The organism is Ruminococcus sp. AF17-12 (assembly GCF_003479245.1).
Lineage (GTDB): Bacteria > Bacillota > Clostridia > Lachnospirales > Lachnospiraceae > Blautia_A > Blautia_A fusiformis.
Genome location: NZ_QUGY01000006.1, coordinates 114,674 through 172,344 on the forward strand (window position 1 = coordinate 114,674; position 57,671 = coordinate 172,344).

The 57,671-nt window shown below is 39.5% G+C and carries 55 protein-coding genes, 3 pseudogenes and 1 riboswitch (2 of these 59 running past the window's edge); of the genes and pseudogenes, 49 read left to right on the plus strand and 9 right to left on the minus strand.

Features of this window, described 5'->3' with window-relative positions; translation table 11 throughout:
* From ptsP to DWW77_RS08645, 38 genes and pseudogenes are all read left to right on the plus strand, one after another.
* Positions 1-866, plus strand: partial view of a phosphoenolpyruvate--protein phosphotransferase gene (gene ptsP, locus DWW77_RS08460; protein ID WP_118608510.1) — the 3' portion only. The gene continues 751 nt to the left of window position 1, outside the view; only the last 866 of its 1,617 coding nucleotides appear in the window; its start codon lies off the left edge, out of view; it ends in the stop codon at positions 864-866.
* Positions 867-1,163: 297 nt separating this feature from the next.
* On the plus strand, positions 1,164-2,033 hold the full coding sequence (locus DWW77_RS08465; protein WP_118608511.1) for a DegV family protein: 870 nt from the start codon (positions 1,164-1,166) through the stop codon (positions 2,031-2,033).
* Positions 2,034-2,072: 39 nt separating this feature from the next.
* Complete coding sequence (gene argS, locus DWW77_RS08470; protein WP_118608512.1) at positions 2,073-3,839, plus strand: arginine--tRNA ligase; 1,767 nt, start codon at positions 2,073-2,075, stop codon at positions 3,837-3,839.
* A 249-nt stretch (positions 3,840-4,088) separates the two neighbouring features.
* Entirely contained in the window at positions 4,089-5,354 is a 1,266-nt protein-coding gene (locus tag DWW77_RS08475; RefSeq protein ID WP_182431208.1) for a serine/threonine protein kinase, read from the plus strand.
* Positions 5,332-6,240 carry a hypothetical protein gene (locus DWW77_RS08480; RefSeq protein WP_118608514.1) on the plus strand — a complete coding sequence of 303 codons (909 nt, stop codon included), beginning with the start codon at positions 5,332-5,334 and terminating at the stop codon, positions 6,238-6,240. The genes DWW77_RS08475 and DWW77_RS08480 overlap by 23 nt, the downstream gene beginning before the upstream one ends.
* Before the next feature lie 46 nt (positions 6,241-6,286).
* Complete coding sequence (locus DWW77_RS08485) at positions 6,287-6,934, plus strand: HAD family hydrolase (protein WP_059085566.1); 648 nt, start codon at positions 6,287-6,289, stop codon at positions 6,932-6,934.
* A gap of 32 nt (positions 6,935-6,966) precedes the next feature.
* On the plus strand, positions 6,967-7,761 hold the full coding sequence (locus DWW77_RS08490; RefSeq protein ID WP_256163518.1) for a CPBP family intramembrane glutamic endopeptidase: 795 nt from the start codon (positions 6,967-6,969) through the stop codon (positions 7,759-7,761).
* Between the two features lie 280 nt (positions 7,762-8,041).
* Entirely contained in the window at positions 8,042-8,416 is a 375-nt protein-coding gene (locus DWW77_RS08495; RefSeq protein WP_118608515.1) for a GntR family transcriptional regulator, read from the plus strand.
* A complete protein-coding gene (locus tag DWW77_RS08500; protein ID WP_118063532.1) occupies positions 8,409-9,311 on the plus strand; it encodes an ABC transporter ATP-binding protein in 903 nt (300 codons plus the stop codon). Before DWW77_RS08495 ends, DWW77_RS08500 begins: the two co-directional genes overlap by 8 nt.
* A complete protein-coding gene (locus DWW77_RS08505; protein WP_118608516.1) occupies positions 9,286-11,469 on the plus strand; it encodes a DUF6449 domain-containing protein in 2,184 nt (727 codons plus the stop codon). Before DWW77_RS08500 ends, DWW77_RS08505 begins: the two co-directional genes overlap by 26 nt.
* Positions 11,469-12,236 (plus strand): pseudouridine synthase, encoded by a 768-nt coding sequence (locus tag DWW77_RS08510; RefSeq protein WP_021650398.1) that lies wholly within the window; start codon positions 11,469-11,471, stop codon positions 12,234-12,236. Before DWW77_RS08505 ends, DWW77_RS08510 begins: the two co-directional genes overlap by 1 nt.
* 179 nt (positions 12,237-12,415) lie before the next feature.
* A complete protein-coding gene (gene rpsB, locus DWW77_RS08515) occupies positions 12,416-13,159 on the plus strand; it encodes a 30S ribosomal protein S2 (RefSeq protein WP_044960678.1) in 744 nt (247 codons plus the stop codon).
* Between the two features lie 36 nt (positions 13,160-13,195).
* Positions 13,196-14,134: a translation elongation factor Ts gene (gene tsf / locus DWW77_RS08520; protein WP_021650399.1), complete on the plus strand. Its 939-nt coding sequence runs from the start codon at positions 13,196-13,198 to the stop codon at positions 14,132-14,134.
* Positions 14,135-14,473: 339 nt separating this feature from the next.
* The gene (locus tag DWW77_RS08525) at positions 14,474-14,908 is read left to right on the plus strand and encodes a DUF6075 family protein (protein ID WP_118608517.1); all 435 of its coding nucleotides are present in this window, start codon (positions 14,474-14,476) and stop codon (positions 14,906-14,908) included.
* A 19-nt stretch (positions 14,909-14,927) separates the two neighbouring features.
* The gene (locus tag DWW77_RS08530) at positions 14,928-15,095 is read left to right on the plus strand and encodes a DUF3970 family protein (RefSeq protein WP_118608518.1); all 168 of its coding nucleotides are present in this window, start codon (positions 14,928-14,930) and stop codon (positions 15,093-15,095) included.
* Positions 15,096-15,106: 11 nt separating this feature from the next.
* Positions 15,107-15,883 (plus strand): ParA family protein, encoded by a 777-nt coding sequence (locus DWW77_RS08535; RefSeq protein ID WP_118608519.1) that lies wholly within the window; start codon positions 15,107-15,109, stop codon positions 15,881-15,883.
* On the plus strand, positions 15,876-16,763 hold the full coding sequence (locus tag DWW77_RS08540; RefSeq protein ID WP_118608520.1) for a ParB/RepB/Spo0J family partition protein: 888 nt from the start codon (positions 15,876-15,878) through the stop codon (positions 16,761-16,763). Before DWW77_RS08535 ends, DWW77_RS08540 begins: the two co-directional genes overlap by 8 nt.
* The gene (locus DWW77_RS08545) at positions 16,714-17,853 is read left to right on the plus strand and encodes a replication initiator protein A (protein WP_286188005.1); all 1,140 of its coding nucleotides are present in this window, start codon (positions 16,714-16,716) and stop codon (positions 17,851-17,853) included. The genes DWW77_RS08540 and DWW77_RS08545 overlap by 50 nt, the downstream gene beginning before the upstream one ends.
* Complete coding sequence (locus DWW77_RS08550) at positions 17,850-18,236, plus strand: DUF6050 family protein (RefSeq protein WP_005426609.1); 387 nt, start codon at positions 17,850-17,852, stop codon at positions 18,234-18,236. The genes DWW77_RS08545 and DWW77_RS08550 overlap by 4 nt, the downstream gene beginning before the upstream one ends.
* A complete protein-coding gene (locus DWW77_RS08555; RefSeq protein WP_015541255.1) occupies positions 18,202-18,489 on the plus strand; it encodes a DUF6809 family protein in 288 nt (95 codons plus the stop codon). Before DWW77_RS08550 ends, DWW77_RS08555 begins: the two co-directional genes overlap by 35 nt.
* Positions 18,490-18,548: 59 nt before the next feature.
* The gene (locus DWW77_RS18040) at positions 18,549-18,743 is read left to right on the plus strand and encodes a hypothetical protein (RefSeq protein WP_005426607.1); all 195 of its coding nucleotides are present in this window, start codon (positions 18,549-18,551) and stop codon (positions 18,741-18,743) included.
* Positions 18,721-19,026, plus strand: a complete 306-nt coding sequence (locus tag DWW77_RS08560; RefSeq protein WP_227094345.1) for a helix-turn-helix domain-containing protein — start codon at positions 18,721-18,723, stop codon at positions 19,024-19,026. The genes DWW77_RS18040 and DWW77_RS08560 overlap by 23 nt, the downstream gene beginning before the upstream one ends.
* Positions 19,023-19,829 carry a hypothetical protein gene (locus DWW77_RS08565; protein ID WP_005426603.1) on the plus strand — a complete coding sequence of 269 codons (807 nt, stop codon included), beginning with the start codon at positions 19,023-19,025 and terminating at the stop codon, positions 19,827-19,829. Before DWW77_RS08560 ends, DWW77_RS08565 begins: the two co-directional genes overlap by 4 nt.
* A 124-nt stretch (positions 19,830-19,953) precedes the next feature.
* Complete coding sequence (locus tag DWW77_RS08570; RefSeq protein ID WP_118608522.1) at positions 19,954-25,827, plus strand: SpaA isopeptide-forming pilin-related protein; 5,874 nt, start codon at positions 19,954-19,956, stop codon at positions 25,825-25,827.
* 177 nt (positions 25,828-26,004) lie between these two features.
* Positions 26,005-27,510 carry a DUF3800 domain-containing protein gene (locus DWW77_RS08575; RefSeq protein WP_118608523.1) on the plus strand — a complete coding sequence of 502 codons (1,506 nt, stop codon included), beginning with the start codon at positions 26,005-26,007 and terminating at the stop codon, positions 27,508-27,510.
* A 138-nt stretch (positions 27,511-27,648) separates the two neighbouring features.
* Positions 27,649-28,119, plus strand: a complete 471-nt coding sequence (locus DWW77_RS08580) for a helix-turn-helix domain-containing protein (protein ID WP_118608524.1) — start codon at positions 27,649-27,651, stop codon at positions 28,117-28,119.
* Positions 28,120-28,249: 130 nt separating this feature from the next.
* A complete protein-coding gene (locus tag DWW77_RS18290; RefSeq protein WP_015524590.1) occupies positions 28,250-28,351 on the plus strand; it encodes a putative holin-like toxin in 102 nt (33 codons plus the stop codon).
* 2,120 nt (positions 28,352-30,471) lie between these two features.
* Positions 30,472-33,741, plus strand: a pseudogene (locus tag DWW77_RS18495) (helicase-like domain-containing protein); the annotation flags it as partial.
* 339 nt (positions 33,742-34,080) lie between these two features.
* On the plus strand, positions 34,081-34,758 hold the full coding sequence (locus DWW77_RS08590) for a response regulator transcription factor (RefSeq protein ID WP_055056588.1): 678 nt from the start codon (positions 34,081-34,083) through the stop codon (positions 34,756-34,758).
* Entirely contained in the window at positions 34,742-36,163 is a 1,422-nt protein-coding gene (locus DWW77_RS08595; RefSeq protein ID WP_055056589.1) for a HAMP domain-containing sensor histidine kinase, read from the plus strand. The genes DWW77_RS08590 and DWW77_RS08595 overlap by 17 nt, the downstream gene beginning before the upstream one ends.
* A 114-nt stretch (positions 36,164-36,277) precedes the next feature.
* Entirely contained in the window at positions 36,278-36,838 is a 561-nt protein-coding gene (locus tag DWW77_RS08600; RefSeq protein WP_055056590.1) for a hypothetical protein, read from the plus strand.
* Positions 36,835-38,049 (plus strand): FtsX-like permease family protein, encoded by a 1,215-nt coding sequence (locus DWW77_RS08605; RefSeq protein ID WP_055056591.1) that lies wholly within the window; start codon positions 36,835-36,837, stop codon positions 38,047-38,049. Before DWW77_RS08600 ends, DWW77_RS08605 begins: the two co-directional genes overlap by 4 nt.
* 205 nt (positions 38,050-38,254) lie before the next feature.
* A complete protein-coding gene (locus tag DWW77_RS08615) occupies positions 38,255-38,716 on the plus strand; it encodes a hypothetical protein (protein WP_117638881.1) in 462 nt (153 codons plus the stop codon).
* A 102-nt stretch (positions 38,717-38,818) separates the two neighbouring features.
* Positions 38,819-39,238: a winged helix-turn-helix domain-containing protein gene (locus tag DWW77_RS08620; protein WP_117638882.1), complete on the plus strand. Its 420-nt coding sequence runs from the start codon at positions 38,819-38,821 to the stop codon at positions 39,236-39,238.
* A 317-nt stretch (positions 39,239-39,555) separates the two neighbouring features.
* Complete coding sequence (locus tag DWW77_RS18500) at positions 39,556-40,062, plus strand: MFS transporter (RefSeq protein WP_195990594.1); 507 nt, start codon at positions 39,556-39,558, stop codon at positions 40,060-40,062.
* Between the two features lie 308 nt (positions 40,063-40,370).
* Positions 40,371-42,473: a penicillin-binding transpeptidase domain-containing protein gene (locus tag DWW77_RS08635; protein ID WP_118608526.1), complete on the plus strand. Its 2,103-nt coding sequence runs from the start codon at positions 40,371-40,373 to the stop codon at positions 42,471-42,473.
* A 40-nt stretch (positions 42,474-42,513) separates the two neighbouring features.
* On the plus strand, positions 42,514-43,671 hold the full coding sequence (locus DWW77_RS08640; RefSeq protein WP_118063462.1) for a DUF6070 family protein: 1,158 nt from the start codon (positions 42,514-42,516) through the stop codon (positions 43,669-43,671).
* Complete coding sequence (locus DWW77_RS08645) at positions 43,658-44,905, plus strand: DUF6070 family protein (protein WP_117628249.1); 1,248 nt, start codon at positions 43,658-43,660, stop codon at positions 44,903-44,905. The genes DWW77_RS08640 and DWW77_RS08645 overlap by 14 nt, the downstream gene beginning before the upstream one ends.
* Positions 44,906-44,932: 27 nt before the next feature.
* Here the strand turns inward: DWW77_RS08645 and DWW77_RS08650 are convergent, their stop codons facing one another.
* Both DWW77_RS08650 and DWW77_RS08655 read right to left on the minus strand, forming a co-directional pair.
* Entirely contained in the window at positions 44,933-46,729 is a 1,797-nt protein-coding gene (locus tag DWW77_RS08650) for a BlaR1 family beta-lactam sensor/signal transducer (RefSeq protein WP_117628248.1), read from the minus strand.
* Between the two features lie 10 nt (positions 46,730-46,739).
* The gene (locus DWW77_RS08655; RefSeq protein ID WP_005426520.1) at positions 46,740-47,111 is read right to left on the minus strand and encodes a BlaI/MecI/CopY family transcriptional regulator; all 372 of its coding nucleotides are present in this window, start codon (positions 47,109-47,111) and stop codon (positions 46,740-46,742) included.
* 121 nt (positions 47,112-47,232) lie between these two features.
* On the opposite strand from DWW77_RS08655, the gene DWW77_RS08660 reads away from it, so the two are divergent.
* On the plus strand, positions 47,233-47,646 hold the full coding sequence (locus tag DWW77_RS08660) for a winged helix-turn-helix domain-containing protein (protein WP_005426519.1): 414 nt from the start codon (positions 47,233-47,235) through the stop codon (positions 47,644-47,646).
* 23 nt (positions 47,647-47,669) lie between these two features.
* Here the strand turns inward: DWW77_RS08660 and DWW77_RS08665 are convergent, their stop codons facing one another.
* Both DWW77_RS08665 and DWW77_RS08670 read right to left on the minus strand, forming a co-directional pair.
* Entirely contained in the window at positions 47,670-49,049 is a 1,380-nt protein-coding gene (locus DWW77_RS08665) for a relaxase/mobilization nuclease domain-containing protein (RefSeq protein ID WP_118608527.1), read from the minus strand.
* Positions 48,998-49,339 carry a plasmid mobilization protein gene (locus DWW77_RS08670; protein WP_005426517.1) on the minus strand — a complete coding sequence of 114 codons (342 nt, stop codon included), beginning with the start codon at positions 49,337-49,339 and terminating at the stop codon, positions 48,998-49,000. The genes DWW77_RS08665 and DWW77_RS08670 overlap by 52 nt, the downstream gene beginning before the upstream one ends.
* Before the next feature lie 399 nt (positions 49,340-49,738).
* Here DWW77_RS08670 and DWW77_RS08675 point away from each other — a divergent pair, with 399 nt between their 5' ends.
* Positions 49,739-50,098, plus strand: a complete 360-nt coding sequence (locus DWW77_RS08675) for an MmcQ/YjbR family DNA-binding protein (protein WP_118576224.1) — start codon at positions 49,739-49,741, stop codon at positions 50,096-50,098.
* Between the two features lie 53 nt (positions 50,099-50,151).
* On the opposite strand, the gene DWW77_RS08680 is transcribed toward DWW77_RS08675, so the two are convergent.
* The 3 genes from DWW77_RS08680 to DWW77_RS08685 all read right to left on the minus strand — a co-directional run bounded on the left by DWW77_RS08680 (position 50,152) and on the right by DWW77_RS08685 (position 51,008).
* The gene (locus DWW77_RS08680; RefSeq protein WP_019162149.1) at positions 50,152-50,490 is read right to left on the minus strand and encodes a type II toxin-antitoxin system RelE/ParE family toxin; all 339 of its coding nucleotides are present in this window, start codon (positions 50,488-50,490) and stop codon (positions 50,152-50,154) included.
* The gene (locus tag DWW77_RS18045) at positions 50,477-50,650 is read right to left on the minus strand and encodes a hypothetical protein (RefSeq protein ID WP_005426514.1); all 174 of its coding nucleotides are present in this window, start codon (positions 50,648-50,650) and stop codon (positions 50,477-50,479) included. Before DWW77_RS18045 ends, DWW77_RS08680 begins: the two co-directional genes overlap by 14 nt.
* 94 nt (positions 50,651-50,744) lie before the next feature.
* Complete coding sequence (locus tag DWW77_RS08685) at positions 50,745-51,008, minus strand: helix-turn-helix domain-containing protein (RefSeq protein ID WP_015541275.1); 264 nt, start codon at positions 51,006-51,008, stop codon at positions 50,745-50,747.
* A 171-nt stretch (positions 51,009-51,179) separates the two neighbouring features.
* Here DWW77_RS08685 and DWW77_RS08690 point away from each other — a divergent pair, with 171 nt between their 5' ends.
* Positions 51,180-51,515 carry a hypothetical protein gene (locus DWW77_RS08690; RefSeq protein WP_005426510.1) on the plus strand — a complete coding sequence of 112 codons (336 nt, stop codon included), beginning with the start codon at positions 51,180-51,182 and terminating at the stop codon, positions 51,513-51,515.
* A 63-nt stretch (positions 51,516-51,578) separates the two neighbouring features.
* Here the strand turns inward: DWW77_RS08690 and DWW77_RS08695 are convergent, their stop codons facing one another.
* On the minus strand, positions 51,579-51,938 hold the full coding sequence (locus DWW77_RS08695) for a helix-turn-helix domain-containing protein (RefSeq protein ID WP_015524620.1): 360 nt from the start codon (positions 51,936-51,938) through the stop codon (positions 51,579-51,581).
* A gap of 504 nt (positions 51,939-52,442) precedes the next feature.
* On the opposite strand from DWW77_RS08695, the gene DWW77_RS08700 reads away from it, so the two are divergent.
* The 5 genes from DWW77_RS08700 (at position 52,443) to DWW77_RS08720 (ending at position 55,437) form a co-directional block, all read left to right on the plus strand.
* Positions 52,443-52,880: an RNA polymerase sigma factor gene (locus tag DWW77_RS08700; RefSeq protein WP_005426505.1), complete on the plus strand. Its 438-nt coding sequence runs from the start codon at positions 52,443-52,445 to the stop codon at positions 52,878-52,880.
* Positions 52,867-53,139, plus strand: a complete 273-nt coding sequence (locus DWW77_RS08705; protein WP_015541278.1) for a helix-turn-helix domain-containing protein — start codon at positions 52,867-52,869, stop codon at positions 53,137-53,139. Before DWW77_RS08700 ends, DWW77_RS08705 begins: the two co-directional genes overlap by 14 nt.
* A 459-nt stretch (positions 53,140-53,598) precedes the next feature.
* Positions 53,599-53,793: an excisionase family DNA-binding protein gene (locus DWW77_RS08710; protein WP_118608528.1), complete on the plus strand. Its 195-nt coding sequence runs from the start codon at positions 53,599-53,601 to the stop codon at positions 53,791-53,793.
* A gap of 86 nt (positions 53,794-53,879) precedes the next feature.
* Positions 53,880-54,116 (plus strand): type II toxin-antitoxin system Phd/YefM family antitoxin, encoded by a 237-nt coding sequence (locus tag DWW77_RS08715; RefSeq protein ID WP_118608554.1) that lies wholly within the window; start codon positions 53,880-53,882, stop codon positions 54,114-54,116.
* A 64-nt stretch (positions 54,117-54,180) separates the two neighbouring features.
* The gene (locus DWW77_RS08720) at positions 54,181-55,437 is read left to right on the plus strand and encodes a tyrosine-type recombinase/integrase (RefSeq protein WP_173729248.1); all 1,257 of its coding nucleotides are present in this window, start codon (positions 54,181-54,183) and stop codon (positions 55,435-55,437) included.
* Positions 55,438-55,939: 502 nt separating this feature from the next.
* A riboswitch (FMN riboswitch) is annotated at positions 55,940-56,054 on the plus strand.
* A 114-nt stretch (positions 56,055-56,168) separates the two neighbouring features.
* Here the strand turns inward: DWW77_RS08720 and DWW77_RS18505 are convergent.
* Positions 56,169-56,411, minus strand: a pseudogene (locus DWW77_RS18505) (DUF6783 domain-containing protein).
* Between DWW77_RS18505 and DWW77_RS18510 the strand changes: the two are divergent.
* From DWW77_RS18510 to ribE, 3 genes and pseudogenes are all read left to right on the plus strand, one after another.
* Positions 56,361-56,486: pseudogene (locus DWW77_RS18510) on the plus strand (DUF6783 domain-containing protein); the annotation flags it as partial. The pseudogenes DWW77_RS18505 and DWW77_RS18510 overlap by 51 nt on opposite strands.
* A gap of 2 nt (positions 56,487-56,488) precedes the next feature.
* Positions 56,489-57,616, plus strand: coding sequence for a bifunctional diaminohydroxyphosphoribosylaminopyrimidine deaminase/5-amino-6-(5-phosphoribosylamino)uracil reductase RibD (gene ribD / locus DWW77_RS08730; protein ID WP_021977314.1), 1,128 nt, complete (start codon positions 56,489-56,491; stop codon positions 57,614-57,616).
* Positions 57,598-57,671, plus strand: the beginning of a protein-coding gene (gene ribE / locus DWW77_RS08735) for a riboflavin synthase (RefSeq protein WP_004844978.1). Its footprint extends 580 nt past the window's final position; the window shows 74 of its 654 coding nt (coding positions 1-74); it begins with the start codon at positions 57,598-57,600; its stop codon lies beyond the right edge, outside the window. The genes ribD and ribE overlap by 19 nt, the downstream gene beginning before the upstream one ends.

The following is a 57,671-nucleotide window of genomic DNA, read 5'->3' on the forward strand; positions in this document are numbered from 1 at the left end:
AAGAACTGAAAGGTAAAGAAACTGTTACCAAGAGCGGTCGTAAGCTCCACCTTTATGCCAACATCGGAAGTACAGGTGATGTTGCGAATGTACTTGCCAATGATGCGGAAGGCATCGGACTTTTCCGAAGTGAGTTCGTATACCTGGAAAAAGAAGACTATCCTACAGAGGAAGAGCAGTTCCAGGTTTACAAGACCGTAGCTCAGAATATGGCCGGCAAAAAAGTTATCATTCGTACTCTGGATATCGGAGCGGACAAGCAGATCGATTATTTTAATATGGCGCATGAGGAGAACCCTGCAATGGGATATCGTGCGATCCGTATCTGTCTGGACCGTCCGGAAGTATTTAAGACACAGCTGAGAGCGCTTTTCCGTGCAAGCGTGTTCGGAAATATTTCCATCATGTATCCGATGATCATCTCTGTAACAGAGGTGAAGCAGATCAAGGCCATTGTAGCAGAAGTAAAAGCAGAGCTTAAGGAACAGGGGATCCCGTTCCGTGATGACGTGGAGCAGGGTATCATGATCGAGACTCCGGCAGCTGTTATGATCAGTGATCTTCTTGCAAAAGAGGTTGATTTCTTCAGTATCGGAACCAATGATCTGACCCAGTATACACTGGCTATTGACCGTCAGAATGCAAAGCTTGACAACATTTATGATTCCCATCATGAGGCAGTTCTCCGTATGATCCAGATGGTTGTGGATAATGCACATAAAGAAGGTATCTGGGCCGGAATCTGTGGTGAGCTTGGTGCGGACACTACACTTACTGAGAGATTTGTAGAGATGGGACTGGATGAGTTGTCCGTATCTCCGACATTTGTTCTTCCGGTTCGAAAGATCGTAAGAGAAATGAAATAAGACACAGATCATAAATAGATAAGGATATTTTTGATAAATAGTGTGACAGCTGCTGTGCATAAATATTTGTATGGTAGCTGTTTTTTTAGTTACTGTTTGCGGTTACTGTTCACTGGTAATATTCCGCGAGGTGTTTTTTGTGAGCGAAGGTCACAGAAAATTTCCAATTGTGATATAGAAAAAAATATGATACACTAACATCATGGCTTTCTACAGCAGTTCAAAGAATTAGTTCATCAGGGGCTGATGCATTAATTCTTTGAACTGTGAGATAACAGACCAGGAGGAGAGAAAAGAATGGGCAAAATTGCCATTGTAACAGACAGCAACAGCGGTATCACACAGGCCCAGGCCGAAGAGCTTGGCGTTTATGTGATACCGATGCCGTTTTATATTAATGAAAAAATGTATCTTGAAGGTGTAACTCTCACACAGGAAGAGTTTTATGAGAAGCTTAAGAAGGATGAACCGATCTCCACATCTCAGCCAAGTCCGGCTGATCTCTGTGATCTGTGGGACAAGCTTCTGAGAGATTATGAGGAAATCGTTCATATTCCGATGTCAAGCGGACTGAGTGCATCCTGTTCTACTGCAATGGGACTTGCTATTGATTATAATGGTCGTGTTCAGGTAGTGGACAATCAGCGGATTTCCGTAACACAGAGACAGTCTGTAATGGATGCTAAGATGCTTGCCGAGGCAGGAAAAAGTGCTGCAGAGATCAAGAAGATCCTTACAGATCAGAAACTCGATTCCAGTATTTATATCACACTTGACACCCTGAAATATCTGAAAAAAGGTGGCAGGATCACACCGGCAGCCGCAGCCATCGGAACGGTTCTGAACCTGAAGCCTGTACTTCAGATCCAGGGAGAGAAGCTGGATGCCTACGCCAAGGTCCGTGGCAAGAAGCAGGCCAAACGTGCCATGCTGAAGGCAATGAAGAATGATTGGGAAACACGTTTTAAGGAATACGCATCTGACGGTGAGATGTGTCTTCAGGCTGCTTATACAGGAAATCTGGAAGAAGCAGAAGAATTTAAAAGAGAGATCCAGGAGGTATTTCCAGGAATGGAGATACATATGGATCCCCTTTCCTTAAGTGTTGCCTGCCATATCGGTTATGGTGCCCTTGCAGTCGCATGTTCAAGAAAAGTGACGTTATAAGCATAAAATACAGAAACAAAGATATGAGGAGTTTGAAACATGAAGAAGATTATGGAACAGATGGCGGAAGAACTTTCCGCAGCATTTGAAAAAGCAGGTTATGATCCGTCCTACGGAAAAGTTACTGTTTCCAACAGACCGGACTTATGTGAGTATCAGTGTAACGGTGCTATGGCAGGAGCCAAAGCATATCACAAGGCACCGTTTATGATCGCTGATGATGTGGTAGCACAGCTGTCAGAGAGCCGGATCTTTTCCAGAGCAGAAGTTGTAAAGCCTGGATTTATCAACCTGGATGTGAAACCGGAATTTGTTGCAGAATACATGAATAAGATGGCAGAGGATGAGAAGCTTTCTGTTGAGACTGCCAAGAATCCGAAGACGATCATTATCGACTATGGCGGACCAAACGTTGCCAAGCCGCTTCACGTAGGACATCTCCGTTCTGCAATCATCGGTGAGAGCATCAAGCGTATCGGACGTTTTGTAGGACATAAGGTGATCGGTGATGTACATCTTGGAGACTGGGGCCTTCAGATGGGACTGATCATCACTGAGCTGAAACACCGGAAACCGGAGCTGGTATATTTTGATGACAGCTTTACCGGTGAATATCCGGCAGAAGCACCGTTTACTATCAGCGAGCTGGAAGAGATCTATCCATGTGCCAGTGGGAAGTCAAAAGAGGATGAGGCTTACCGTAATGAGGCACTGGAGGCAACCCATCTTCTTCAGCAGGGTAAACCCGGATACATGGCTCTCTGGAACCACATCATGAATGTATCTGTAACAGACCTTAAGAGAAACTACGCGAATCTGAACGTAGACTTTGACCTCTGGAAAAAAGAATCCGATGCACAGCCGTACATCCCGGATATGGTAGAAGACATGAAGAAGCGAGGATTTGCCTATGAGGACCAGGGTGCTCTTGTTGTAGATGTAAAAGAAGAGAGTGATACCAAGGAGATCCCTCCATGTATGCTTCTGAAATCAGACGGAGCTTCTCTCTATACGACCACAGACCTTGCTACTATCGTAGAGCGTATGAAACTCTTTCAGCCGGATGAAATCCTTTATGTTGTTGACAAGCGTCAGGAGCTGCATTTTATCCAGGTATTCCGCTGCGCAAGAAAAACCGGTCTTGTAAATCCGGAAACCAAGCTTTCCTTCCTTGGTTTCGGTACCATGAATGGAAAAGACGGTAAACCGTTTAAGACAAGAGAAGGCGGTGTTATGCGTCTGGAGAACCTGATCGCAGACATTGATGAGGAAATGTATCGCAAGATCGTGGAGAATCGTAGTGTAAAAGATAAAGATGCAAAGGATACTGCCAAGATCGTAGGACTTTCCGCGATCAAATACGGAGATCTTTCCAACCAGGCGACCAAGGATTACATCTTTGATGTTGACCGCTTTACATCCTTTGAGGGAAATACAGGTCCGTACATCCTTTATACTATCGTTCGTATTAAGTCGATCCTGAACCGTTATGTACAGGAGGGAGGAGATTTAAGTACAGGTAAGATCCTTCCGGCAGTCAATGCCAGTGAGAAGAACCTGATGCTTCAGCTTTCCGGCTTTGCGGCAATGGTTGAGAACGCTTTTGAAGAAAAAGCACCACATAAGATCTGTGCATATATCTATGAGGTATCCAATGCATTTAACAGCTTTTACCATGAGACCAAGATCTTAAGCGAAGAGGATCAGGCACAGAAGGAATCCTTCCTTCAGCTGCTCCAGCTTACAAGAAGAGTGCTTGAGACAAGCATCGATCTTCTTGGATTCTCTGCACCGGATCGTATGTAAGGTATAGTTTTGCAGATACAAACACTATGAATAATGACAGACCGCCGGATAAAGAGACATTTTTGTCTGCTATATCCGGCGGACTTTTTTATATAGAAAGTTCTTTGCAAAAAGAACAGGACGTGCTATAATAGGACTTATCCTAAACGAGGGCAGATCACGAATATCTGCCTGACTATAAGTTATCTGTTTTTTCAAACCGGAATTCACCGGATTATCCCAAATCAATAAGAAATGTAAGCATAAATATTGTCTGACAGAAATGAGAGGAAGGTGATCTGTCTGATCGGAAATGTTCTGAAAGAACGTTATTGCATTGTAGAACAAATTGGACATGGCGGAGGTGGAAGCCTTTATCTGGCAAAAGATATGGAACTTGGTATCTGCCGTGCAGTGAAAGAGATATCGATCGCAAAGAAAAAAGAAGCCAGACTCATGCAGCATCTGGAATATCCTGCAATACCGAAGATTATCGATTATGTGGAAACAGGGGAGTACTGTTATCTGATCATGGAATATATCAAGGGTCAGTCGCTGGGAGAACTTCTCCGTTCAGGAAAACGGTTTTCTTTACGGGAAATCCTTGCCCTGGGAAAGGAGATTGCCAGAGTATTGGAATATCTTCACAGTCGGAAGCCACCGGTCTGTTACGGGGACCTGAAACCGGATAATCTTATGTTTTCTGAAACCGGGCATCTGTATCTGATAGATCTTGGAAGTGCCATGTTCGATCATGGAAAAAGAAAACAGATCTGTGAAGGAACGAAAGGCTATGCGGCGCCGGAGCAGTATCAGGGCTACTTAAGACCGGGAAGTGATATTTATGCTCTGGGGAAGACCCTGGAAAAGCTTTGCGGAAAAAAGAAATGGCAGTGGATTTTATATCCGGATTTTTTCTTGCTCCTGTTCCGATGTACCAGAAAACAGGAAAAATACAGATATTCGGATATGTCAGTGGTTCAGAAGAAAATCCAAAAGCTGGAAAACAGATATCGGATGATCACTTGGAGAAAACGATTTCTGGAAGCGGCAGCTGCAGGGATTCTGATAGGAACACTGATCTTGATAGCAGGATTGCTGAAAACGGAAGAATTTTCTGTGGCGATCTCAGAAGTAACAGATTTGTATTACGAAGCCAGACAGTATCCGGAAGACTCAAAAGATCGGGAAAAGTGCTGTATGGCAGCGGAAAAGAGACTCCAGAGGTTAAGTAGAAATTATGGGGAAAAAGAACAGCAGCGTCGTATTGAGCTATTGCTGGCATGGAATGCGGAGCTTTTGTGTGAACCGGAAAAAGCGGCTTTATATTATGAAAATCTTCTTCTGTATGATGCAGAATATCCTGTGGCTTACGGAGAATATGGAATGTTTCTTATTCGGACCGGTCAGAAAGAGGCCAGCAGAAAGCTGTGGGAAGATTATAAAGAGAAAGAAAAAGCGGAATTACTGGATGACAGTGAAAGCAGAAATCTGCAGCTTTGGGAGGAGATCAATGAGAAAAAGAAGAGAAAGTGATCAGAAAAAACCAAAAGAAATGAAAATTACTAGTAGGAAAACCTGTTTTATTGTTTTGTTTCTGCTGGTTTTATGCAGCTGGATGATCCCTTCCATTGCTGTCTATGGATTTGATGTGTCAGGCATGGATAGTTTTGATACCGGCGGATTTGATATGAATGTGGGAGAAGGAACCGGACAGCTGCCGGAAGACTGGGAAGAAAGCTATGCAGGAGAAGAAAGTGATGATAGTAATTGGAACAGAGAAGAAGGAAATACTGAGGAGTATTCCGCTGCCTGGGCAGAATCAGAGAATGATCAGGAGGAGTCTGCACAATGGAATTTAGATTTTCAGACAGATGAGGTACGTTCTCAGGAAGAAAGCTTTATGGAAAATGGAAATACTGCGGCAGAAGTAGAGATAGCTGATACACCTGCGGAAAAACTGACGGAAACGCCGATACCAACAAAACTGCCAATACTGACTGAACAACCAATCCCCATACAGACAGTGACAGCAAGTCCATCTGTAACGTTGACTCAAAAACCAGTTCGAAAGTCAGTGACAGATGCATCAAAGAGGGAGAAGAAGCAAAATCCGGCATTATCTTACTATCGGACAGAACCAACAGGAACGTCGGATAGGAAAAAAGAAAAAGAGCAAAAACCGGTGATCCGAATGAAAACAGACGGTAACAGGATCCGGATAGAGATCAGTCCGGATATTCCGTTCCAGATCCTTACATTTCGGATCAATGGAAAAGAATGTGATTTTTACTGGCAAGGAAAAAAGCTTCTGGCGAAATTACCGAAAAAAAGCAGAAATCCCTGGAAAGCAGAACTCATGGGTTTTGTGAAATCCGGGAAGCTGTACTATGAAACCATGGACTTACCAGAAAAACAGTGATACAATAGGCATACTTACTGATTATTTTATACAACAGGAGGAATTTATGTATAAGGCAATCTTTTTTGATCTGGACGGAACACTGACAGAATCCGGAGAGGGGATTACGAAATCTGTACAGTATGCACTGGAGAAGCTTGGAGTTTCGGCACCGGAGCTGGAGCCATTGAAGGTTTTTGTGGGTCCGCCGCTTCTGGAACAGTTTATGAAATATGCGGGATTTGATAAAGAGACAGCGCAGAAGGGAATCGAATATTACAGAGAACGGTATTCAGAAAAAGGAATGTATGAGAACACCGTTTATCCCGGCGTAGAAAACACTCTGGCAGAACTGAAACGTCGTGGCTACAGACTGGCTGTGGCGTCTGCGAAACCGACCTTTTACGTAACACAGATCATGGACCATTTTAATCTGAGTCGATATTTTGAGGTGATCGCCGGGACAGACCTCAATGGACCGAAAGTAACCAAATCTCAGGTGATCGAGGAAGCTCTGGAAAGAATGAGCCTTTCTGACCACCGTGACCAGGTGATCATGGTGGGTGACAGAGAACATGACATTCTCGGAGCCAGACGATGCGGGATCCAGTGTGTGGCTGTATCTTACGGATATGGAAGCAGAGAAGAACTGGAAAAGGCACAGCCTCTTCAGATCGTAGCTTCCGCAGATGAACTTCTGAATTTTTTCGTCTGACCCCTCTGCACAGGCAGAATATTTTTCAAATAGTGTGGAGGGAGCTTTATCCGGCAGGAATCCATTATCTTATCGGACAGATCCTCGGAAGCGCCGTGCTTCTCTGGCTGGCAGGGCATGTCGGCAACGCACAGGAAAGGTACTATAGTTATACGCTGGTGATCACCGGACTTACCGGAGTGCTGGTTATGTTTCCGGCAGTATATTTTTACCGGAAGGATCGTATAGGAAGGCTGATCGGCGGTTTGACTTCCGTTGAGGAACAAAGGCTATCTATTCCTGAAATGCTGCTTCTTCTTGCTGCTGGAGCCGGATTTGCCCAGTATGCCAATGTGCTGGTGGCGATCCTGCAGAACTGGATCTCATCCAGCTATGGAGAGACGATGACGAAGATCACCTCAGGAAAGAGTTTGTTTATGATGATCTTCTGGATGGGGATCATAGCGCCTGTTGCAGAAGAAATGATCTTTCGCTGGCTGATCTATCTGCGACTTCGGGATCACTTTTCTGTACTGTTTTCCGCTGTGATCTCTGCGGCGTTTTTCGGAATTTATCACGGAAATGTCCTGCAGGCTGTGTATGCGTTTGTTCTGGGAGGGATTTTTGCGTGGTTTCTGGAGATGGGAGGTAATAAGTGGACCAGTGTGCTGATGCACATCGGAGCCAATACCTGGATACTTATTTTCAGTGAATACGCCCAGACTCTGGTGGAAAAAGCCGGAGCAGGAAGCCTTCTGATGATCTATGGTGTTTTTGCGGCAGCGATGATCGGAGGATATCAGTATTTTGCGCGCCGGGGAGAAAAACGTGGCTACCGGGCTGTCTGATCCAATGTGGATCATGAATATCTGCCTGCTAATGGATCAGGCAGAGTGAAAGATAAATATTTGCTTTACAGAGAATCTGTAGTGGGATCATAGTATAAGGATGCCATTACAGATTTTTTTTGTAAAAATATGCCGGAATCTTTTGCTGCCGGTAAATTTATATAGATTTTATATTTATTTAAGAGACCATTTCTTGCGTATCTTTGTATCACGTGCTATTATAAGTGTATTAAAAGAATTAATACACTTAATACGCAGATTACAGAGAAAGGAGCGTCGTATGTTATTCTTGGACTATCAGGACAGACGTCCCATTTACGAGCAGATCGTAGAGAAATTCCGGATGCTGATCCTGTCAGGAGCTTTGGAGCCATCTTCCAAGATGCCGTCTGTGCGGCAGCTGGCCGTGGAATTATCAATCAATCCAAATACCATCCAGCGGGCATATATGGAACTGGAGCAGCAGGGGCTGATCTGTCCGGTGAAGGGAAAAGGCAGTTTTGTCACAGACAGCAGCAGGATCAGGCGGATCGGTATGGAAGAAACTTTAAGTGAGCTGAAAGAGATCGCAGAAAAGGGAAAGGCTCTGGGAGTAGGGGAGAAAGAAATGATCGGTGTGATCTGCTCATGCTATAAGGAGGGAAACAATGATTGAGATAAAAAACTGCAGCAAAGCTTTTGGCAAAATACAGGCAGTAAATAAGGTAACCATGGATATCGGGGAACGGGAGGTTTTTGGACTGATCGGTTCCAACGGTGCGGGAAAAAGTACTCTGCTCCGTATCATGGCCGGGATCATCCGTCAGGACAGAGGAGAGGTGCTGATGGATGAAGAACCGGTTTTTGAAAATGAAAGGATCAAAGAGCATTTTTTCTACATCCCGGACGATGCATATATTCCGGCAAATTACAATGCTCTGGACATGGCAGAATTTTACCGTTGTATTTATCCGAGATTTCAGCAGGCACGTTTTGAGACAATGATGAAGCAGTTTCATCTGGATGGAAAACGAAAAATCAGCACTTTTTCCAAGGGAATGAAGAAACAGCTTCTGGTGATCCTGGGAATCAGTACAGGAACGAAATATCTGTTTTGTGATGAAACCTTTGATGGCCTGGACCCGGTAATGCGCCAGGCAGTAAAAAGTATTTTTGCATCGGAGATCATGAGTCGTGAATTTACGCCGGTGATTGCTTCCCATAATCTCCGTGAGCTGGAAGATATCTGTGATCACATCGGGCTTCTTCATCAGGGAGGAATTCTCCTTTCCAGAGATCTGGAGGATATGAAATTCCACATCCATAAGATCCAGTGTGTACTTACTGACAAAAAGAAAGAAGAAGAATTAAAGAAAGAGCTGGAGGTTTTGAAAACAGAGCATCAGGGCTCCCTGCTGCTTATTACTGCAAGGGGAACAAGAAGAGAGATCATGGAGAAGATACAGGCAAAAAATCCTCTTTTCTGCGAAGTGCTCCCACTGACTCTGGAAGAAATATTTATCAGCGAAACGGAGGTGGCAGGCTATGAAGTCAAAAATTTATTCCAGTGAGTATATGAAATCCTCTTCTAAAGGACAAAGATGGATCCCGGCATTTGCCATGATCGCATTTCTCCTTGCATTTCCGGTAGCGGAACTTATTCTGATGGGAAAATGGAATGAGCGCAGTTATACTCAGAGTCAGCTTTCATATCTGTATTCCAGCCTGTGGAGCAGAGACTTTCTCACAATGGGAGCAGCTGTGGCTGCGGTAACCGCATTTTTTGCAGCAGTAAGCGGCTTCTGGTATCTGTATTCCCCGAGAAAAGTGGATTTCTATCACAGCCTTCCGGTAAAGCGAAGTGCACTGTTTCTGCACAGAGTATTGTTGGCTGTTCTTTATTATCTGGTGCCATATGTGATCATGGAATTTGCTGCGGTATGCATCGGGGCAGCCAGAGGATATTACAGCCTTTCCATTATGAAAAAGGCACTGATCCTGCTGGTGCTCCATCTCCTGATGTATCTTCTGGTGTATTTTTCCACAGTGCTGGTGATCGCCTGCACCGGTACCATGTTGATGGGAGCACTTGCATGGGCAGGGCTGTTTACCTACAGTATCGTTCTGGCAGTGATGCTGCAGTTAAGCGGACATTTATTTTTTGATACCTGGTACGAGGGCAGTTACGGAATTCTGGCAGCAGTGCGGAATCTGGGATCTCCTCTTATGGTGATCGTAAGCTTTATAGATAGATACAGCAGCGGAAGCTTTGGAAAGCAGTTGCTGATACTGATCCTCACGCTGTTTATCATGGCAGCACTTTCCTGGATGGCATTTTGCAGACGAAGGTCAGAGAATACCGGAAAAGCTCTGGTATATACTTGGATGGAGCCGGTCTTAAGTGCCCTGATCACAATACCATCCGGACTGGGGATCGGTCTGATCTTTTATATGATCCCGGAAGATTCATCCAAAACAGCATGGTGGATCTTCGGAATGATACTGGGAACGATCCTAGTCCATGGAATTCTGGAAGTGATCTATGAAATGGATTTTCGCAGATTTTTCCGCAGAAAAGTGCAGCTTATGATCCTTGGAGGTGTTGTGGCAATCTGTGCGCTGACCATGAAAATGGATCTTCTGGGATATGACAGTTATTTTCCGGCTTATGACAATCTTCAGGGAGTTGTGATAAATGTAAGCAATCTTTCATATACAGAGCAGCTTTGCAATGTGGAAAAAAAAGAAAATGGAATCTATAAGATCCGGTATACTGCCACCTCAGACAATAGTTCCGGTCTGCTGGATCAGCCGGTGATGAAAAGTAAAGCATTATATAACAGTCTGAAGGATATCAGGCTTCAGAATGAAAAAGGAAAAAAATCAGGAAGGCGCATGTATGTGCGCTACATAAATAAACAGGGATTCAGTGTATGCAGAGGCTATATTGTATCCTCTGCACAGGCACAGAATCTTATGGAAGCCCTGTATGATGAGCAGACATGGAAAGAAGACAGATATTCATTTTTTCAGCTGGACAAACAGTATCTGAAAGAGGTCACCGGTATTTTCTGTGACGGAGATATTCAAACCTTATTTGAGAAAAATGCAGAGAAGCGTCAGGCGCTGGCAGAGGCGTTGAGAAAGGACATTCTGGAAAACGGCGGTCAGACAGTAAAAGACCAGCCATGTGCAATGTTGATGTTCGATTATACGGGAATTCCGTCAGAAGGCTACATGGATGAATGGGGAATGAATGTACCGGCTGTGCAGGAAGGAGAGAATGTGTCCACATCCGTTCTGGTGTATCCGTCATATAAGAGAACACTTGCAATTTTGGAAGAAACAGGATATCCTCTTTCTATGGATGAGCTGTCTGTTGAGTATATTGATGTTTATTACTTCAGCTCCGAAGCTGCCGGCGAAGATGATGAGGTTTTTTCCGACATTGAGCCTGTTTCGGATCTTGAAGAAACAGAGAACGGTTATAAAGTCCGTTACGATAAAAAGGAACAGCTGGAAGCCCTGAAAAAATGTATCCGTCCATCACAGCTGGTAAACGGATGGACTATCTGGAATGCAGATGCCACAATGGAAGTGGTTCTGGAAGGACAAGAGAGCACCGGCGGGGATTCCGGACTTTATATGACATTTGCCGGTGAGATCCCGGATTTTATCAGAGCAGATGCAAAGGCAGCCCATGTAACAGAATGGGAGGTAAATGATTAATGGAAAAACCAGTCCGGCTGGATAAATTTCTGGCAGATGCCGGCGCAGGTACAAGAAGCGAGGTAAAAAAATACATACAGAAGGGTCAGGTGCAGGTTAACGGGAAATCTGTGAAGAAACCGGAGCTGAAAGTAACAGAAGAAGATCAGGTGGTTATGAACGGGCAGGAGATCCATGCTGCACCGGAATATGTATACTATCTTTTTAACAAGCCGGCAGGCTGTGTCAGCGCAACGGAGGACTTCAGAGATAAAACGGTTCTTGACTACATTGAAGAGAAAGACAGAAGAAAGGGTCTTTTTCCGGTGGGACGCCTGGATAAAGATACAGAAGGCTTCCTTCTGATCACAGATGACGGTCCTCTGGCACACGAGCTTCTTTCTCCGAAAAAGCATGTGGACAAGACCTACTATGCAAAAGTATCTGGGAAAGTGACAGAAGAAGATGTTGTGAAGCTGGCAGAAGGCGTGGATATCGGGGAAAAAGATCTCACACGACCGGCAAGGCTGGAGATCCTTTCTACCTGGGAGTCCGGTACAGAATCTGCAGAAGCCGGTAAGAATTGGGAATCTGAGATCCGACTTACTATCCACGAGGGAAAATTCCATCAGGTAAAACGGATGATGGAGGCACTGGGAAAAAAAGTAACTTATTTGAAAAGACTATCCATGGGGCCGCTGGCGCTTCCTTCAGATCTTCCGACAGGAAAATATCGTTCGCTCACCGAAAAAGAGCTGGAGCTTCTGAAGTCTGCCGGAAACCGCTGAAAAACAGAAAAAAATTGGAAAAATCCCCTTTACATAAGGGGATTTTCTATGCTATAATTCAGAAGTTGCAAAAATAAGCACGCACGGCGATTCTATAAGGATGGTGCCCTACGGTGTGAGGATGGGTCCAGAGAGAAGGCGACCTGTGCGGAAGAATTTAACCAAAAAGGAGAAAAGACATGAGCGTTATTTCAATGAAGCAGCTTTTAGAGGCAGGTGTTCATTTCGGACATCAGACAAGAAGATGGAACCCTAAAATGGCTCCGTACATCTACACAGAGAGAAATGGTATCTATATCATTGATCTTCAGCAGTCTGTAGGAATGGTTGACGATGCTTACAATGCAGTAGCAGATATCGTTGCCAACGGTGGACACATCCTTTTCGTAGGAACTAAGAAACAGGCTCAGGATGCTATCCGTACAGAGGCAGAGCGTTGTGGAGAGTTCTTCGTAAATGAGAGATGGCTTGGTGGTATGCTTACAAACTTCAAGACAATCCAGAGCCGTATCGCAAGACTGAAAGAGATCGAGACAATGGAAGCTGACGGAACATTCGACGTACTTCCTAAGAAAGAAGTTATCGAGCTTCGCAAAGAGCTTGTTAAGCTTCAGAAGAACCTTGGCGGAATCAAAGAGATGAAGAGAATCCCGGATGCTATCTTTATCGTAGATCCTAAGAAAGAGAGAATCTGCGTACAGGAGGCTCATACACTTGGAATCCCGCTTATCGGTATCTGCGATACTAACTGTGATCCGGAAGAGCTTGACTATGTGATCCCGGGAAATGACGATGCTATCCGTGCAGTAAAACTCATCGTTTCCAAGATGGCTGACGCTGTTATCGAGGCTAAGCAGGGAACTGCTGAGGCAGATGGCGAGATCGAGGCTGAGTCTGAGGAGTTTGCAGCTACAGAGGAATAATTCGTATAAACAGAATATTTCAGGAGGAAACGAACAATGGCTATTACAGCAGCACAGGTAAAAGAGTTAAGAGAGATGACCGGCGCCGGAATGATGGATTGTAAGAAAGCTCTTACATCTACAGATGGTGATATGGATAAAGCAGTTGAGTTCCTGCGTGAGAAGGGTCTTGCTACAGCACAGAAGAAAGCAAGCCGTATCGCAGCAGAGGGTCTTTGCAAAACTCTGGTAACAGAGGATGGAAAGAAAGCAGTCGTTGTTGAGGTTAATGCTGAGACAGACTTCGTTGCAAAGAACGAGAAGTTCCAGGGCTATGTTGCAGATGTTGCAGCACAGGCACTTAACACAACAGCAGCTGATATCGATGCTTTCCTTGCTGAGGCATGGGCACTTGATACAACCAAGACTGTAAAAGAGGCTCTTGCAGCTCAGATCGCAGTAATCGGCGAGAACATGAACATCCGTAGATTTGCTCAGGTTGAGGAGCAGAACGGATTCATCGCTTCCTACACTCATATGGGTGGAAAGATCGGCGTTCTTGTAGACGTTGAGACAGATGTTGTTAACGATGCTGTTAAAGAGATGGCTAAGAACGTAGCTATGCAGATCGCAGCTCTGAAACCGCAGTACACAAGCGACAAGGAAGTAAGCGCTGACTATATCGAGCATGAGAAAGAGATCCTTATGGCTCAGATCCAGAACGACCCGAAGGAGTCCCAGAAACCGGCTAAGGTTATCGAGGGAATGATCACAGGACGTATCAAGAAAGAGCTCAAAGAGATCTGCCTTCTTGACCAGACATACGTAAAAGCAGAGGACGGAAAACAGTCCGTTGCTAAATACGTAGAGCAGGTAGCAAAAGAGAACGGCGCTAAGATCCAGATCAAAGGCTTCGTTCGCTACGAGACAGGCGATGGTCTTGAGAAGAAAGAAGAGAACTTCGCTGAGGAAGTTGCAAAGCAGATGGGTAAGTAATCCATTAGCTTAAGTTTTCATTATATTATTTTAATAAGTCTAAATTTAAGTATTTAAAGGCCCTGAAAGCCTTATAAACACTACGTTTCACAGTGATTATAAGGTTTTCGGGGCTTTTTTCTATATTTTTCTAAAAAAGTCCTAAATACCGCCAAGCATCGCTGGAAATCACCAAGAATCTTCTAAAATTGAGTATTGAGTAAGGAAAAACTGAGTAAAAGCAAAGGCTTGCAATCTTCAGCGAAGTTACTCAAATTATCAGCGGTTTCATCAGATCACCATAATTTTCAAAAAACAAATTATAAACTTAAAAACCAATTTTATAAGGAGGAGATCAGTATGGCAAGTACAGCGATAGGCGCAGCTGGCGAGGATGCTCGCACAATAACTTTTATGAACAAAGAACATAAGGAGTTCTATTTGGAATATCTGCCAAAATGCAGATGGAAAGATGTATATCACAAAGCATTGGTATATTGTCTTGGAATCGACAGAGATACACGAAAACACGTTAACAGAATTTATGATTTTAAAAATGGCAGTGTGAAGCCAGAATGTCTGCAGGAAGGATGGCAGACAAGTGGTAGTGTCAGAGTTGTACGCATGGCATTTAATCTCTACTGCAACGGTACACCCAGTGTCTATGACTATGAAGATGCGGAAAAGCAGTTATCGGAGTGCAGCTGTTATACAGTAGAAGATCTGTTTTGCTGTGGGTATGCAAAATTCTTTTGGGAGGCAATAAAGATACGTTATCCGGAGTATTGCTCCTAAAAATGATTGGAGGTCAAAAATGCTGAAAATCAGATTACAGGGAACAACAAATGAACTGAAATGGTTTCGAAAAATATTGGAAAAGAATAGTAACTTTGAAATTTTAAGTATATCAGAGCCTTATGCAAATAAGGGAACAAACAAATATTTTCGTGTGTATGTAGACGTCGAAAGAATCAGACATTAGGAGGAAAAGTTATGTGCAGAGTAATCGCAATCGCAAATCAGAAAGGTGGAGTGGCAAAGACCACTACCACTATCAATCTTGGAGTAGGACTGGCCAAGGAAGGAAAGAAAGTTGTACTGGTTGACGCAGATCCACAGGGGCATTTGACAATGGGGCTTGGATTTCCAAAGAATTTGAGAGTGACACTGAAAACAATGATGGAAAATATTATCATGGGATTAGAGTTTGATCCCAAGGAGGCCGTTTTACATCATGCGGAAGGAATAGATGTGATTCCATCTAACAAACTACTTTCGGGAATGGATATGTCATTGTTCACAGTAGAGGACAGAGAAAAAGTTTTAAAGGAGTATTTGGAACTTCTGGAACAGGAGTATGACTATATTTTAATTGACTGTATGCCCTCATTGGGAATGTTGACAATCAATGCCCTTACTGCAGCTGACAGTGTATTGATTCCGGTACAGCCACAATATTATGCGGCAGATGGACTTATGGAATTGCTGAAAGTTGTGAAAGGAATTCATCAGAGATTCAATCCAGCTTTACAGATTGAGGGAATTTTGTTTACTATGGACAGTTGTCATTATAACAACTCAAAGAGAAACAAGCAGGCAGTGCGAGATGCTTATGGAGCAGAGATTAAAATTTTCAATCAAATGATTCCAAGAACAGAAGCTCTTGCCGAAACTGCATCAGAAGGTGTCAGTATTTTTTCTTACGATGCAAAAGGAAAAGGTGCGTACAGTTATCAGGCACTTGTCCAGGAGGTGCTGAATCATGCGTAAACCTAAGAAAGAAATTCAGCTTACTTCTTATGATGAATTGCTTGGAATCAATGAAGCAGAACAAAATAGCTTCAATCAGGTTTTTGAAGTGCCGCTAAACGAGTTATATCCGTTTAAAAATCATCCATTTCATGTAAATGATGATGAAAAAATGGCTGAAACAGTAGAAAGTATCAAGAATTATGGCATCTTAAATCCTGCATTGGTACGTCCTCGCGCAGAGGGAGGATATGAACTGATTGCTGGTCACAGGAGAAAACGTGGTTGCGAACTGGCTGGAAAAAGTAAAATGCCAGTACTCATACGAAACTATACCGATGATGAAGCCGTAATCGTTATGGTGGATTCTAATATACAGAGAGAAAATTTGCTTCCAAGCGAAAAGGCATATGCTTATAAGATGAAGATGGATGCAGTAAAACATCAAGGCATAAAAGACGAAAACGCAGTTTCTGTTGACAGTGCAGATCTGGTTGGACAGGCTGCAGGTGACAGTGGAAGAACCGTTCAGCGTTACATACGCTTGACCTGTCTTATTCCGGAATTGCTGAAATTGTTGGATGAAGGAAAGATTAATTTTACAGTAGGTGTTTCATTAACCTATTTATCAGAAACGGAGCAGATTTGGGTGAAAGACTGCATAGTGTCTGGGGCAAGCTCTGTTACAGGTTCAATGGCAACAAAACTGAAGCAATACAGCGGTGAAGGTAAACTGACAGAATTAGCGGTACAGCTTATTCTGAATGAAAAGAAAACAGAGACAGGAAAAGTTACTTTAACTGAAAAGAAAATACGAAAGTATTTCCCAAAGGAATATAACAGAGAACAGATTGAACAGGTTATCTATGAACTGCTTGATAACTGGAAGAAAAGCCAATAACGAGGGAAGGAGGGAAAGCAAAATGGCAAAATCCGAAAGCACAAAAATAGAGTTTGGTTATTTTCACGATTATGAATCGGAACAGTTTGCTTTTTACCGTATTCCCAAAGTATTATTCACAGATGAATATTTCCGTAATCTGTCCAGCGATGCAAAGGTTCTTTATGGGCTGATGCTGGACAGAATGGCTTTGTCTATCAGAAATAATTGGGTGGACAATGAGGGGAAAGTTTATATCATATTTACATTGGAACAAGTGATGGAATATATGAACTGCGGAAAAGACAAAGGTGTGAAAATTCTTGCAGAATTAGATACTGATAAAGGAATTGGTTTGATTGAAAGAGTAAAGAGAGGATTGGGAAAACCAACAATTATTTATGTAAAGAGCTTTGTATATAGAAAAGAAAAAGTATTAGATTCGGCAGAGAATGATAACAGAAGTCAAGAAGTCGGAAAAGCCGAAGTCAAGAGTTCGGAAAAACCGAAGTCTGGAGTTCTGGAAAGTCGAAGTCAAGAGTTCGGAAAAACCGAAGTCTGGAAGTCGGAAAAATCGAAGTCAAGAGTTCGGAAAAACCGAAGTACAGAAGTCGGAAAAACCGACCCTAATAATACTAATTATAATTATACTGATATTAGTAATACTGACAGAAGTAATACTGATCTTATCAATCTTTCAGATTCTTCCGAACAGCAGTCAATGGATTTGATGGAAGAGATGGGGTTATTCCAGATGAATACTGCACTTGTAAAAAGAAATATTGAATATGACTGTCTTGTACAACGATGCAGACTAGGGGAACAGCAACAGTTGGATGAAATTGTGGCACTAATTGTGGAAACAATCAGCATAGAACGGGAGAATATTACGATCAGTGGAGTGAAATACCCATATCAGTTCGTAAAAAGCAGATTATTGTTGCTGGAAGAAAGCCACATAGAGTATGTACTTGACTGTCTGCATGAGAATACCAGGGAAGTAAAGAACATAAAAGCGTATTTGCTTACCTGTCTTATGAATTCAATAACGACAATAGGCAATTATTACCAGGCAAAAGTAAATCATGATATGTACGGAGGTGGCATATGAGAGGAAAAGAAATTATAACAAAATTGATAATTCCTGGTGCAATAGCTATGATTATCTGCTTAATTGTTCACCCTATGTGCATGAATGGTGAAATATTAGACTGGAGAAAATTATTGCTTTTTGTGGGAATACCTTTCGGAATCCAGAAAATGTTTTTGTTGGTCGTTCCAAGAAATGTGGGGACAGGGGAAATGCTTGGTTTGGTGGTACTTAAACTGATGGTAGGAAGTTTGATTGGAATAGGGGTTCTTGCCTGGAGATTATTAGCTGTAGCAGGCATTTTGCTAAAAAACGGCATTTCTGGAATTATATGGATCATAAAAAGACTGAAAGAAATGGTGATCAAAAATGAGCGAAAAGCAACTGGAAAAATTGTATTATAGCATTTATCCAATGAATCAATGTGAGACACAAAGTAAAAGTTATGAAGAGACAAAGGAACTGTGTGAAACATTAGAAAAGGAAATGATAAGTCTAATGAGTCCGGATCTGCAGGCAATGTTTGAGGATTACAAGGAATATACTTTAAATCTTAAACAAACAGAACAGAGAGACGCTTACATAGATGGATTAGCGTTTGGGATTCGCACAATTTCGGAAGCCTTTTTACATGAGAACAAAAATAGAATATGGTGATTGAAAAAGCAGTCTGTCAAGGCTGCTTTTTCTGTACCGCTTACATAGGAGGATGAGATGTGATTGATTTGATAATTATTATTATGGCAGGAATAGTGCTTTTGTTTTTGCTGTCTTGTTGCTTTATGGTTGCAAGGCTATTGGATGAGGAAATATCTATGTATGGATATGAAGGAAAAGAAAACTGGGAAAGGGAACAACTTCCCGACAAATTGTCGAGAAGTTCAACAGATGAAAGACATGGAGATAAATGAAAAGATTCGTTATTTTCGGAAACAGAGAGGGCTATCGCAGGAGCTGCTTGCAGAACGAACAGGAATTAATGTGAATACAATTCGGAAGTATGAAATAGGCATACGAAAGCCGAAAGTAGAACAATTAAAGAAAATTGCGGATGGACTTGAAATTAGTGTAATAGAATTTTTGGATATTGAAATAGAAAATGAAGCGGACTTGATTGCTATGCTGAAAAAAATCAGTCCGTTTTTTAAATGGGACGGATTGCTTCATGTATTGGTGGGGGAAAAGTTTTTATGATTGGTGTTGGAAGTGCATTGGTATCACTGTTGCTGATCTTTGTTTGTTATTCACTGACACTGACAGCGAAAAGAGCAGATGAAAATTTATTGATGATTTGTGAAAAGAATCAGAAAAATGAAGAAGAGAGAGGAAACCGAGAAATGGAATCACAGAGAGACATTTTAAGAGTAATTGAAAAAGAAATCAAAAAAGGAAGTGCGCCAGTTGCATTTGCAGGTTTGGGGTTTTCCGAGGAATGTTATCATTTGGTAGATAGTCAGGCTAAGATGAACCAACTTTTAGATTATTTTTTTCGCAATGAAGAATACGCAGCTTTGGCAGAGCGGCAGGTGAAAAGTAATATCTATGCAGAAATGGGCAAAAGGCTGAATTTCCGTAGTGCCAGATCTGATCGAGACAGAAAGAATATGGAGGTAGCGGCAAAACGATGGATTAAGAAAAAGCATCCAACATTTGATGGTGATGTATATGTCGAAAATATCCGGTGTTTTCTGGACATTTCCCAAGAAGAGTTAGAAAAACGTAAATGTACAGTCAATGAACAGGATACGACAGCACTTATTTTCAGCCAGAAACATCTTGAAGCATTATACTTGCAATGTCTTATGCACAGACGAAATGCGATGCAAGAGATTCCGGAATTAAAAGGTTTGTCAGAAACGTGCAACAGGATTTATAAATTGCAGGATGTAGATGTATTATTCCAATGCCTGCTGATGGATCAGATGGATTGGGAAGAAGAAAAGTTATATGTGCAGTTCAGCACAATTTATTTATTGAAGCAGACAGTGAAAAATTAAAACCCATGACTTCTCGACAATTTGTCGGGAAGTGGAAAGGAGTCAAATTCCAATGAAAATATATCTCCCCCATCTGTTAGTACCACCGTAATTTGCTGATCAGAGTCGAAAGGAGGCGTGCAAATTGCAGGAAGAAGTTACTCAGAAAACAATCGCATTGTCGGTTAAAACTGCAAGAGTGACTGCCGACGTGTTAAAAAATATGCTGCGGAAGTATCTGTCAGGACAGAAGCAAAAGGGAAAGAATTCTTATAAGGTTGGAAAACAGTCATACAAAGAATTGAAAAGCCAGGGTTCTGGTTTATCTAATATTGAGATCACAGATGGAAATATCAAGTCTTTTGAACGTGTGGCGAAAAAATACCGTTTAGATTTTGCCTTGAAAAAAGACAGTTCGACCAAGCCACCGACCTACTATGTGTTCTTTAAAGGACAGGATACAGAAATGATGAATCTGGCATTTAAGAAATATTTGGGTGTACAGATGAACAAAAAGGATAAACCATCTATTATGAAAAAACTTATGCAGCACTCCATGCAGTCACCTCCAAGTGGGACAACATATAAAAATATGGTTGAACTGGATGAAGGCGGAGATGATAAATATTTGAGAAAAGCCTTATTCTATGGATATGGCGGTCCAGGATGGGGACATACATTCAATGGATATAATGTAAAATCCATTATGGAAAAATATGGATGTAGTTCTGAGACAAGAGCCATGCAGCATTACCTGGTTGACTATTTATATGATGGCGAATCCGGATTTGGAGGTGCGCTTTCTACAACCGCTAAAAATATGCTGAAAGAGATTAAAGCAGCTCTTGCTAAAATGCCTGATCCGACAGCAATGAAACTTCTTCCAGGACTTTCCGTTAATGCAACGGGAAAGGAAACAGAAAGTTTTACCTGGAAGGCAAATGAAGCATTTACCATTACCATTCATCTGGAAAATGGTGTGAGCCTTGTCAACGAAACTACAGGAAAGACGGCATCTGGAAATGTCACTGTAAAAGGTGGAGAGAAATTTCATCTTGTAGCTACAACAGCCAATATGGGCAGTCTGAAAGGAAAGTATGCGATCACTTCCAATTTTCCCCTGGATTTCCATGCAATGCTTTTAAAACTGGAGAGTTCACAGGATATTGGATTTGGCTACTATACGGATTCCGCTGATCTGCAGATTACAGTTGACTGGCCGGAAGAAGCAGTTATCGAAATTACAAAGAAAGATGGAGATACTGGGAAAAATCTGGCCGGAGCCGTGTATGGAGTATATAGTGATAACGCCTGCACAAAGCTGATTGTTAAGATGCCGCCAACAGACAGCAATGGTTCTTCACGAGTAACTCTTACCAAGACACAGGATACTGTTTACTTAAAAGAGATTACAGCACCGGAAGGTTATGTTGTCCAGGCTTCTTCGTATGGAGTGAAATTAGTAGTTGGCAGTACGACCAAACAGACTGTAACGGACAAAGCGCAGAAAGGAAATCTGACCGTTTATAAAGAGGGTGAGGTTTTCGTAGGAGCTGTATCTGATGAAAATGGAACTTTATTCCAGTATGAGAAACGCCGTCAGAAAGGGGCTGTTTATAACGTATATGCTGCCGAGGACATTGTGACAGCAGGTGGAAAAACAGTTTACAAAAAGGGTGCAGAAGTAGCAAAAAATCTGATCACAGGTGAGGACGGTTCTGTAACTGTAAAGGATCTTCCACTTGGAAGCTATAATGTAACAGAAGCACAGGCACCGGAAAATTTCTATAATGCAAAAGAAACAAAGAAAGTAACCATTTTTTATGCAGGGCAGACTGCAGAAGCGGCTTTCTCAGAGACTACCTTTACAAATGACCGTCAGAAAGCAGTGGTGCAGGTGATAAAGAAAGACAAAGATACTGAAAATACACTATCCGGAGGGCATTTTGCTCTATTTGCAGCGCAGGATATGAAAACTGTGGATGGAAAAGTAGCAGTAAAAAAAGATGCTCTGATTGAGACTGCAATTACTGGTACTGATGGAAAAGCAGCATTTAAAGCAGATCTTCCAGTGGGATTTTCTTATTATGTAAAAGAAGTCCAGGCTCCGGCTGGTTATGTCAGAAATGAGAACGATACTTATTCTTTCCAGTTCAGTTATACCAATGATGAACAGGCAAAAATTTCTTTCAGTCATACTTTTGTGAATGACAGGGTCAGTGCTGCAATCTCTTTGAATAAAAAAGATGCCGAGACAAAAGAAAATAAGGCACAGGGAGATGCTTCCCTGGAAAATGCGGTGTATGGACTTTATGCAAGAAACGACATTACCCATCCAGATGGAAAGACAGGCGTTATTTATAAAGCCGGAAGCCAGATTTGTACGCTAACTACCGATAAAGAAGGAAAAGCAAGGATAGAGAATCTTTATCTTGGAGAGTATTACATCAAGGAAATTACCCCATCCGTAGGATATCTGGCAGACGAGCATGAATATGATCTTGTATGCAGTGATGAAGGTGATCTGACAGCGGTTGTAGAAAAAGAGTGTACCTCACTGGAAACGGTGAAGAAACAGCCGTTTGAACTTATTAAAGCTGCCAATAATGGAGACACAGATGCTGCATTACTATCCGGAGCTGGATTTAGTGCATATCTGGTATCTTCTTTGGTGGTAAAAGAGGATGGAAATTATGATTTTTCCTCTGCAGAGCCAGTTGTGATCGGTGAAAATGGAGCAACGGAAATTTTTACAAATGAGAAAGGCTATGTAAAATCCATTGCAATTCCATATGGAACATATCTGGTGAGAGAAACTACAACACCCCATAATTACAAACCTGTAGATGATTTTATTGTCCGGATTACAGAGAATAAACCAACAGAGCCGCAGACATGGAGAGTTCTTTTGGATAAAGAATTTTCTGCAAAACTGAAAATTATCAAACAGGATGATGAGACTAAAAAATCTGTTCTAATTCCGGGAACAGAGTTTAAAATTTATGATATGGATCATGAAAAATATGTAGAGCAGGTAACTACATACCCGACAACTGTTACACATACCTCATATTTCACAGATATAGATGGATATCTGATACTGCCTCAGAATTTAAAAATTGGTCATTATAGAATCGAAGAGGTAACAGCACCGGACGGTTATACCATTAACAAAAATTATGTCGAAATACAGGTGGATACCAATACCCTGTATCAGACGGATCCGGTTTCAGGTGATGCGGTCATTGAAGTGGTATATGAGGACCATTCGGTGAAAGGAAAACTCACTGTACAGAAAAAAGGAGAGGTTCTTTCGACCTATAAGAATGATTTTAGGTATGAAGTTCAAAACCTTTCCGGTGCAGTATATGAAGTATATGCTGCAGAGGATATCTATACAGCAGATTTCCAGAAAGATGATACAGGAAAAAGAATCCTGAAATATGCAAAGGGTGAAAAAGTTGCAGAACTGACAACGGATGAATCCGGAAAAGCAGAGCTTGATAATCTGCCTCTAGGAGAATACAAAGTTGTAGAAAAGACTGCACCGGAGGGATTTGTATTAAATGAAGAAGAACAGAAGATTTCTTTCGTCTATGCAGACCAGAATACACCAGTGATCTCACAGAGTGCAGAGTTTATAAATGACCGCCAGAAAGTAGAAGTGTCAGTTGTGAAAAAAGATGCTGAAAATGAGAAAGGGCTTTCTGGAGCAGAGTTTGGTCTTTACGCAAAAGAGGATATAAAAGCAGGGGATAAGGTACTGGTAAAAGCAGACGAACTGCTTACAAAAGCGGTAACAGGTGAAGATGGAAAAACTGTTTTTGAGCAGGATCTGCCATTTGGAACTTATTATATAAAAGAACTGGCAGCACCAGATGGTTTTGTATCTTCAGATGAGCAGATTGAGGTGACTGCGAAATATCAGGGACAGGAAGTAAAAACAGTAAAACTGGAAACCGTTTTTAAGAATGAGCCGACAACAACTGAATTTACGAAATCAGATATTACAACAGGTGTGGAACTTGACGGAGCAACACTGACGGTTTTGGATTCAGACGGAAAAGAAGTAGAAAAATGGACTTCTGTAAAAGGAAAAGCTCATGTAATAAAAAGACTCCATGTGGGAAAAACCTACACACTTCGGGAAGAGTTTGCACCATATGGTTATCTGCAGGCGGAGGAAGTGAAATTTACAGTTTCTGATACTGCAGATGTTCAAAAAGTAGAAATGAAGGATGCTGTTCCGGTTGGACGAATCATCATCAATAAAAAAGGTGAATTTGTCAAGGAAGTTACCTGGAAAGATATGCTGGCAGGCGGCATGGACGCAGCATTTGGCTATGTTACAGGTTCTTTGAAAGATGTTACTTTTGAAATTTATGCAGCGGAGGATATCAAGGCTGCAGATGGGGAAAGCAGTGATTATTATAAAAAGGACGAATTGGTAGCAACAATTACGACAGATGCTCTTGGATATGCAAGATCAGAAGATCTTCCTTTAGGCAAATATTATGTAAAGGAAAAAGAGACGGCGGATGGATATGTTCTGGATGGAGAAATCAGAGAGGTTGATCTGACTTATCGTGATCAGAATACTCCGGTTGTGACTTATGATGAGGACTGGCAGAATAACCGCCAGAAAGCAAAAGTAACTGTAGTTAAGAAAGAAAAAAATACAGACCGTGTTCTGGAAGGCGGAGTATTTGCACTTTATACAAAGAATGATATTTTAAATGCAGAAGGCGAAGTAATCCTGAAAGCAGATACCATGATCGAGCAGAAAGCTACGGATCAGGATGGAAGGATTGTATTTACGGCAGATCTTCCAATCAATGGCAACTACTATGTAAAAGAAGTGCAGGCTCCTGCTGGATTTGTGACAACAGAAGAAATCAAGGAATTTGATTTTGCTTATGCGGGAGAAGAGGTTGCAGAAGTATCCTTCGAGTTCACTTATGAAGATGAGCCAACTACTTTTGAAATCACAAAATCAGATATTACAACCGGGGAAGAATTACCAGGTGCAAAACTGAAAGTATCCGATTCAGAGGGAAACGTTGTGGATGAGTGGACTTCCGGAAGCACACCACACATCATTAAGGAACTGGAAGTTGGAAAGAAATATACATTAACAGAGACAATTCCTGCTGATGGTTATGCAACTGCAGAATCCATTACGTTTGTAGTAGAAAATACTGCAGATATACAGAAAGTAGAAATGCAGGATGATACAACAAAAATTCTGATCAGTAAAGTTGATATGACAGATGGAAGCAGCGAGGTCAAAGGTGCTAAACTGTATATTCTTAATGAAAACCAGGAAGTTATGGAAAGCTGGACATCTGGTGATCAGCCCCATTATGTAGAGAAACTTTCAGTCGGCACTTATACGTTGTTGGAGGAAACAGCACCGAAAGGCTATATTGTGGCAAATAAAGTGACATTTGAGGTTAAGGACACCGGAGATGTTCAGGGAGCCAAAATGGAAGATGAACAGGCAATGGGCAAGGTAATCTTAAATAAAACGGATAAAGATACCAAGAAGCCAATGAAAGGTGTAGAATTTGCCCTTTGTGACAGCAAAGGTAAAGTTCTGGAAACTCTGGTAACAGACAGTGCTGGCCATGCAGAATCAAAGAATTATCCGATTGCGACTTTTAAGAATGGGCAGTATAAAAAAGCAATCACATATATCCTGAAAGAAACAAAAACACTGGATGGCTATCAGCTTGATGAAACCGAGCATAAGATTCAGTTTGAATATGTCAATGACCGTACTCCTGTGATTGAATATACTCTGGATCTGACAAATAAGAAAGCTCCGGAAAAAGACACTCCGGAAACATCAGAAAACCAGGAAGGCAGCACTCCTGTTTCCCATAGTTCTGATGCGACTTCCGTATCCAATTCACCAAAAACAGGAGATAACACAAATATTGTTATTTTTGTGCTGGCACTTGCGGTATCAGCAGGATGCCTGGGAAGTGTAGTGGCAGTCAGAAGAAAACGTAAATAATAATAGAATAAGGTTCTGGGGCTGCAGTTGCAATACAGCTCCAGATCTTATGATTGTAGTATTTGAGATTTTATATTATTATAAATATAAGAAATTTGGCGGCTTTATAAGAGGATGGAGATGTTCTGCTGGGCAGTTAATTTTAAATTATCTTTTATATGAAAGAGGGGTTGTGAAATGTCCAAATATACTTTTTACTATGATGAGTCTGAGCATAGCCGAAAAATCAATTATGATACAATAAATTCAAATAATTACTATGATAATTTCGTAACTATGATTGTGGGATGGTCAGATGAGGAAGCTAACATTTTACAACGGTATGCCACTTTTGAAAATAAATATGCGGACAGAAAAGATCATAATGGGGAAATTAAAAGTACAATGCTTAAACAAAAACAATTTAAATATGGTTTTGCTTCTCTTAACAAGCAAAACGCGCAGGTTGTAAATGACTTTTTATCACTTTTTGATAAAGATACGCATATTTACTTTTCTGTTTCGAGCAAGATCGAATATCTTGTATTACAGATTTTCCGAAAGTACAGAAATGGTTTTCTTTTTGATGCAGACTTAATGAAATATTCCATTACAAAGGCTCTTGTTGTCTATCGCCCGAAAGAAATTATTAAGTACATTTACAAATCACCCAATGATTTTTTAGAGGAACTAAGAAAGTTTTTCCGGAATAGGATTAAATGTAATAAAAAAAATCCTCAATTAAAGCAGCAAGAAACGGAGGCGTTTGAGCAGATTTTATTCGTACTTAATGATATTTCGGATATTTCAGAGATTGTTTGGGATTACCACATGTCTTTTGATGGGTTCAAAAAATATCTGGCAGAAAAAAATATATTGAATTATAATTTGATTATTGATAAAGAGGGCGAAAAAGAGGAACGGAGCAAAACATTGGAAGCAGCTTGTGAAATAGGTCTTAATAATTCAGATGAAGCAGATTCTAAAGAATATCCGGGGCTCCGTATAGCAGACATGCTGGCAGGTATTGTATCTAAACTATTGAAGACATTGAATGATTCTTTGAGATATCAATCTTTGGATGAAAGTACAAATAAGAAGATATTGGATACAGGTTGGTTTTGCTTAAATGAAGTTCAGTTAGAACTCTATAAAAAGCTTTATCGGCTTATTTGTGAGTGGCAACCTGCCTGGTATAAATCTTATGCTGGCATATATTCGGATGATTTGGTTGTATTTAATTCTTTGCTTAATTTTATGAATCATTTTGAATCCGTCGAACAAATTCGAGCTGATATAGATATGCAAGGCGAATACTTTAATGCGTTTGCTTGCGAACAGTTGGCAAGATATTTTGGTCGAAGAAAATTCAAATTGCCTATTGAGCCGGTAGTCCCTTTTAACAAAGAGTCATACTTAAACCAAAGGGGTGGGAAAGTATACTATGATTCAAGAAAGCAGCTTCTTTTACCGTTGCATGAAGGTTCGCAGACTTTTGAGGTATTATCGGTTGGAGTAGATCAGAAATTTATTCCAACAGTAACAATTCTAAAAGATGGAAAATCTGAGTGCTTTCGGCTTCCAGACGAGCTAAGTGAATGGGCTAGTAGTGTTGTTGGAATGGCGGCGATGGGAATGAATTATTTTCCAGCAAAAGTGATGTTTTATAAGACTAATGGAAAGTATTATGCAGATATACTTTGAATATCAGGGAAATTTATAGATTTTTAGTAATGCAGATGTGTATATTTATTGCTATACACATCTGTATTTTTGTTTAAGCGTAGATTATTGTTTGTGAGCTGTGATTATCGAACAGCTCCTTTTGAAAAGGAGAAATAAGTGAATTTAGGAGCAAGAATAAGAAAAATCCGTATGTTTCGTAACATAACTCAAAAAGAACTGGGGTGTAGGTTAGGATATGGAGAAAATAGTGCAGATGTGAGAATCGCCCAATATGAAAGTGGACAGCGTACACCGAAGCAGGAAACGCTTATCCGGATAGCAGAAATATTGGAAGTTGATGTCCGAAATTTTTTAAGTCCTGGAATTGCGACAATGGACGAATTAATGGAAACTTTATTCTGGATGGATGAAGAAAATAGAGGGCTTTTTCATCTGTTCCTGCTAAATGATTCAGAAAGTGAAATAGTTGGAATCACAATGAGGGATAAAAAAACAATGTCTTATCTGCAGGAATGGATGGGGAAAAAGCAGAAACTGGGCGATGGAAGAATTACAGAAGAGGAATATCTGGAATGGAAACTGCATTGGCCAGAGGATAAGAGAAAAACAGAATATAAAACCGTATGAAGTAAAAAGGAATTGCTTTGCGGAGAGTTACCTGTTAGAATATTACTGGAGCAACCGTGTACAGGGTTGGTAAAAACCTCCTGGATTTTCAGATTCCGTTAAGGGATACAGAAGAAGGGAGGTGGAGCGAATGGATACATACGAAGTCTTGAGCTTATTGTTCTTAGGCGGTACGTTTCTGATTGCTTTGCTTGCCTATTTGGATAATAGGGACAACAAGCGAAAAAAATAGCCTACCCTGTCTGCCAACAGGATAGGCAGCTCTCTTTGAGAGCAAAATAAATTAAAACCTAATCCAGGAGCATCCACCTTGTGGGCGGTTACTCTTTTCAATTAGAATATAGCATTTTCTCTCCGAAAAGTAAAGTACATTTTATGCAGCCAATTCTAAAAAAGAGTGGGCTGTTTTTTTATTGATAGGAGGGAAGTTTAATGTCTAAACTACAGGACATCCGAAACTTGGTGCAGGAACATGCCGTATCAGTGAGCAGTTCGCCAGGGGATTGGATGGATTATATGGACACAGCATCAAGGTTATATCGTTATTCTTTTTCAGACCAGCTTCTGATCCATGCACAGCGTCCAGACGCAACAGCCTGTGCATCACTGGAACTATGGAATGAAAAGATGTTACGCTGGGTAAATCGTGGTGCAAGAGGAATTGCCCTGTTTGATGAAACCTGGCAGAATACCAAACTTCGTTATGTGTTTGATATTTCGGATACCCATATGGTAGCCGGGGGCAGAAGCCCGTATCTGTGGCAGATGCAGGAACACCAGAGAGAAGAGATCCTCACCCATCTGGCAGAGGTCTATGCTCTGGAAGAAAAGGATACAGCAACTTTGCAGGATGCATTGATGGCAGTCGCAAGGGAAATGGTCAGTGATAATCTGGAGGAATACCTGGACGGATTGGAATATGCTGTAGAAGGTACTTATCTGGAAGATCTGGATGAGGTGACGATTCGCAGTGATTTCCGTCAGCTGGCAACAGACAGTGTTTACTATCTGCTTTCCAGGCGATGCGGGCTTGACCCGATGGAACTTCTGGAAGAAGAGGACTTCATGCATATTACAGATTATAACCATCTGTCAGTTCTCACCTTCCTTGGAAATGCGGCAAGCCAGCTCAGTGAGAGTATTCTGATTGATATTGGAAAGACCGTACATAAAATTTCTCTGGAAGAAGCGAGAAAAGAGGTTGAAAATTCCAATGAAAGGAATTATAATAACTTTACCACGTTAATGCGTGAAACTAAAAACCAGGATGCAGAAACGAAAAAAGAAGAAAATATTGAAAATGAAGGAGGAACCGATTATGGAACTGACATATCATCGCAAGGGAGATTACCTGTTTCCGAATCTGACCGTCGAAGAGGAAGAAGTAACGATCGGGAAATACGGGATGCTGCGGAGGACATTTCTGAAAGAACACAAGAACAGCCTTTATCAGAGCCTGTTCCTGACCGGGAAGCTGAACAGCCATCTGGAACAGATCGAGAAAGCAGCACAGGAGAGAATGGACAGCCAGATGGAGAAACTGCTGGAGAAGAATCCGGCACCGGACAAGGAAGCAGATCCGATGGCATGGACAGCACACATGAACGTACTGATGGCAACAGCGGAAGAGAGCATCTTGATGGAATTGGTATACAGTTAGTCGAAGATACAAGAGAAGATGGATTGAGTAAAGCAGAGGAAGAGATCGCCTCTGCTTTATCTTTGCCCGAATATCCCACCGCAGATGAACAAAGGCGGCAGATCGAGGAAAGAGCAGCTGCCCTTTATGCCGGAGAAATCCCGATTCCAGAGGAAGTTGTCGATGAGATCTTACGGACAGGAGGAAACCGGAAAGCAAGCCAGCTCCGGATCATCTATAATTTCATGAGTGAACAGACACCGGAGGAATATACGGAGTTTGTGAAGCGTGAATACCGCAAAGGGGGAAAAGGTTTTCAGATTGATGGAAATGAATATTCGGTCTGGTTTGATGAAACCGGGATGCAGATCGCAGTGGGGCATACGGTTACAGACCATATCTTAGAAGAGATAGACAGACCATTTACGGATGATTTCTTCTGGGAAAAACCAGGAAAAGAAATGGTAGCAGTTTTAGAGAATCCAGAGCAGACAGAAGAACTGTTACAGAAGATGGATGCAGCGTTGGCAGCTCTTCCATTGGATTTTGAAGCGTATGGGACAAACTATCAGCAGAAAACAGAACTTCTTTCGGAACTCCACCAGTATGCAGAAGGAACCTATACGATATTTCCGACACCGGAAGTAGAACCGTCTTTTGTGGAACCATCCGGACACCAGATGACCATGTTTGATTTCTTGGATACGAAGGCAGTGACAGAACCGACCGTAGTAGATATGTCAGATGTGGAGGAAATAGAAGAGGAAGAGGTTACTGCCAAAGAAGATATTCCGGAAAGTCAAGAACAGGAAAAAGCTGTGTTAGAACCACACAACTTCCGTATCCAGGATAATGACCTTGGTGCAGGCGGTCCGAAAGCAAAGTATAAAGCAAATATGGAAGCCATCCATTTGTTACAGACTTTGGAGAAAGAAGAACGTCTGGCAACACCCGAAGAACAGGAAATCTTATCCCGTTATGTTGGCTGGGGTGGTATCCCACAGGCATTTGAGGAGAGTAACAGCAGCTGGGCGAATGAGTATCTGGAATTAAAGAATACTTTATCGCCGGAAGAATACAGTGCAGCAAGGGCATCGACCTTAAATGCTTTTTATACGTCCCCGACCGTGATCCGAAGTATGTATGAAGTACTGGAAAATATGGGACTGAAACAGGGAAATATTCTGGAGCCGTCCTGTGGTGTCGGTAACTTTATGGGACTGATCTCGGAGAGTATGGGCAAAGCCAATATGTACGGTGTGGAACTCGACCCGGTTTCGGGAAGAATCGCAAAACAGCTTTACCAGAAAAACAAGATTGCAGTACAGGGATTTGAGGAAACCAGTTATCCGGACAGCTTTTTTGACTGTGTGATAGGCAATGTTCCATTTGGGGCGTATCAGGTCAGTGACCGCAGATATGACCGGCATCATTTTATGATCCATGATTATTTTATTGCAAAATCTCTTGATCTGGTCCGTCCGGGCGGTGTAGTTGCAGTGGTAACTTCCAGTGGAACGATGGATAAGCAGAACCCGGCAGTGAGACAGTATATCGCAAACCGGGCAGAACTGCTTGGAGCCATCCGATTACCGAATAATGCGTTCCAGAGAAATGCCAATACCAGCGTTGTTTCTGATATTCTGTTTTTCCAGAAAAGGGACAGGGCATCCATTGAGGAACCGGAATGGTTAAATTTAAAGGAAACACCGGAAGGCTATTCAGTCAATGCTTATTTTGCAGAGCATCCGGAAATGGTGCTTGGTGAGTTTACTACAGAAAGTACCCAGTATGGAAAGCAGGAAGTGACCGTAAAACCAAAAGAAGGAATTACCTTAGAAGAACAATTAAAAGAAGCTGTCCAGAATATCCATGGCACGATCACGGAACTGGAACTTTCGGATACAGAGCTGGAGGAGGATGTTGTCTTTATACCGGCAGACCCGGATGTAAAGAATTTCAGTTTTACCGTAGTGAATGAGGAAGTCTATTACCGGGAAAATTCTGTGATGAACCGCATGGTGCTTCCGGCAATGACAGCGGAACGTGTCAAAGGGATGGTGAAGATCCGTGATGTTACGAATGAACTGATCCGGTGTCAGATGGAAGAGGGAAGCGATGAGCAGATCACAAAGCTGCAGGAAAAACTCAATGAAGAATATGATATCTTTACAGCAAAATATGGTCTTATCAGCAGCAATGCCAATAAGAGGGCATTCAGTCAGGACAGCAGCTATTGTCTTTTGACTTCTCTGGAATTTCTGGATGATAAGGGAGAATTGAAACGGAAAGCGGATATTTTTACCAAAAGGACGATCCGCAGGGCAGAAACGGTAACTTCCGTGGATACTGCCAGTGAAGCACTTGTGGTTTGCATTGGTGAGAGGGCAGGCGTTGACCTTTCCTATATGGCACAGCTTTCAGGGAAAACAGAAGAGGAGCTTACAGAAGAACTGGCAGGGGTGATCTTTAAGAATCCGATCGGTGAAAAATGGGAGCCGTCGGACGAATATCTTTCTGGAAATGTGAGGGAGAAACTGCAGATCGCAAAACAGTTTGCAGAAGATCACCCGGAATATCAGGTGAATGTGCAGTATTTGGAGCAGGTACAGCCAAAAGATCTGGATGCATCAGAGATTGAAGCAAGACTTGGGGCAACCTGGATCTCCGAGGATTACATTACACGGTTCATGGCAGAAACATTCCATACACCAAGATATTATGTAGGGAGCAAGGTCAAAGTCCAGTATGCCGAAGTGACCGGACAGTGGAATGTTATGGGAAAAAATGTGGACAGCTACGGAAATGCCCTTGTTACTTCCACATATGGAACACAGAGAGCCAATGCCTACCGCCTTTTGGAAGATGCCTTAAACCTTAGAGATACCAAGATTTATGACACGGTACAGGATGCCGATGGGGAACACCAGGAATTAAATCGGAAGGAAACGATGCTGGCACAGCAGAAGCAGGAGCTGATCAAAGAGGAATTTAAGGAGTGGATATTTAAAGACCTGCACCGACGGGAAGATCTCTGTAAAATTTATAATGAACGATTTAACAGCATCCGTCCACGGGAATATGATGGAAGCCATATTCAGTTTGTCGGCATGAACCCGGAGATCACCTTGATGCCGCATCAGAAAAACGCAGTGGCTCATGTGCTGTATGGAAATAATACGTTACTGGCTCATTGCGTAGGAGCAGGAAAGACGTTCCAGATGATCGCAGCCGGTATGGAATCAAAACGGCTGGGACTCTCACAAAAGAATCTTTATGTTGTGCCAAACCATCTGACCGAGCAGTGGGGCAGTGATTTCCTACGTCTCTATCCGGGAGCAAATATCCTGGTGGCAACGAAGAAAGACTTTGAGCCGGCAAACCGAAAACGGTTCTGTTCCCGTATTGCGACAGGGGATTATGATGCCGTGATCATCGGCCATACGCAGTTTGAGAAAATCCCTCTTTCAAGAGAACGGCAGATTGCCATGCTGGAAGATCAGATCGCAGATATTACGTTTTCCATTGAAGAAGCGGCACATCAGGCAGGGCAGAATTATACCATCAAGCAGTTGGAAAAAACAAAGAAGAGTCTGCAGGCGAGGATGAAGAAACTCAATGACCAGACCAGAAAGGATGATGTAGTAACTTTTGAGCAGTTGGGTGTAGACCGGCTGTTTGTGGATGAGAGCCATAGTTTTAAGAACCTTTTTTTGTATACAAAAATGCGGAATGTGGCGGGTATCTCACAGACGGATGCACAGAAAAGTTCGGATATGTTTATGAAATGCCGGTATATGGATGAACTGACAGGCGGCAGAGGAATCACCTTTGCTACAGGTACTCCTGTATCAAATAGTATGACCGAGCTTTACACTATCATGCGTTATCTCCAGTATGACACACTCATGCGTATGGGTATGGGACACTTTGATTCCTGGGCGGCAACGTTTGGGGAGACAGTAACCGCAATCGAGTTCGCTCAAGTATTATAGGCATATGGAAGCAATTTTAATTCCATACAGAAATACGCTAAAAAACAAAGAAAAAGGAAATGTTGGAACAGACAGGAAGCAAGGAAGCCAGAAATAGATATGGATTAGCAAAGAAAAAAGGCAATAAATGAAGCATAAGTGAAAAGCGACAGAAGGTGCGAAAAGCATTTTCTGCTACCTCTTTCAACATTTAAAATGATAATGTAAAAGTAAGTGTTTGTTTAAGATAGTAATTTGAAAAAAGTTGATACTAAAAAAACGAAATACACAAAAACTACAAGAAAAACTGATAAAATAAAAAAAACGGAAAATAAGAGGTAGCTAAGAATGAAAAAAATTTTAATTATAGAAGATGATTTGGATATTCAAGAGCTGATACAGTTTTTTTTAGAGGATCAAGGGTATGAAGTGATTACGGCATCTGATGGAATAGATGGTATTGCGGTTTTTCTGAAAGAACAAATTGACTTGATACTGCTCGATATTTTACTTCCTAAAATGGATGGGTATGCAGTTTGTGAACTAATACGAAAAGAATCGGAAGTACCAATCATTATGATAAGTGCATTGGGAAGAGAAGAAGACCAGATAAAGGGATTTGAAATGCAAATAGATGACTATATCCCCAAGCCGATTTCTCTTCCAATTATGATAAAAAAAATAGAAGCTGTTCTGCGTAGATATGAAGGAGTAGATATAACAAAAGATCACGAGTTAAAATACAGAGAGATAATATTGATTGTAGGAAATTATCAAGTGAAAATAGGGAAAAAGTTAATTGATTTGACACAGAAAGAATATGAAATTTTGAAAGAATTGATTGAAAATCAGGGATGCGTGATAACAAGAGAGAGCTTTTTAAATCGTCTATGGAAATATGAATTTGAAGGTGAAGAACGTGCAGTTGACAATCATATCAAAAATTTGCGGAGAAAATTGGGAAAAGCAGGGGATTATATAAAAACGGTAAGAGGGGTGGGGTATCGAATTGATAAAGCTAATTAGAGAACATTTGTCTACAAAAATATTTATAATTACAGTATGCTTATTGATTACTGTTGGTAGTGCGATTTATGGAATGGTTGCATTGGGGATGTCACGGAGCTATTTTTTAGAGTTGGATAGAAGTTTGAGTAATCAGACGGAAAAAATGGTACTTCAATTATCGAATACTTCAGTGCAGGAAATAGATGGAATATTAAAAATGTTTGCATTGGAGCATGGGATTTCTATTGTCTTAAAAGATAGTGACGAAAAGGTACTTGGTATATATGGAGATATGGAATATTCACTGGCTCCTGGAACAGATGTAGAAGATATTCTGTTAGGCAGTGGGATAACGGAATCTTATTCCTGTAAGTTAACGAATGGAAAAACATATTGGATTCAAGTGTTTGGAAACAAGGAGAAAGTAAATATTGGACTGGAATCATTAAAAAGAATTTTACCTATGTTGGGGGCTATTACTTTTTTGGCAGCATTAGCTATTGCTGCTTTATACACAAAATATATTACGCGTTCAATTTTAAAGGTGAGTGAAGTTTCAAAAAAAATGGCAAATCTTGATTTTCGAGTTCGATATACAGAAGACCGGAGGGACGAGATTGGAATTTTGGGAGAAAATCTGAACGAACTTTCGGAAAAATTAGAGAGTGCTTTGGATGAATTGAAAGAAAAAAATACTGATTTAGAGAAAAGCATCAAACTTGAGCAGCAACTGGAACAACAACAAATGGCTTTTTTTTCAGCTGTTTCGCATGAATTAAAAACTCCGATTACAATTCTAAAAGGACAAATTCAGGGAATGTTATTAGAAGTAGGGGGATATAAAGACCGAGATAGATATTTAAAACGTTCTTTTGAAGTAGCTAATTCCATGGAGAATATGGTGCAGGAAATTCTGTATGTTTCAAAAATTAGAACATCGGGATTTGAGTTGAAATTGATAGATATACCACTTCACCAACTTGTTGAGAATGTGATTAAGGAACAGGAAGATATGGCTATTGATAGGGGATTACAGTTTCATATACGAATAGAAGAATCAACTTGGATACGGGCAGATGAAGCTCTTTTCACGAAGGTCATAAGTAATGTGGTAGGAAATGCAATTAAATATACGAATGAGGATGGAAATATATGGGTTGGAGTGTATAAAAGAGGTGAAGAAATAATTTTTTGGATTGAAAATGAAACGGAATCTATTGATGAGAAAGAAATTCCAAAATTATGTGATGCATTTTATCGTATTGATAAATCCAGAAATAAAAGAACTGGTGGAAGCGGCTTGGGATTATATATTACAAAAATGATTTTAGAACAGCATCAGTTTCCTTATTGTATTGAAAATACAGAAAAAGGCATAAAAGTGGAAATAAGATGTTATGAACCAACCAGAAGGCTGTTGTGACGGAAAATCACAACAGCCTTTTTATACATATAAAATACATAAAAAAAACGGGAAAATCATACATTCAATTTTTATAATATAAAGAAAAAATATGTAATGGAGGATTTTTTATAAATGAAGAAAAAAATATGTATAGTATTATGTTTGGGTTGTATAGGAACCGTATCAGTTGTTGGGTGCAGCAATAAAAATTTTGATTCAAAAGTAACAGGGGATAATCAGACAACTACCGAGAATGTATCTGATATACTGAATGATCAAGAGAAAAAAGAAGGCGGTTACGAGAACGAGTCAAGTAGTAATGCTGATGACAAAGAGAACTCAGCGGACGATTCAGAAGTGTTGGCAAATGCAGATTTGCGTGGAGCTGTTTTGGAATTTTCAGACACAGGATGTAATATCAGCATAGGGACGCAGACGGATGATGCAGAAATGGTTCCTGCTCCGGGAGCGGTTGTTGAAGAAATGAATCAGGTGAAAATAGTATATGGAGAAAATACCTATTTTCAGATTTCTCATTCAACGATGACGGGTATTACGCTTGAGGATTGCCGGAAAGAAGAAGTGAAAAAGCAGTCAATGCTCTATCTGTATGGGGATTACCAGGAGGATGGTACGTTTTTGGCTAAAAGGGTAATTATTGACCGATTTGAAAAGGAAGGAGAATGGGAATGAATTTTGCAGAAAGAGCATTCCGCTACCTTTTCAGGAAAAAAGGAAAAGCGATTATCTTGTTTTGGGTATTGCTTATTACCGAAACAATGATTTTATCTACTGTCACTATATTACGGGCATCCGAAGTAGCAAGAATTGAACTATTAGGGAAATCAAAAGCGAAATTGTTGATCGAACGGGAAAAAGCGGAGGAATTGTTTACGGATGATGAATACAAAAAACTTGAGAAACTGGAAAATGTGAAGGCGGTAAATCGAGTAGCAGAAGTGCAGTTATATCCAATGGATTTTAAAATTATAACGAAAAGTGAGAGTGTTGATGCAGACAACCAAAAATTGCGCATAATGGCCTACGATAGCCTTGAAGATGATGGCCCATTTGCTGACGGGCAAATTCATCTGACGAAAGGAAAATATCCTCGCAAAGAAGGTGAAATAGTAGTAAATCAGTTTCTTGCAGAAGTAAATCAATGGGAAATAGGGGAAACTGTTTGTTTCAAATCTCATTCAGGTGAACAATCACAGGCAAGCATATCAGGAATCTATATTTCGGGTATAGAAGAAAAGCAAGGGAAGGAACCATTAGCAGTAAACAGAATTGAAAATACAATTTATGGAAAACCCGAGTTCGTATGTCATTTACAAGAAACGTGCGGATATGAAAACTTAATCGTATATGTAGATAATCCAGAGCAGTTGAGCAGAACACAGCTAGAAGTAACACGCATTTTGAAAAACTATAGAGTGATGAAAGCAGATAACCTGTTTCAGAAAATGGAAATTCCGCTCTTACAAGTTGTTAGGGTTGTAAAAATGATGTTGGGATTATCGGTTGTATCGTCTGTACTTGTAATAACATTGCTTTTGTCTATGTGGATGAGAGCCAGAAAGAAAGAAATAGCAATTTATGTGAGTCTTGGAAAAACAAAAGTAGATTTGTTTATGCAGATTATTTTGGAATGCTTTTCAGTATTTGGATTTTCTACAATAATAGCTCTTTATACTGGAGATAAGATGCTGATAGTATTGGAAAAGTTTTTAGATTGGAAAAGTATTGGGGCTTTTACATCTATGCAAATATATGCACAAAATAAAGATATATGTTATCTCATATTATCAGGAACAATAATTTTATTGCTTTCTATTTCTATTTCACTTTTTCCAATATTATGTACAAAGCCAAAAAAAATTTTAGCAGAAATGGAGGGATAACATGAATGTTTTACAAGTCTTGGAATGGTAGGCTACCGTAGCTATGATACCGCAGTCAACTGGAATATCGGAACCTGTTCTTGCAGTCTTGCGCTTGCTGTCGTTATTTCTGCCATCTTGATTTTGTGCATGAAAGAACGAGAAGCAACCCAAACAAAGAAAAAGGCCAAAAAGGTAGCTCCAAAGAAAGGCTGGTGATGATTGTATGAAGAAAAGTGATTTAGTATTAACATTCGTTCTTTTAGGAAGTTTTATGCTTTCTGGCTGTTCAAAAGATGAAATTCTTGATCATTATAATAATATCGTTCAGTCGGCTGGAGCCATAGAGCTTACAGGAAAGTCATCTTTGGAAGGAACAAAAGAAAAAGGGATCGATGATTATACGGGAACTTATACGGCTGATTATGAGGATTTTTCAGATACAGAGTATTTGTTCGGAGGAACTTCCATAAAAAGAGAAGCCGGTAAGGAGCTGTCTATTGACTGCACTTTGGAGGTTACGGAAGGTACTGCAAAAGTATTTTGGATTTCTGGATCTGATAAAGCAGTCACTTTGATTGAAACAACCGGAACTTATAGTGACACAATTACACTTCCTGATGGCGGAAATTATGTCGGCATTGAGTGTGAGGAATTTACTGGAAACATTGAATTGAATATTGAATAATCTTTAGCTGTGTGATGGTAAAAGAAAAATGTCACAGTACGGCAGATTTGTTTTAGTTAAAAGTTTATGCATAAAAAATAAAGTAGGTGATTACATGGGAAAATGTTAATACTGACATTTGAAGATAGTGAGGAAGAAATCCTGAATCATATAATATCCTGTGTCAATACGGGAGCAAGAGCATTTCAAGTAATTGAAAATGCAAAAACAAATTTGAGTTATGGAGATATTGTTATTTTGTTGGATAAAAGAGAATTATTTCGAAAGCAGGAAAAAATAGATTTATCTTTTATAGAGTTTGAAATTTTGCATTTATTAATGCGAAGTCCCGGAAGAGTGTTTAGCAAAGAACAAATATATGATATCATATGGAATGAACCTTATTCCGGTGATTATAATGTGGTTATGCGACATATCTGCAACATTAGAGAAAAGATAGAGGATGATCCGGGCCAACCAATGTATATACAAACGGTGAGAGGTGTAGGATATCGGTTTAACGGGAATTTAGGCAGCAAGTGAAATCGCTGCCTATTATTATGGTTTTACAAAGAAGGAAGTTTGTTATGAGAAGATCTTTGTATTTCAGGAGCATCCTGTTTGAGATATTTGGACAGATTTTGATGTATCAATTCCAACTCTTTTATTTCTTGCTTAAAAGAAACATATTGAGTATTTAGTGATTTTTTTTGGAAAATAAGATCTGAAAGTTGCTCCTGTAACTTATTGGTATTAAGATGCTTCAGGTTCATGCCATTTTCCTGTAAAATATGTTCAGCACCGGCGAAAAGAATAATTTGAGATTCATATTTACGGAAATAACGATCCGGATTTTTCTGATGGATAAGCGGCTTTTCGTTTTGACTCTCTCCGCTACAAATTGTATGATTTTCTTTATGCCGATTACGGCGTTTTATCCTTTGATGATAAGTGACTATTTTCAAGGAACGGCATGCGAGGCGAGTAGTGTAGAACTTCTTTATTCCGCAGGTATGATGATTGGAACTTTTGTGATAAACCATTTTGGAAATAAGCTGCAACATAACGCTGCCTGTGCCGCCTTCATTGGATTATTTGGCCTTGGAAGCACCACACTCATTAGTGGGTTTCTTCCAAAGTCAGATGCGGCATTTTGGATATTTGCTTTTATGTGTTTTGGAATGGGAATCAGTGCTGTGTTCTATAATATTCTTTACATTGCGTATATGCAGGAAACGATATCTTCAAAATATCATGGACGCGCATTTTCTTTATTGAACAGTATTATTTCGTTGACAATGCCTCTGGATTTATTGGTTGCAGGTCCCGTGTTCTGTTTAATAGGGTCTGACCCCAAAACAAAATGATTATAAGAAACGAGCAGGGTTATTTCAAAGATCTGCAGATTTAGAGTAGTTCTTTTTTTCTGAGAGAAAAATTAAAAATCGTTTTTGGTTCTTCTGGAGAGTGATTATAGCGTTTGGGAAACATCCGGAGAAACCATTACCTCAGGGTGTCGGTAAAGTTCTTTATCAAAGAGGGCTTTGAGATGCCCTTTCTTTTTTATGCAAATCTTTTCTCTTGTCTACATATATAAACCTAAGAAAAAGCTTGACGTTTAAATATTACAAGTGTAATATTTAAGAAAATATGAAAAAAGGAGAAATAAAACTATATGAGAAAAACGAAAAGAAAAAAACACACGAAGACTATCACAAAAATAGTTTTATTTAGCGGTATATTGATTGGTGGTGGAATCGGTATTGTAACAATAATGAATCGTAATGTTCCTGAAAAAAGACTAATGGAATATATGAAATATATTGAAAAAGGGGAATATGAGCAAATGTATGCCATGCTGGATCAGAAAAAAAGCAGCATGAACAGTAAGGAAGAATTTATAGAACGAAATTCTAAAATATATGAAGGCATTGAGATGTCTGATCTGTCCATAACCGATATTACAGTAAAAAGACAAGAAAACGGAAATGCGGCAGTTTCCTATACAACAAATATGCAGACTGCTGCAGGAAATGTAGAATTTACCAACGATGCGGTATTTTCACATGATTGGACAGGATATCATTTAATCTGGCAGGATCAGTTGATTTTTCCAGAGTTATCTGCAACGGATAAAGTTCAGGTAACGTCAGAAGAGGCAAAGAGAGGAGATATTTTAGACAGAAATGGTCGTCAGTTGGCTGGAGAGGGAACTGCATCTTCGGTAGGAATTGTTCCGGGCAGGATGGAGAACAGAGAAGATACAATAAAAAAACTGGCAGAGTATCTTGGAATTGGAGCAGACGAAATTGAGGATAAGTTAAAAGCCGGTTGGGTAAAAGCAGATTCTTTTGTACCAGTAGCAACAATTCCTAAAATACAAGAGGTCGATCTTTTGACAGCGAATCCGGATAAAACTGTTCTGGAAGAAAAAGAAAAGCAGGACACATTATTGAAGATTCCAGGTATTATGTTATCTGATGTAAAAGTACGAACTTATTATCTAAAAGAAGCTGCCTCTCATCTGGTAGGGTATGTACAGGCGGTTACAGCCGAAGATTTGCAGGAACATAAAGGGGAAGGGTATCGTACAAACAGTGTGATTGGAAAGACTGGACTGGAAACGCTTTATGAAAAAGAACTAAAAGGAACAGATGGGTGTGAAATCTGTATTGTAGATGCAAATGGAAATAAAAAAAGTGTTATTGCATATGAGCCTAGAAAAGATGGAGAAGATATCCATACTACGATTAATGGTGATCTTCAAAGTACTCTTTATGAACAATTTAAAGAAGACAGAGGATGTTCTGTAGCTTTGAATCCTTATACAGGGGAAGTATTGGCGTTGGTAAGTACGCCATCTTATGATAATAATGATTTTGTACGTGGAATGGACAACAGCCAGTGGAGTGCATTAAATGAAAATGAAGACAGGCCTTTATACAACCGCTTTCGCCAGACATGGTGTCCTGGCTCAACTTTTAAACCTGTAATTGCTGCAATTGGATTAAAAGTGGGGGCATTTACTGCAAATGACGATTTTGGAAATGAGGGTCTGGCGTGGCAGAAAGATTCCTCGTGGGGAGATTATACAGTGACTACACTTCATGATTATGAACCTGTGATCTTGAAAAATGCGCTTATTTATTCAGATAATATTTATTTTGCAAAAGCAGCATTAAAAATTGGTGCGGATCAACTGATGCAGTCTCTAAATCAAATAGGATTTAATCAGGAACTTCCATTTGATATTAAAATGTCAGAGTCCCAATATTCTAATATGGACAAGATAGAAACAGAAATCCAGCTTGCTGACAGTGGGTATGGACAGGGACAGATTCTGGTAAATCCTTTGCATCTTGCAAGCATTTATACGGCTTTTCTAAATGATGGAAATATGATAAAGCCATATCTTCACGCGGATGGTGGAAGCACTTCCAGTGAAATCTGGATAAAAGATGCTTTTTCACCACAAATTGTTTCGGAGGTTATGGAGGGGTTAGAGGGTGTAGTGAATAACCCGGAAGGAACTGGTTATGGAGCATGTCGGGAAGACATTAGATTAGCAGGAAAAACCGGAACAGCGGAACTGAAAGCTACAAAAGAAGATACATCTGGAACAGAAATTGGCTGGTTTACAGTTTTTACTACAGATAGAGATACAAAGAATCCTATTTTGCTCATCAGTATGGTAGAGAATGTGAAAGATATTGGAGGAAGCGGTTATGTGGTGGAAAAGGATAAGGCGATACTGGATGAATATCTTGGTAATGAATAATTTTTACCTTTAAATATTACAAATGTAAGAGGAAAATGATATGAAAAAAATTTGGAAAATATTTGTGGGAGTTATTTTTCTTGCTGTCTGTAGTGGATGTGGCATAAAGAAAGAGCAGAAAAAGACAATTGAAGATACGAAAGAAAAAATTTACAGAGAGTGTGAAATGCTAGCAGAAGGCTATCGGAACATATATGAGAATGCTGTGAAAGAAAATGCACTATATGAGCTAAGTACAATACAAAAAAGTATGGATTATTTTGGAAAATATGGATATGCAGTAATTGATTCCTACAATCAGCTGGATATGGTTCAAAGTATTAAAGTAGATGATTTTTTGAAAAAAGCAGAAAAAGAGAAAAATGGAAAAACTACTATATTTCAAGTTATAGCAGGGGATCATTTTATCCGGTATGATCTGAAAACCAAACAGGGGAAAATAGACGTTGAAGTAAGCTCTTTTAAATGGAAAGAGGACACTTGGCAGGAAACATATTATCATGAGTTTAGAGCTAATTCATGGAAATATACAGAAAACGGGTATTTCTTTATGGAAGAATATCATCCGGCTGGATATGATGGACCGTCTGGATATCGGGCCTTTCGGGTAGTGCCGTTAAATAAAAAATGCAGGGAGCTGAATCGAAAATATATACTTCCTTTTGGATATACACTTAATAAATTGTTTACTTCTAATTGGAGTGAAAAAAATTATGATGGAATAAATTTTTATGATGTTTTTGACCGTTTACTTTCAATGGAAGAAAAAACTGATGAATTTAAGGAAGGAAAGACTTATGAAATCCCAAAAGAATCATTTGAAGCGATATTTCAAAAATATTTTAATATAAGCGCAGAGATACTGCAGACAGGAACGGTATTTCACACGGAAACACAGACATATCGGTATCGAACCAGAGGAATCGTATATGATTTTGCTCCCACACCATATATTCCATATCCGGAAGTTGTTTCCTACATAGAAAATCAAGATGGAACAATAACACTGGAAGTAAATGCGGTATGGCCACAAAAAGAATTAGATCAGGCGTTTTGTCATAGCGTAACCATTCGGCTGTTAGATAAAGATAGATTTCAATATGTATCCAATTATGTATCAAGGTCAGAAATAGAGGTTACCTGGTATACGGAAAGATTATCAGACGAAAAGTGGGAGGAATGTTATGGAGATAATTGATATGAGTACAAAAAGAAAACTGAAAAAGATGGTGAGTGTTTTATTTATTTTGGGATGCTTTTTCATAGGAAATACAAAATGTAAAGGGGCTGATTTAGAATATATTTCACAGGAAACTGCGAATTATGCTGTACAAGAAAGAGGATATGATTTGCCAGTAGATGAAGTCGTGAAAGAAGAAGCTATTGAAGATTGTAAGAATGTTATGAATCAGATGAAAGCCATTTATCAAAAGGCGGATAAAGGAACTTCATCGAATGTAGTAGTTTCTGAGACAGTAATGGAAGAAATGCAGGAAGTATTAAAGGAAAAAAATGTCCCTGTTATTACATCAGCGCCGTATTCAAATATGGCTAATTATTCTAAAATGGAAGAATTTCTTTTCAAGGCAGAACAGGATCTGCCAGGAGATATCGTCTTATATAGGATTAACAGGGATGGTGGGATAGAAAGACTCAAATTCAATTATGATGGGACAGATATGTATTTGTTGGCTGTGAAAGTTGTTTGGGGTATGAACGACAATCCATCTATTGTATATGTTTCGTATACAAGGATAGAAGAATGGAAATATACAGAAAAAGGCTGGTTTGGTTATACGCTGTGTGTTCCAAAATATCCGGAAGTATCAGAAGCGGTTGATGGCAGTTCTATGATAAGAATTAAACCTTTAAGTGATGAATGCAGGGAAGTTTCAAAGAGGTGTGTGTATTTGCTTGGATATCAGGGGAATAATCTTTTATGTTCTGATTGGGATAGATCTGATATGGAAGGGTTAGATTATAATGGTTTATATGAATATTTATATCGAATGAAATACGGGGAGAGATATGAGTTTTCAGGTAACTCAAGTGGAATTCCGGCAGAAGAGTTTGAAAATCTGATAATGGAGTTTTTGCCGATAACAGCGGAGCAAATTAAAAAATGGGCAGTATTTGATTCGGAACATCAAACTTATGACTGGGAACGATTAGGTTGTTTAAATTATAGCCCTACTTATTTTGGAACATCTTTACCGGAGGTCGTTGAAATAAGAGATAGCGGAGAGGGAAACAATGTGCTGGTTGTTGATGCTGTATGTGATACATTTATATGTAATGATGCCGTTATTACAAGTGAGCTGACTGTTAAGTTCAACGATGATAAGAGTTTTAAATATATGGGGAATAAAATTCTGAATAATGGTACGAAAGAAGTTCCCAAATATCAATATAGAATAAAAAGAAAGAACTGATAACAACTATCAGCCCTTTCATATTTGTTAATTCCATATATGTAATTTTTTTAAGATATTAGAAGTGATTTCAAATGCTTTTTTTCCAGTTGCATTAGAATCACTTTGGATATTGGTTGCAAAATAATAGCTGTTATCGGAAGTTTCTACATATCCGATAAACCAGCCGTTGATATCCTGTCCGTTGACACGACCGGTTCCAGTTTTTCCGTAGAAATTACCATTAGGTGTACTGGCAATTTTTATAGCATTTTTAACAGAAAATACATTTTGGGAATTTAGATGGAATTCATTTGTGTTAAATTTTTTCAATAATGTTACTTGCTCTAAAGGCGAGATTTTTAATGAAAAATCGGACCAGTATAAATCCAGATTTGAACTGGTTGTCTGGTTTCCATATTCTATTTTATTCAAAAATTCCTGGACTCTGTTAATTCCGAGCTGCGAATCAATTGCCTGGAAATACCAGTTAACGGAATTTTGCATAGCAGAGTTTAAATCCTGATCAGCTTCCCAGGATGGAAAAGGAAAGGCATCACCATTCCATGTCATGGAAGAGTGTTCTGGTGTGATGATTCCGGATTCCAACCCTAATAATGCATCGTATATTTTGTAGGTAGACTCTGGCGGAATACGTTTGGTGGCTTCTTCAAGATCGTATATTTTCCAGGAATCCAAATTATTGTCATACAAAACAAATGATCCATCATATGTTCCAAATGTTTCGGATATATCTAACAGGGAGATATTTTTGTCTGTATCACTAAAATGATATACGCTTTGAGTAGAGGCATCAATGGATAAAATGGGTGTACATCCAATAAAAACAGCACTAATGACCAGATAAATTATCAATGCTCTCATTTTTTGATAAAGAGTTTCTTTCCTAAAAACGGCGATGTTGAGAATACGTCGTTTCATCTGCCTGAAATTTCCGGACATTCCAACTGCCAGTGGAGAGGAAAAAGAGGATATTTTTTCTGCAAAATTAATCAGTGTAGTTCCATAAGCTTGGTATTCATCAGCAGAAATCATCTGCAATACAGCAGAATCACAGGCTATTTCACGGTCACAGAGAATTTCTTTTAAAGTGTACCAAACAAAAGGGTTAAACCAGTAGAGTATATTACTTATGACCATGAGGAAGCCAATAAATGTATCTTTGTGACGGTAATGCTGTAATTCGTGTAGCAGCATAAAACGCATATCATCAGGATTCAGTTCGGAAATTAAATGGATGGGAATGTAAATTCTGGGATGTATTATTCCGATTAAAACTGGTGATTTTAAAAATGCAGTACTGTAGACTGATACTGGGTGAGAGATTTTAAGTTCCTTTAAACAATTGTAATAAATAGTTTTTACCTGCTGATTTTGAAGCGGGAGAGCAGATCTTTTTATGGAACGTACATAGTTTAATGAATGAAGGGTGAGGACTGACATAATCATAACACCCGTTATCCATATTAGAAAGAGTATGGTATTCAAGCCTCCAGAAAATTGACTACTGATGGAAACTGAAAAATCATTCACCTGGTTTAACAAAATATTTTGTGTATTACTGGTAAGTTCGGATAGCGTGTCGGTACCAGAGTTAAGTCCTGAGTCAGTTTGAAAAAAATGTAACCATGAAAAAAGTTGTGAGCCATGAATCTGTACAGGAAAAAATGGCACGGCAAGTAATAAAAATAAAAGAAAACAGAGATGGTACTGTGTAGCCGCAGATAAATATTTTTTCAGAAGTTTTTTTGTTCCGATTATTACAAGTGTAAAAATACATATGAAGATATTACTGATTAAAAAGTGGATGATCCAGTTGCTCATTCAAAACCTCCTATTTCTGATGTTTTGATAATAAATGGCGTAAGTTATCAATTTCTGTTGAAGAGAGCTTATCGTCTTCAAGGTAAGAAGCCAGCATAGAAGAAAGATTTCCATTATAATATCGCTTTAAAAAAGAATTGCTTTCCTGGCGTATATATTCATCTTCTTGGACTAATGGAGTATAGACAAATACCCGGCTTTGTTTTTCGTAGGAAAGAGCTTTTTTGGAAACAAGTCTCTTGATAAGAGTTTGAATTGTTTTTGGACTCCAGCTGGTAGTTAGAGTAAGTTTTTCTGTAATTTCATTTGTATTGATGGGAGCATATTTCCATACAATTTTCATAACTTCAAATTCGGCTTCTGAAATTTGGGGTAGTGACATAATAAAATCCTCCTGCTAAATCCTACATATGTAATAAATATATTATATTACTTGTAGAAGAAAAAAGTCAAATGGCAGATGATATATAGAATATAAAATTAATAATGTAGAGGCAATAAAGGTGAAAAAGATAGAAATTATTGAGAGAATCACAGATGCTAATGGAAGCATAAGTGAAAACATATTGACTAGCTGGGAACATAAAAACCAATTCATACCGGAAATTATAAGGTTTGGAGAATTAAAAATATATCTACAGGAACGAATTGTTAAAAAGAATGATAGTGATGTTCATCTTTCAAAATATGAATATGATATTTTACTTCTTTTAGCGAAAAGTCCAGGTAGAATATTTGGAAAAGAAATGGTTTATGATCTGGTATGGAATGAACCTTATTCCGGTGATTATAATGTGGTTATGCGACATATCTGCAATATCAGAGAAAAAATAGAAGATGATCCTGGACAACCATTATATATACAAACAGTACGAGGTGTAGGATATCGGTTTAATGGGAATTTAGGCAGCGAGTGAAATCGCTGCCTATTATTATGGTTTTACAAAGAAAGGAGTTGGTTATGAGAAGATCTTTGTATTTCAGGAGCATCCTGTTTGAGATATTTGGATAGGTTTTGATGTATCAATTCCAACTCTTTTATTTCTTGCTTAAAGGAAACGTATTGAGTATTTAGTGATTCCTTTCTGGAAATAAGATCTGCAATTTGCTCTTGTAACTTATTGGAATTAAGATGTTTCAGGTCTATACCATTTTCCTGTAACATATGTTCAGCACCAGCGAAAAGAATAATTTGAGATTCATATTTACGGAAATAACGATCCGGATCTTTGGAACTTTTATAATGGTCATCGTAAATTTTATTTTTCTGATATTGTTCGGCATATTTCAGCATTTCTCGAAGATGACGTATCTGAGACTCGAGAGAAACAACAGAGGTATTTACCTCTTTTTGCTGCATATGTAACAAGGCTATGCGGTCTTCAAGTTCTGAAAAATTATGTAGGTTATGTGTGAGCATCTTGTTATATTCAGCAGAGACAATTTTTAAATTTTCTTTATTTGCCCATTTCTGAAGCCCAATGTTTCCTGCTATATTGGGAGCATTGGTATCTATTAATTTGTTATGAACAGAAGGAAAAATAGCTTTTTGACGTTTATTTTCAATGCGTTCTTTGATACGTTCTTTAGTAAAATTTTTTCCTAAAGATTTAGCACTTCCACGCACTGGACGGGACATATCGGGAGAACGAAAGGTAATGTATTTTCTGCTGTTTTCGCCAAATTCTGCGTTTTTTATTTCATATCCTTTAGCTTCCATAAATGCAAGAAATTCTGAGTAAGTGGAAACGATTCGGATTGTCTGGTTGATATCTTTTCGCAGCTGCGCTTTTTTACTGGATTCAGATTTATTTGCAGCCCATTCATTGTATTTCATTCCTTTTTTACCATCTGGCATAATTGTGGACAGGTTATGTTCCTGGCATAAAGTGTCGCTGAGATTTCGTATTTTCCAGTAATTCTTTTTACAGTCATGATAATGAGAAAAAGTGATATTATCTGCAGAACAGAAAATTAAATGGTTATGTACATGACCTTTATCAATATGTGTTGTCAGGACATAGGAGTATTTTCCATCCAGTAAGCGATCCGCAAGTTCTTTGCCTATTTGATGGGCTTCCTCATAGGAAACTTCATCAGGGGAAAATGCCTGAATCAGATGAAATGCCTTATTTGTATTGTGCGGATCTCTGCAATCATGTGTATGATCCAAAGTGTATTTAAAATCAAGAGCGGCTGTTTCGGGAGAGCAGGCAAAGGAAGAAATATATAGATTCTGGTCTGTTTTATCTGGATTACAGATGTATTCTATTGCTTTATCAACGGTTGTTTTGATACCATGGATTTTTGTAACTGCCATATTTTTTCCATTAACTCCTTTATATCGTCCAGGTCCTTTGGGTAAACTGTATTGGTACTGTTTATACGATGGGTGATCTGATTCAAATTGCTGCTGATATTGCCCAGCAGGGTATTCATTTTTCGGATATGAGAGTAGTCTACTTCATATACAAATCCATATAAGATCATTTTCCGTAGAAAGGCAGATTTGCTTTTCATCCTGGAAAGACGATATTTTTCTTCTAAAATGTATTGTTCGTCATCATTCAAATAAAATTGTACGGGATGAATTCTGGTACGTTTGCTCATTGAAATCCTCCAATTCGTTTTTTCTATAAAAAAGAGTACAAAAAAACTGTCTAACCAGTTCGGCTATGACAGTTATGGTACTTGGTTTTTTGTTGGTTTGGACAGATGTATCTGTAAGTTATTTTAACAGGACTGGGTGAAAGCGTCAAATTAAGAAATTATAAAATATGAGAGGGCCAGGGATACTCCCTGATACATTTTGGTAGAATGAACCGGAAAGGGAATTTGACAAAATGAGCCAGTTGTCATGACACTGGCAGTGCTTGCTTCTTTTGGGGTGTAGCCTGCAAAGCAGGCTATGCAAAAGCTATAAAACATAAATGGAACTGTGAGAAGTGGTTGAGAATATAATCCTGATAGCGTATAATCAGAGCAAGAAATCGTAAGTGAGGGATAAATTTGAAACGTGAGGAAATTTTTCAATATGTGAAAGAGCAATATGGAACGGAACCGGAATATTTATGGAAAAAAGATCCTGATTCTGCGGTGCTTCGACATAAAAATGGAAAATGGTATGCTATAATTATGGCAGTGGAAAAGAAAATACTGGGATTAGAAGAAGATGGAAACATTGACATCCTGGATGTAAAATGTGATCCTGATCTGGTTGGGATGATTATTCAAACGTATGGATTTTTACCGGGGTATCATATGAATAAGCAACACTGGATTACGATTCTTTTGGATGAATCTGTTAGTGAAGCTAAGACGCTAGATTTTCTGGATATGAGTTATGATTTAATTGACAGTGGGAAGTAATTAAAATTAAAAAGGAAGCCTTTCAGAAAAATCTCTGATCGGCTCCCAGGTATTCATTCTGGATATGTATAAGTTGATCTTTGCAACAGGATATTTTCCCAATCTCGTTCATGGCGCAACACTCGGAGAATATGAATCTCTTTTGTTTCTTCCATTATAATATAAAAAATAATAGATGGCGGAAAAGATCTTTTATGTATGGAATATCCTCTGTACAGAATTTGAGTTCGGGGAAAGGCAGTACTGAACTGGCCTAAATTCTGCATTTGTTCTTTCAGATCAGATTGAAAACGGTCAGCACGTTGCTGGCCGAATTCTTCTTCAATATAATCTGCAATGTCTGTGACATCGTAAATTGCTTCCCAGGTTAAAATAATTTTATATTCTTGCATTTCTTCGTGCATCCCTTAATTCTGTGATTTTGCGAAAAGCATCTTCCAGTGGCAATTCACGACCAGCTTCCATATCATCAATTCCCCGGTCTAACATGCGGAGAAGATGATTGTTTTCCTGGTTTTTATCGGTTGTAGGGACTTTTTTTGTTAATTCCATGAAATCACTCCAATCATACGGTTTATAAATAGTGTATGTTGTTCAGAAGTATCTATCCATAGTTTAGCATAGAATGGGCAGCAATACAATTGAATTATTTTGCAGGAGCGTCCGTCAGACCAAGAAGATATTCACAGGAAACATTAAATACTTCGGCCAGTGCGACAACTTCGTAGTCGGGAACGAAACGTGTGCCTTGTTCAATTCGCAGGATTGCCAGATCATTAAAATCATATCCTGCAAGTTGTAATTTGGCAGCGAGTGTTTTCTGAGTAAGATTATGAGCCTTTCGTAATTCTTTTACCCGTTGTCCTATTCTGTTTTTACTGTTCGTTTTTTTATCCCAATAAATAATCATTCTGATCCTCAAAAGTTTCTAAAGATGAAGTATTATTATTGATTTTAAGGAAAAATATTGTTACTATACTTCTAAAGATGAAGTTTTTGGAAAGTTTATTTGATTTTTGAAATAAGAAAATGATAATGCTGCCTGTAATGAGAAATAATTCTAATGAGAGGTGGAAAGAAGATGAATGAATTTTATGAAGCAGTATCTAATTTATTTGAGGAATTGCGCTGTGACTCCGGAGAAAGAGAATATACAGTACAGCCGGAAGAATGGAAAGAAGCAGAGAAGAATTTGAAACAAATACAAAAGAAGCTGCCACTACATCTGGAAAAAATCCCAGAGCGTGAGCAGAATTTCTGGAATAAATATCTGGATCAGTTAGAACATTTCCATTATGAAGAGGAGCAGCGGGCTTATTACCAGGGAATGATGGATGTAGTTGAGTTTCTTATTAATATAGGGGCAATAAAGAAATCCACGAATGTTAAGAGAATGATAGAAAAATATGCACGTTAAGAGTGGCGGTATGGGAAACCATACCGCTTCTTCAGAATAATTCAGATAGAATTCAAATGAATTTCAGGGATCTTGTTTATCGTGGTCTGTAGGAATTTTGTATGTGCGCAGGTATGCTTCTACGATGGCAAGGATAGCGGTAATTTGCTCATCGTTGCATTTTGACAGGTACATGAGCAGGCGTTGATAATCAAGATTATCTGTATGATTGTTTGGATAAAACAATGGTTCAGGAGGAACATTTAAAGCGCGTACCAGTTTTCTGATTTTATGAAAACTGGGAACTCGGCCCCCATTTTCAATTTCCTTTAAATATCGGCTGGACATTTCTGCTTTTTCAGCTAATTCTTCATAAGTCAATTTTTGCTCGTGTCGGGCGTTCTTAAAAAACAATCCCAGTTCTTTATCTGTTTGTTTTGGCATATGATACACCTCCATGTTTAGTGTATAGTTCCCTTTCTTGAAAGAAAATGAACTAATATTTCACTAAAAAAGAGGGTGATATTTCACTTTTTAAAAGACATATAAAATTCTGAATTTCCGTAAAACAGATCCGGAGGTATAGGAAAGATTAAGAATTTTATTGTCTGGTATCATATCCGTCATTACGTGACGGATGAAATAGATAAATAGTTCAAAAAAGCAAATAAATTTCTTTACCTCAAAAAGTGAATTATATGCCACAAAAAATGATGGCAAAATATTATCTTTTGATATAAATAGCGTCCGATGGGCTAAAAACTACCCATTAGGACGTTTTTTATATACCTCAAAATACAGGAAAAACAATTTTCTCGTATTTATTAAGAAATTTTTTAAAAATTTCTTCCCACACCCCGACAAATGCACTCATCCGTTTGGGATATGTGTGAAGGGGAAGCAAGAACTTTGCTTATTGCCTACCGGCGGGGAAGGAGGTGAACTCTTATGGAGCAATCCTCTTTTCAAGATGAGCAGACAGTCAGACATCAGTTTGATTCTCTGTGCAAGCTGGCATTGAAAAGTGAAGTTATTAATTATGAAAAGCATATGGCATATCGCCAGAAGTATGAAGTGATGTTGTCAGAATTATCAGAAAAGGAGTTGAGCAGACTTTTTATAATGGATGAGCATGAAATGGAAACACATCGTTTTCAGGTCCTGGGTTACGACATAGAAGTCAAAGATGCATTGATTGCTGAAGCACTGCAGACACTTACTGAAAAGAAAAGGAATGTTGTGTTATTATCATATTTTATGGATATGAGTGATGCAGACATTGCCAGAGAAATGAATCTTGTACGCAGCACAATTAATGAGCATCGTAGACGATCACTGGAACTGATGAGAAAAAATATGGAGGAATCTGCAAATGAAAAAAAGTAAAAAACAGAAATGCGCATTTGATTTGCTGCCATTCCATGTTATTGAGGCAGCATCAACTGGTGATACTGAGGCAATCCAGGCAGTGTTGAAGCATTATGAAGGGTACATAACAGTTTTGGCTACCAGAAAAATGTTTGACGAATTTGGACAGGTGCATTACTGTGTAGATGAAACTCTGCGTCAACGCCTGGAAGCAAAACTGATTACTAAGACCTTGGGATTTGATACGAAATCATATGTAAGGAAAAGTAATCAGTAAAGGGAGTATTTATATTAACTGCTAAAGATTTCTGCTCCCCTTTAGAAATCCGTGGGCAGTGTAACTGTACCTTGAAAATTACATATAGTTAACTTGCAGGAACGTGTGAAATAGTGGAGCTATGTAGCAAATACGCGGAGACTATCTGCTTTTTAACTTCCCGACAAATTGTCGAGAAGTACAGAAGTGAAAACTGAGGAAGTGCTGATTTTGGCATTGAAGGAAAGGTACGAGCGAGAAATATATTGCTACCAACAGAGCTTAGGAACTTTGTAGCGAGGAAACTGTTTTTGATAATGATACTTCCGATAAAGATTCGGTCTGAAAAGATGGTGTAAATCCAATGAGGTCATACCTGGTGGCTGCCTGCAGGTTTTTGATAAAGTGCCTGTTGATAAAAGAACATTTTAACTATGAAGTGTTTTTTTATCAGCGGGCATAAAAAGAGGGGGTGACAATTTGGAACTTGAAAAGACTTTGTTGTCTGTAGAGGAATTCTGTACATATATGGGAATTGGAAAAACGAAAGCGAGAGAACTGCTTTCTAATCCTAGTTGTAAGTATGTAGTTCGGGTCGGACGACGAGTGTTGATTCATAAGGAACTTTTAGATGCTGAATTGAAGAAAAGTGCTAAGTTTCAATTGAAAATGTAATGTTCAACAAAAGTAAAAAAGGCGGTAATAGACACTTGATGTTGAAGCACAATTATGCTACAATATGGAAGAAAGGAGATGAAAAGATGCCCAGAATAATTCCTATTAGAGAACTAAGAGATACGAATAGAATGTCAGAAATGTGCCATGAGTCAGAAGAACCAGTTTTTATAACGAAAAATGGCTATGGAGACATGGTAATCATGAGTTTGGAAACTTTTGAAAAAAACTCTGGTATGAGTGACTTTTATGGAAATGTGAAATTTAAAAAAGGCAAGTATTCTGATAGGACAGAAGAAAAAGAGCATCCCATTTCCGAGTGATCTGATAGACCGCCGATAGTTTTTACTTTTGAAATTGCAAGCAACAATTATGAAGGTGAAAATTATGGGAAAAGACTTAAAAGGAAAAGAACTTGGCAGAGGTTTAACACAGAGACCTGATGGACGTTATATGGCGAGAGCGCAGGTTGCAGGAAAAAGCGTTTTATTATATGGTTGGAAATTGAGGACTCTTAAAAAAGAATTTGCTGAAGCAGTGGAAGAAGCCAGAAAAGGTTCAATATGGTTAGGCTATGAAACTGATACTCTTACATTAAATGAATGGTTTGAGGAATGGTACGAAAAATATAAGGCTCCGACATTGAAAAATGGAGGATCAGCTCAGTATAGGCGTAAATTTGTAAACTATTATGGTGTGAGAATTGGATCAAAAAATCTGAAAGATATTCGGCAATTACATGTTCAGACAGCGATTGCTGATATGCTCGAAGCTGGGAGATCATCGAAATCGGTCAGAGAAGCGACTGGTATTTTACAGAACTGTATTGAGGCAGCTATGGCGAATGGTTTAACTTCTATCAATCCGACTGTAGGAGTTGTTATTCCAAAGTGTGATAAAGTTGAAAGAAGAGTACTGACAGTAGAAGAACAGGAAATTTTTATAGAACATTTGGAAAGAACAAAAAGCTGGTATGAAGAAATGTATAAGCTGATGTTGCTTACAGGAATGCGTATCGGAGAGGTTGGTGGACTTCAGTGGGGAGATATTGATTTTACGAATCGATTTATCAGTATAAAAAGATCTCTGTCATATCAATATGAGGATGGCGTGAAAACTATTTTTTTTACATCACCCAAGACAGAAAATTCTGTCAGAAAAATTCCTTTTTTTGGAGAGACAAAAGATATACTAATGAGGCAGTTTGAAAAACAGAAAGCCAAGCGAGCTGACATGGGAAAGAAATGGAAACAGCCCAAAGATATGGACGATCTGATATTTACTACATCATTAGGAACTCCAATAGGTCGTTATACGATTGAAAATGATATGAGAAACATTACAAAACAGATAAATGAGACACTTCGAATAGAAGCGGAATATTCGGGAACAATTCCTAAGAAATTTGAAAGAGTCCATCCACATGCTTTGAGACATACTTTTGCAACAAGATGTTTTGAAAAAGGAATGACCCCTCGGACAGTACAGGAGATCATGGGACACTCAAATTATAATACAACGGTGTCGTATACACATGTATTGGACGATATAAAACTAAAAGAAGCAGAACGTTTGGGGGACTTTCTGGATAATACGAAAGCAGCACAAAGAGTTGTGCAGGACGAGCTTCTTGGTATTATGTAGGCAATAGAATTACTCAATTAGTTACGTAATGAGATTGTTGAAACGTTATTAGACTGATTGTTAAAGTAATATAAAACTGAAAGATCCGCATAGCGGAAAATGCTGATTTTAACTGGATTATTCGCATAGCAGGCAGGAATGTAAGACTTAAAACTTTGCATAGCAGGCTGGTATGTAAGTCGAAAATATCGCATCGCAGATGAACGCATAATCTTACAGTTCGCATAAGAATTTGAACCGTAATTTTATCATGTAAATCAATGAAAAACCTTGAATTTCCTATGAAAATGGGATGATTCAAGGTTTTTTTGCGTATTGGGGAATAAATTCGAGACTGTGAGAAAAAGTCTGTAAATAAGATTCTTCTATGATATGCAAGGGTGGCAAGCCTGAAAATCAGGCTTCTCACCCTTGTTTTATATATAACAGTGGTAGGGCGGTGGAATTTAAATAAAAAATTTCCGCTTTACAAATAACAGATAAAGTATTAAAATAAACAAAAAGATATCTTCAGGGCAGGGTGTGATTCCCTACCGGCGGTAGAGCCCGCGAGCCGAGAGGCATGATCCGGTGAGATTCCGGGGCCGACAGTACAGTCTGGATGGAAGAAGATGATAGTACAGTTGATTTTTGTATGAATGAATGTAGTATCAGAGCTCTGAGATGGTGATCCATTTCAGAGCTTTTTATATAGGAAATCAGACATTCATTTATCGATCAGATGTAACAGATCAATTCCACCCTGCAGATATTTCTGCAGGCTTTTTTTGTATCTGGTACATCGTTTTCGAAATAACTATACTATTCACTTGTCTGTGAATCTGATTGCACAGGTCTAAAAGCTTCGGCGTACCAGAGCGTGTTTGAAAAATCATTCCTGCAATCTGCACGCCCCACTTTGCGGTATATTTTGCCCGAATTCAGTTGCCGTAGCCCGCTACGGCGCCTTCATCCGGACAAAATCTCCCACAAATTGTGACGCACATCTTGCAGAAAGCCTTTTTCAAACACGCTCTAGACAAAGAACAGGAATAAGAAAGAAGGAATAGAAATGACTGATCAGGAATATATGCTTCGAGCGATCCAGCTGGCTAAAAAAGGAGAAGGTTGGACGAATCCCAATCCGATGGTAGGGGCAGTGATCGTAAAAGACGGAAGGATCATCGGGGAAGGCTATCATAAAAAGTATGGAGAACTTCATGCAGAACGTAATGCTATTGCTTCTCTTACAGAATCAGCAGAAGGTGCGGTGATTTATGTTACGCTTGAGCCTTGCTGTCATCATGGAAAAACACCTCCATGTACGGAAGCGATCATTGAACAGAAGATAAGAAAAGTGGTGATCGGTTCCCGGGATCCGAATCCGAAAGTGGCGGGAAAAGGTGTACAGATGTTAAGGGAAGCCGGTGTAACAGTAGTTGAAGATTTTATGAGAGAAGAATGTGATCAGCTGAATCCGGTGTTTTTTCATTATATTACTATGAAGACTCCTTATGTAGTGATGAAGTATGCCATGACACTGGATGGGAAGATCGCAACGAAGACAGGAGCATCAAAATGGATCACAGGAGAAGCGGCACGAAAAGAAGTACAGCATATGCGGCATCAGTACATGGGAATTATGGCAGGCATTGGAACTGTGCTTGCAGATGATCCGATGTTAAACGTCCGGGTAGAAGGATGGAAAAGTCCTGTCAGGATTGTGTGCGACAGTAAGCTCAGAATCCCGCCGGACAGTCAGATCGTAAAAAGTGCGGAAAAGTACCGGACGATCGTGGCTTATGCAGATCAGAAAAATACAGAAGAAAAAATAAAAATATTACATACCATGGGAGTTGAGACCATTTACTGTCCGGATGAAAAGAATCAGATAGACCTTAAGAAGCTGATGACAGATCTTGGAAGCAAAGGCATTGACAGTATTCTCCTGGAAGGAGGCGGTACGTTAAATGACAGTGCCCTGCGAGCCGGAATTGTAAAGGAAGTACAGGCTTTTGTGGCACCAAAGCTGTTTGGCGGTGTGGCCGGGAAGACACCGGTAGAAGGTATCGGAGTTGAATTCCCGTCTGAAGCAGTGGAACTGAAATATACAGATATCTGCCAGATTGGTGAGGACATCCGGATAAGATGTCAGGTGTGTGAGAAAAAACAGGAGGAATCATGTTTACAGGAATCGTAGAAGAGAAAGGAAAAGTCCGTTATATACAGCTGACAGGAGAATCAGGGATCCTGGC

Excerpts from the sequence above, each read along its gene's own strand:
- DWW77_RS08465 (WP_118608511.1), top strand. The coding sequence starts at position 1,164 with ATGGGCAAAATTGCCATTGTAACAGACAGCAACAGCGGTATCACACAG.
- argS (WP_118608512.1), top strand. The coding sequence starts at position 2,073 with ATGAAGAAGATTATGGAACAGATGGCGGAAGAACTTTCCGCAGCATTT.
- DWW77_RS08480 (WP_118608514.1), top strand. The coding sequence starts at position 5,332 with ATGAGAAAAAGAAGAGAAAGTGATCAGAAAAAACCAAAAGAAATGAAA.
- DWW77_RS08485 (WP_059085566.1), top strand. The coding sequence starts at position 6,287 with ATGTATAAGGCAATCTTTTTTGATCTGGACGGAACACTGACAGAATCC.
- DWW77_RS08495 (WP_118608515.1), top strand. The coding sequence starts at position 8,042 with ATGTTATTCTTGGACTATCAGGACAGACGTCCCATTTACGAGCAGATC.
- DWW77_RS08500 (WP_118063532.1), top strand. The coding sequence starts at position 8,409 with ATGATTGAGATAAAAAACTGCAGCAAAGCTTTTGGCAAAATACAGGCA.
- DWW77_RS08505 (WP_118608516.1), top strand. The coding sequence starts at position 9,286 with ATGAAGTCAAAAATTTATTCCAGTGAGTATATGAAATCCTCTTCTAAA.
- DWW77_RS08510 (WP_021650398.1), top strand. The coding sequence starts at position 11,469 with ATGGAAAAACCAGTCCGGCTGGATAAATTTCTGGCAGATGCCGGCGCA.
- rpsB (WP_044960678.1), top strand. The coding sequence starts at position 12,416 with ATGAGCGTTATTTCAATGAAGCAGCTTTTAGAGGCAGGTGTTCATTTC.
- tsf (WP_021650399.1), top strand. The coding sequence starts at position 13,196 with ATGGCTATTACAGCAGCACAGGTAAAAGAGTTAAGAGAGATGACCGGC.
- DWW77_RS08525 (WP_118608517.1), top strand. The coding sequence starts at position 14,474 with ATGGCAAGTACAGCGATAGGCGCAGCTGGCGAGGATGCTCGCACAATA.
- DWW77_RS08530 (WP_118608518.1), top strand. The coding sequence starts at position 14,928 with ATGCTGAAAATCAGATTACAGGGAACAACAAATGAACTGAAATGGTTT.
- DWW77_RS08535 (WP_118608519.1), top strand. The coding sequence starts at position 15,107 with ATGTGCAGAGTAATCGCAATCGCAAATCAGAAAGGTGGAGTGGCAAAG.
- DWW77_RS08540 (WP_118608520.1), top strand. The coding sequence starts at position 15,876 with ATGCGTAAACCTAAGAAAGAAATTCAGCTTACTTCTTATGATGAATTG.
- DWW77_RS08550 (WP_005426609.1), top strand. The coding sequence starts at position 17,850 with ATGAGAGGAAAAGAAATTATAACAAAATTGATAATTCCTGGTGCAATA.
- DWW77_RS08555 (WP_015541255.1), top strand. The coding sequence starts at position 18,202 with ATGAGCGAAAAGCAACTGGAAAAATTGTATTATAGCATTTATCCAATG.
- DWW77_RS08560 (WP_227094345.1), top strand. The coding sequence starts at position 18,721 with ATGAAAGACATGGAGATAAATGAAAAGATTCGTTATTTTCGGAAACAG.
- DWW77_RS08565 (WP_005426603.1), top strand. The coding sequence starts at position 19,023 with ATGATTGGTGTTGGAAGTGCATTGGTATCACTGTTGCTGATCTTTGTT.
- DWW77_RS08575 (WP_118608523.1), top strand. The coding sequence starts at position 26,005 with ATGTCCAAATATACTTTTTACTATGATGAGTCTGAGCATAGCCGAAAA.
- DWW77_RS18290 (WP_015524590.1), top strand. The coding sequence starts at position 28,250 with ATGGATACATACGAAGTCTTGAGCTTATTGTTCTTAGGCGGTACGTTT.
- DWW77_RS08590 (WP_055056588.1), top strand. The coding sequence starts at position 34,081 with ATGAAAAAAATTTTAATTATAGAAGATGATTTGGATATTCAAGAGCTG.
- DWW77_RS08600 (WP_055056590.1), top strand. The coding sequence starts at position 36,278 with ATGAAGAAAAAAATATGTATAGTATTATGTTTGGGTTGTATAGGAACC.
- DWW77_RS08605 (WP_055056591.1), top strand. The coding sequence starts at position 36,835 with ATGAATTTTGCAGAAAGAGCATTCCGCTACCTTTTCAGGAAAAAAGGA.
- DWW77_RS08615 (WP_117638881.1), top strand. The coding sequence starts at position 38,255 with ATGAAGAAAAGTGATTTAGTATTAACATTCGTTCTTTTAGGAAGTTTT.
- DWW77_RS08620 (WP_117638882.1), top strand. The coding sequence starts at position 38,819 with ATGTTAATACTGACATTTGAAGATAGTGAGGAAGAAATCCTGAATCAT.
- DWW77_RS18500 (WP_195990594.1), top strand. The coding sequence starts at position 39,556 with ATGGATAAGCGGCTTTTCGTTTTGACTCTCTCCGCTACAAATTGTATG.
- DWW77_RS08635 (WP_118608526.1), top strand. The coding sequence starts at position 40,371 with ATGAGAAAAACGAAAAGAAAAAAACACACGAAGACTATCACAAAAATA.
- DWW77_RS08640 (WP_118063462.1), top strand. The coding sequence starts at position 42,514 with ATGAAAAAAATTTGGAAAATATTTGTGGGAGTTATTTTTCTTGCTGTC.
- DWW77_RS08645 (WP_117628249.1), top strand. The coding sequence starts at position 43,658 with ATGGAGATAATTGATATGAGTACAAAAAGAAAACTGAAAAAGATGGTG.
- DWW77_RS08650 (WP_117628248.1), bottom strand. The coding sequence starts at position 46,729 with ATGAGCAACTGGATCATCCACTTTTTAATCAGTAATATCTTCATATGT.
- DWW77_RS08655 (WP_005426520.1), bottom strand. The coding sequence starts at position 47,111 with ATGTCACTACCCCAAATTTCAGAAGCCGAATTTGAAGTTATGAAAATT.
- DWW77_RS08665 (WP_118608527.1), bottom strand. The coding sequence starts at position 49,049 with ATGGCAGTTACAAAAATCCATGGTATCAAAACAACCGTTGATAAAGCA.
- DWW77_RS08670 (WP_005426517.1), bottom strand. The coding sequence starts at position 49,339 with ATGAGCAAACGTACCAGAATTCATCCCGTACAATTTTATTTGAATGAT.
- DWW77_RS08680 (WP_019162149.1), bottom strand. The coding sequence starts at position 50,490 with ATGCAAGAATATAAAATTATTTTAACCTGGGAAGCAATTTACGATGTC.
- DWW77_RS18045 (WP_005426514.1), bottom strand. The coding sequence starts at position 50,650 with ATGGAATTAACAAAAAAAGTCCCTACAACCGATAAAAACCAGGAAAAC.
- DWW77_RS08685 (WP_015541275.1), bottom strand. The coding sequence starts at position 51,008 with ATGATTATTTATTGGGATAAAAAAACGAACAGTAAAAACAGAATAGGA.
- DWW77_RS08690 (WP_005426510.1), top strand. The coding sequence starts at position 51,180 with ATGAATGAATTTTATGAAGCAGTATCTAATTTATTTGAGGAATTGCGC.
- DWW77_RS08695 (WP_015524620.1), bottom strand. The coding sequence starts at position 51,938 with ATGCCAAAACAAACAGATAAAGAACTGGGATTGTTTTTTAAGAACGCC.
- DWW77_RS08700 (WP_005426505.1), top strand. The coding sequence starts at position 52,443 with ATGGAGCAATCCTCTTTTCAAGATGAGCAGACAGTCAGACATCAGTTT.
- DWW77_RS08705 (WP_015541278.1), top strand. The coding sequence starts at position 52,867 with ATGAAAAAAAGTAAAAAACAGAAATGCGCATTTGATTTGCTGCCATTC.
- DWW77_RS08715 (WP_118608554.1), top strand. The coding sequence starts at position 53,880 with ATGCCCAGAATAATTCCTATTAGAGAACTAAGAGATACGAATAGAATG.
- DWW77_RS08720 (WP_173729248.1), top strand. The coding sequence starts at position 54,181 with ATGGGAAAAGACTTAAAAGGAAAAGAACTTGGCAGAGGTTTAACACAG.
- ribD (WP_021977314.1), top strand. The coding sequence starts at position 56,489 with ATGACTGATCAGGAATATATGCTTCGAGCGATCCAGCTGGCTAAAAAA.